Here is a 56,884-nt window from a genome sequence, read left to right as displayed (position 1 = left end):
CGAAAGGAGCCAGACGGCGATCAGAACCGCACACAGGATTTTCATCCGCTTCATCTGCCAACAGATTCAAAATCTGTCGAGGATCCGGATCACTTCACCGGCTCGCCTTCGACCGGCGCGTAGCCGCTGCGGTAGTGCGGCTTGAAGTCGTCCTTCTCCGCGGCGTCCACGTCCTTGATGAGGACATCGACGGCTTTCTGAAGCTGCGGGTCCTCACCGGCAATTAATTGCGCCGGCTCGGGCCAGACGATGTGATCCGGCACGGCGCCGTTCATTTCCATGTCCGCGCCGGTGTCGGGAGCGAACCAGCCCCGAAAGGGAATGCGCAGGGTGCCGGCATCGAGGATCTTGTCGCGCGAGGCGGAAATCACGCCACCCGCCGTGGTCACTCCGACCAGCGGGCCGCGCTTCAGGGTCTTGATGGCGTGGGCGAAGATCTCGGCGTTGGAAAAGGAGTTCTGGTTGCAGACAACCACCAGCGGCTTGTGCCAGGAGGCATAAACCTTGCGGTCCTGCGGGTAGCCCGGGCCGCCGCCGCGCGGGATGGTGACGGCGTGGCGCGGCTGGCAGAGGACTGTAAGAAGGTGGTCGGTGATGAAGCCGCCGCCGTTGTCGCGGATGTCGATGACGAGGCCTTCCTTGCCGTGGCCGGCGGCATAGATCTCGCGCTCGAATTGCTCGAACTCATCCCAATACATCCGCGCGATGTGGACGTAGCCGAGCCGTCCTTGCGAGATCTCTTCCACGCGCTTGCGGTTGTCTAACACCACCTGCGACTCCGCCAGTTCGCGGGCACGCTCGAAGCTGATTGGGTTAAGTTCGTGCGAGTGCTCCTTGCCTTCCTTGTCGCGCACGATCAGCGAGATGTCGCGGTCGAGGCGGCCGTTCATGAAGCGGTGGACGGGCATCGAGCCATCGATGGCGCGGCCATTGATCTTCACGATCGTGTCACCCGGCTGGACCGGCGGCTTGCACAGCGCGGCGGGGCTGCCGGTGATGACGGATGCGACGGTGAGGGGGTCTCCGGCACCGTGGCGCTGGAAGCGGATGCCGAGGTGGCGGGTGGCGAGAAACTCCGCGCCCTCGTTCTCCCAATGCTTTGGCCAGACGGTGGAAATGAAGGTGAGGTGGGAAGCATTCAGCTCGCCGAGCATCATGCCGACCACGCCATCGAAGGTCGGCGAGTCCGGCGCGTGGGCGGCGGCTTCCTCGTATTTGGCGAGCATCTTTTCCCAATCCCGCCCGTTCATCGAAGGGTCGTAGAAGCGGTCGCGAAGGGTGCGCCACACCGAGCGATACCAGAGCCGCTGGTGCGCCACGCGGTCGCGGACGAGGCGGGCGGCGATGGGGTAGCGTGTGAGTTTGCCCTTCTTCAGCACGGCCGGTGCGCGATCGACGATCCAGTAAAGCGTGCCGTCCTTCTCGATGCGGACCGGCAGGCCGCGGTAGTCGGCTTCTTCTAACATCGATGCCCCGTCGCGGGCCTCGATGCGGAACAGCTTGTCGGTGGTGCTGTTCTTGCTTTGGAAGAAAATCGTCTTCGAGTCGCCGGACCACATCAGGCGCTCGGGCTCGATACCGCGGGTGTTGAGCCTAACAATCCGGTCGCTCAGGCCATCGAAGTCGATGCGCATGCGTTTGCGCTTCGGCTTCTCCGGCAGTGGCGTTTCCTCGGGTATCTCGGTCTTGGGGATCGCTTCCTCCGATGGCTTTTCTTCCCGTTCGTCGGCCTCGTCGTCATTTCCTTCTTCCAGTCGATAGAGCGGGTCGTCGCGCATCGCGGACTCGGCATCGATCTCGCGGCGGTCGCGGGTCGAGCGAACAGCTTCCTCGATCTTGAGGTCGACGTAGAAGAGCCCCATCTCATTGTTCAGCCGGCGGCCGGTGAAGGCGATGCGGCGGCCATCGGGCGACCATTTTGGCGAGCCTTCGAAATCGGGATGGCGCGACAGGTTGAAGGGCTCGATCGAGCCATCCGCCGGCGTGATGTAGATGTCGCGGTTGAAGTTCTGGTCCTGGGCGGCAAACACCAGCCAGCCGGAGTCCGGCGACCAATCGAAGGTCGGAGCGTCCCAGCACTTGAAGAGCAGTTCGGGCGAGGTCCCGTCGGCACTCGCCACCCACAGGTCGCCGCCGCCGGAAATGTAGGCGAGGCGGGTGCCGTCGGGGCTGAGTTTCATGCGGCGCTTCGGCTCATTGCCCTGCGTCACTTGCTGGGTCTCGAAGCTGCCGGCGCGCCACCAGAATTCCTTCTCCAGCTTGCGGCGGATCCGCCAGACGTTGCAGTCAATGCCGTCGTCCTTGAGGAAATAGATCCACTGGCCGTCGGGTGAAAAGACGGCGTCCTGCTCGCGGCCGTCGGTATGCGTGATGCGGTTCGGCTCGCGCAGCACGGTGTCGCAGGTCCACAGCTCGCCCTCGGCGCAGAAGACGAACTCGAGGCCGCTGGCGGTGAAGTCGGCATCCACGGTGCCGGTGATTTTCCGCAGCTCCTTGGTGGTGTCCGGCAGGTCCTCGCGCTGCTGGATTTTCAGCCGCTCGGGCTTTCCGCCGGGCTTCAGGGTCCACAGGTGGAAGCCGCGGCGGAACAGAATCACCGAGCCATCCTCGGAAATGTTAGGCCGGATGATGCCGTCGTCCTTGAAGTCGGTGAGCTGCTGGTCCTTGCCGGTGGCGAAGTCGCGGCTCCAGAGGTTGAAGGTGCCGTCGCGCTCGGAGATGTAGTAGAAGCCCTTGCCATCCGGCCACCACAGCGGCGAGCGGGCCTCGTTTTCCTCCTTCACCATCGCGGTGAATGCCTTCGAGGCGATGTCGTAGCGCCAGATCGAGGAAGCGCGCGGGCCGTGGTAGCCCTTGCGATAGAGCTGCTCGCCCTCGCGACAGAAGAGGACCTGCTTGCCGTCCGGCGAATAGCGGGCGGACTGGCCCTTTTCGTTGAAGAGGTAGCTTTCCGGCGTTTCGCGGCGGAGGTCGATTTCGATCAGCCGCTCCGGCCGGAAGCCCGGCTCATCGCGCAGGCCGCGGATGAGGGCACGGGTGCCATCGGGCGTGATGTCCTCTAGGCTTGCCCCCTCGGAATGGAAGGTGTGCTGGGTCGCGGGACCGCCACCGGCGGGCATCGAGAAAAGCTGCAGGAAGCCGGCGCGGGTGGAGCAGAAGTAAATCGCCTTGCCGTCCGGCGCATAGACCGGAAAAGAATCGCGGGCGGGGTGGGCAGTCAGCCGCTCGGCCATGCCGCCGGTGACGGGTGCCGACCACAGGTCGTCGCGCCATTCGAAGGCGATCGTTTTCCCATCCGGCGAGAGCGAGGGCCAGCTCGCCATGGTGATTTCGCTTGGATCCGGCGCGGCGTGTCCCACGGCCGCTGCCAGGAGCAGGGCCAGAAGTGCGGGGGAGCGCCGGGTGATGAACATGCGTGGAGGTTACGAAAACCCCGCGGGCAGGCTTTCAGGTGCTTAAGGTAAGTTAAATACCTGCGACCCGGCGGAGGAAAGCACAACGCTTGCCAAGTGGCAAGCCGCTGGGGCGGAGCGGCTGGGAGCGCGGGCCGCTGGCCCGCCGAAGCACGGGGAAGGCTCACTTCGGCGATTCGGGCCGAACGGGCAGCGATCTCGAGGGACCATTCAGCGGGCCAGCGGCCTGCGCTCCCAGCGGGAGGACCAAAACCCGAAATACACCTCGCGTGATGTATTTCGTTTGCCGTCCACTGAATCGTGGTAAAGTTTTCTTATGGAAAAGACGCGGGTTTTCAAGAACGGGGGCAGCGTCGCGGTCCGACTTCCCAAGAAATACGCTCTGCCAGTGGGGGAGGTGATGATCGACGAGAGAGACGGCGTGCTCGTTCTCACGCCATTGGACCGCAACGGGTGGCCGAGTGACTTGGAAGCGATGTTTCCTGTGATCGGTGAACTGGAGCAACCAGCCCGGCCTGCGGATTCGAGGCCCGTGGAGATCTGAGCGATGCACTTGCTCGACACAGACACGTGCATCCGTCTGGTCCGTGGGGATGCGGAGGTTTTGGCGAAGCTCCGCGGGCATCGCCGGGACGAAGTGCAGGTTTCGATCCTGACTGTCTATGAATTGGAGGTGGGGCTGCAGAAAGCGACCCTAGAGGTGACGAAGAAGCGGAAAGCGGTGGAGAGCCTGTTGGAGCTTTGCGGGGTGGCCCCGTTTGGGAATGCTGAAGCGATCGAAGCCGCTAAGGTCCGGGCGGAGCAGGAGAAAGCGGGTACGCCGATCGGCTCCATCGACTATTTAATCGCGGGGATTGCCCGGGCAAATCGCTGGACCTTGGTGGCGGGGAACTTGGATGAGTTTCGCCGGGTTGAGGGGCTCAAGGTGGAGAAGTGGTAAGGGGGATTTTGGCGGTTCAGACCGGGACCCGGAGGCGGCGCCGAGGGACCATTCAGCGGGCCAGCGGCGGGCGTTACCAGCGATAGTTGCTCCCCAGTGGGTCACTCCTTGTCGCGGGCCTCTACTTCCAGCGGGGCGTCGAAGTAGCCGTGGGTCAGGCATTCCACCAGATATCGCTGCATGAATGGCCCGATGCCGCCCATCTGCTGGTATTGGGCGACATGCACCAGTTCGTGGCGCAGCACCCGCGAGTTTCCGTGGAGGATGTAGATCCCTTTCCCCAATGCCATGCCGGATGGCTCGAAGAGTGGCTGGCCCCAGCGCCCGGCCAGCCTCACCAGCGGCCTTGGGAAGGGTAGGGGAATCGGCTTCACCTCCAGCACCCGGACTTCCTCGGGGCGCTCGATCTTCAATTCCGCGGCAAATGCCAGTCCCTCGGCTCCCAGCGGCGCGCCTTCTTTCAAGATCCGCCGCTCCTGGCCTTGCGCCCATCGTGTGGTTGCCGGAGCGACTCCGGATGCCAGCGTGAGGGCGAGACCGAGGGGCAGGATCATCACGAACAGAACTGTTCCATCAGGACCGCCTTGGCATAGTCCCGGTTCATCAGCGCGATGTGGTCGACGCTGATTTCCTTCGGGCACGCGGCCTCGCACTCATACTGGTTGGTGCAGTTGCCGAAGCCTTCGGCATCCATCTGCCGGACCATGGCGAGCACGCGCTTCTGGCGCTCCGGTTGGCCCTGCGGGAGGTGGCCGAGGTGGGAAACCTTGGCGGACACGAAAAGCATGGCGCTGGCGTTCTTGCACGCGGCCACGCAGGCCCCGCAGCCGATGCAGGCGGCGGCGTCGAAGGCGGTGTCGGCGTCAGCCTTCGCGATGGGGATCGCATTTGCATCCACTGCCGAGCCGGTGCGGATGTCGATGTAGCCGCCGGCCGCGATGATGCGGTCCATGGCGGTGCGGTCCACGATCAGGTCGCGGATAATCGGGAAAGCCTTCGCACGGAACGGCTCGATCCAGATGGTGTCGCCGTCGCGGAATTTCCGCATGTGAACCTGGCAGGTGGTGATGCCGCCTTCCTTGCCGTGGGGCACGCCGTTGATTGTCAGCGAGCACATCCCGCAGATGCCTTCGCGGCAGTCGTGATCGAAGTGGATCGGCTCCCCGCCATCCATGACGATCTTCTCGTTCACGATGTCGAGCATCTCCAAGAACGAGGCTTCCTCGGGGATGTTGTTGGCGGGGTAGGTTTCGATGCGGCCGTTGTCGTTCGGACCGTTCTGGCGCCAGACCTTCAGCGTGAGGTTCATGATCGGGATAAAAAGCTGCTGGCCGTGCGATGCCGCCGGCCACGCCCCGGAACTTGGATTTTCCCGCTGCGGCGCGCTAGTCGAAAAAGCCGTTTTTCCGCGCAGGAACCATCAGGAATTTTCGGGCCGGGCATGAATCAGGCTTTTCGACCCGGCCCGAGCCGTGCTGGAGTATGAGGCCATGGCTTCCCTTGAAACGACCGTCGATGGACTGAAACTCGCCAATCCTTTCATCATCGGCTCCGGCCCTCCGGGAACCAACGTCAAGGTCATCAAGCGGGCTTTCAAGGAAGGCTGGGGCGCGGTCATCGCCAAGACCGTCAGCCTGGACGCCTCCAAAGTGGTCAACGTCGGCCCCCGCTACGCGAAGCTGATGGCGGGCGATGGCAAGGAGGTGATCGGGTGGGAAAACATCGAGCTGATCAGCGACCGCAAGTTCGAGATCTGGCTGGATGAGTTCAAGGAGGCCAAGGACGCGTGCCCGGATGGCGTCCTCATTGCCTCGATCATGGAGGAATACAACAAGGACGCGTGGTGCGAGATCGTCGGGCGCTGCCAGGACGCCGGCGTGGACGGCTTCGAGCTGAATTTCTCCTGCCCGCACGGCTTGCCCGAGCGGAAGATGGGAGCCGCCATGGGCCAGGATCCGGCGATTCTGGAAGAAGTCTGTGGTTGGGTGATGGGTGCCGCGAAAATTCCCGTGTGGGCGAAGATGACGCCGAATGTGACCCACATCGAGGAGCCGACGGCCGCCGCGCTTCGCGCCGGATGCCACGGGGTTTCCGCGATCAACACGATCCGCAGCGTGATGGGGGTGAATCTCGACACCCTCCGGCCGGAGCCGACCGTCGAGGGCTACACCACGCCCGGCGGCTACTCGTCGAAGGCGGTCAAGCCGATCGCCCTGCGGATGGTCATGGAGATCGCGCAGCTCATTAAGAAGGATTTCCCCGGCCGCTCCCTGTCGGGCCTCGGCGGAATCGAGACCGGGGCGGATGCCGCCCAGTTCATCCTTCTGGGCAGCGACACCGTGCAGGTTTGCACGGGTGTGATGAAATTCGGCTACGGGATGGTAACGGAGCTCTGCGAGGGCCTGCTCGCCTTCATGGAAGGGAAGGGTTTCGAGACGCTGGCCGACTTCAAGGGCCTCAGCTTGCCGTATTTCACGACCCACGCCGAACTCGTCCGGATGCAGCTCGCCCGCAAGGCCGAGGAGGCGGCAGCCAAGGAACGTGCCGGGATGGTAAAGAGCGACGCCGAGTGGGATGGGGACGACTTCGTGAAGCAATCCGACGCGCTCGCTCGGAAGGCCTCATCATAGTCCGCTGCCCGGAGAAAAGGGAAACTACGGCCCGGTAAAGCAGTTCCTGCGGATTTGGTCCGCAAGAAGCCTTGCACAATCGGGTGGGGGTTCGCATTTTGCCCCGGCATGCATCCCGATTTGGCGAAACTGCTCGAGGCCGGAAGAATCAACCAAGCCGTTGCAACCCGTCTCGACCAGCTTGCCCCCGGACGATTCTGCCTTCACAAGGCATGGGGGGCTGGAAAAGTGATCGAGTGGGACCTTCCCGGAAAGAAGGTCACGATCGACTTCGAGCAAAGCAGCGGCCAGGTCATGGACCTCCAGTTCGCCATCCAGCGGACGGAGACGCTCGATGACGGGGACTTCCGGGCAAAGAAGGTCGAGCAGCTCGAAGAGCTCCGCGCTCTCTCAAAATCCGATCCGGTCGAACTCGTTGTCCACCTGCTCGCCAGCCATGGCGGCACCATGACCGTCGACGCACTGGAGAAGGAACTCTCCGGCGCGGTCATTGCGGCCGACGATTTCCGCAAGTGGTGGGAGTCCGCGAAGCGATCCCTGCGCGAAAGCAAGCGGGTCGTCGTCCCGTCCCGCCGCACCGATCCACTTTCGCTCCGGTCCGGCGATATGAGCCCGGCGGAGGCGCTCGTGTCCGACTTCGAGCAGGCCCGCGACCTGAAGACGATGGCCAAGGCGCTCGAAGCGATCACCGGCGATCTGGCCCTTTTCAAGGCCGACACGGCCGCCCTGCAGCGCCTGCTTGCCGGGATCAACGAGACCGCCGCGAAGAACGTCCGGATCTCGCTCGGGCCCGCCTTGGAACTGCTGTCCGCCCGCGACGAGATGGTCCGCGCCTTCGATGACATGGATCTGCCGGCCGAGTCGCTCCGCCTTTCCGACCTCCTCGCCTCCGAGGAAAACCGGCTCGCCGACGCCCTCAATGGCCTTGCTTCTGCCCGGCAGCGCGCGATTTACGAGGAATTCCCGGCCGCCTTTGGCGATCGCTGGGTCGATGTGCTGACCTTCATCTTCGACAAGGTGGGCACCCGCGGCGTCGCGGAAATCGCCAAACTGCTGGAGGAGCGCGGCGAAATGAAGCGCCTCTCCACTCACTTGGTCTCGGCGCTGGCCCGCCGCTCGCTCGGCACCGATGCCCTGATCTGGGTCTGCCGCGAGCGCGACTCGACCGCCTCCGGCGTTTTCAGCGGCGAAGTCGGCGCGTGTATCCTCAACCTGCTCGAAACCGACCACCTCAGCGACGGCCCGCGCAAGACGACCCGTCTGCAATCGCTGCTCTCCGACGACAAGGAACTGCTCGGCGACATCGTCGGTTCGATGGATGTCAACGAAGCGCGCAATTTCGGCCGCCGCCTGATGGAGTGCCCCGTTTTCAACGACCTCGACCGCAAGAGCCTAATGGCGCGCGTGATCAAGGCCCGCCCGGAGACTGGCGAACTCGTTGCCGGTCGCGGTGGGAAGAAGGAAGAGGAGCTGTTGGTTTCTTGGGCCAGCCTTGAAAAGAAAAAGGCCGAGCTGGACGACATCATCAACGTCCGCATCCCGCAGAACCGGAAGGACATCACCATCGCCCGCGAATACGGCGACCTGCGCGAGAACTTCGAATACAAGTCCTCCAAGGACCAACAGAAGTACCTCAACAACCGCAAGGCCGAGCTCCAGCGCGACATCTCCCGCGCCCGTGGCACCGACTTCAAGGGGGTGGACCCCTCGATGGTCAACGTGGGCACCATCGTCAATCTCGCGACTGCAGAAGGGAAGCAGATGACTTACACCGTGCTTGGCGCGTGGGACTCGGATCCCGAAAAGGCCGAGCTTTCCTACCTCTCCGAGCTTGGCGCCGCCCTGCTCAACAAGAAAATCGGCGATACCGTGGAAGTCCGCGACGAGAACGCGCCGGTCACGCACTCCTACATCATCCAGTCGATCGTCGCGGTGAATCCGTGAAGAGGTGAGAGTGGAAAGTTGATGGTTGAGAGCAGCAGCCGACAGCCATTCGTCTCCAATCTCTCAACTCTCAACGATCGACCCTCAACTCCCTACTACCATGGAACATACCACCATCGTTGAAATCCGCGGCCGCGAGGTCATCGACTCCCGCGGCAATCCAACCGTCGAAGCCGACGTCATCCTCGAATGCGGCGTCGTCGGCCGCGCCGCCGTGCCCAGCGGTGCCTCGACCGGCGAACACGAAGCCTGCGAACTCCGCGACGGCGACAAATCCCGCTACCTCGGCAAGGGCGTGCTCAATGCCGTCGAGAACCTCAATGGCAAGCTGGCTCCCGCGCTCTGCGGCATGCTTTCCACCGACCAAGCCTCGATCGACGCCGCCATGCTCGCGATCGACGGCACCAAGAACAAGTCGTCCATTGGCGCCAATGCCATCCTCGCCGTCTCGATGGCCGTGGCCAAGGCCGCTGCCCAAGCGACCGGCCTGCCGCTCTACAAGTACCTCGGCGGCCCGAACGCGAAGGTCCTGCCCGTGCCGATGATGAACATCATCAACGGCGGCGCGCACTCCGACGCCCCGATCGACTTCCAGGAATTCATGATCATGCCGATCGGCGCGCCGACCTTCCGCGAAGGACTGCGCTACGGGGCGGAAATCTTCCACTCGCTGAAGAAGGTGCTGCACGACCGCGGCCTTTCCACCGCCGTCGGTGACGAAGGTGGCTTCGCCCCGAACCTTGCTTCGGCTGACGACGCACTCAGCGTCATCGCCCAAGCCGTGGAAAAAGCCGGCTACAAGCTCGGCGAGGACATCGCTATCGCGCTCGACGTCGCCGCTTCCGAGTTCTGGGATGCCAAGCAGAACGCCTACGTCTTCAAGAAGTCCGACAAGTCGGTGAAGAGCGCCGAGGAGATCGTCGCCTACTACGCCGGCCTGCAGGCCAAGTACCCGATCATCTCGATCGAAGACGGCTGCGCAGAGAACGACTGGGCTGGCTGGAAGATCCTCACCGACAAGCTTGGTGCGACCACTCAGCTCGTCGGCGACGACCTCTTCGTCACCAACGTCGAGTTCCTCTCGAAGGGCATCGCCACCGGTACCGCCAACTCGATCCTCGTGAAGGTGAACCAGATCGGCACGCTGACTGAGACCTTCGACGCCGTGGAAATGGCCAAGGAAAACGGCTACACCGCCGTGCTTTCGCACCGCTCGGGCGAGACCGAGGACAACACCATCGCCGACATCGCCGTCGCAACCAACTGCGGCCAGATCAAGACCGGCTCGATGAGCCGCTCCGACCGTATCGCGAAGTACAACCAGCTCCTCCGCATCGAGGAAGAGTTGGGCAATGACGCCATCTACGGCGTCGGCAAGATCAAGGTCCTGCGCTAAGGTGGTCCGCACACTCCGTGTGCGGTCGAACCTAGCTAGCATTCCTCTTCTCAAGGCGGCCCGCATTACCTGCGGGCCGCCTTTTTGTCTTCATCATCCTCGTCTTTCCGGCTGCCGCACACGGAGTGTGCGGACCACTTTGGGTTGCCGCCACGCCCCCCACTTGGCATGAAGCGTCTGTGCGCATCATCGCTGGAAAAGCAGGACGGCTCGCCATCAAGGTTCCAAAGGCCGTGGCGAGGCCGACGACCGACTTCGTGCGGCAGGCGGTCTTTTCGATCCTGGGCCCGCGGGTCGAGGATGCGGTGGTGTTGGATCTGTTTGCCGGCTCCGGCGCGATCGGCCTTGAAGCTCTCAGTCGCGGGGCGGCATCGTGCGTCTTCGTCGATGAGCATCGTCAGGCGGAAATGGTGATCCGCGAGAACCTCGCCAAAGCCAGGCTGGAGGGCGGGCGGGTGGTCCGCGCCGATGTGCATGCCTGGGTTTCGCGCGACATCGGCCGCTATGATTTGATTTTCGCCGATCCGCCCTATGCAAAGACGTCTCTTGATCGCGATCACCTGAAGGAGCTGCTGGCGAAGCCCGGGCTTTTGGAAAGGCTCGCTGAGGGCGGGTTGATGGTGGCCGAGTGCTCGACCTCGACCAAGAGTCCGGAAGGGCCGGGGTGGGTGTTGAGTGAGCGCCGAGAGTATGGGAGTAGCGCGATCCTGCTCTACGCTGCGGCGTAGGGACTGGGAGCGGGGGATTTTTCCCGCCCGAGGGACCATTCAGGCGGAAGGAATTCCGCGGTTCCAGTATCGGGATTGCCGGTTTCAGCCCTTACCCCTAGCCTCCGCGCCGATGTTGTTCCCGCTGGTTCTGGCGCTCTACCGCCTGCTGTTGCCCCTTTATCTGTTGGTGGCGCTGCCGGGGTGGTTAGTGCGGATGGGACAGCGCGGTGGCTTCGGCAGCGGCTTGCGCGAGCGCTTCTCGATTTACCGGCCGCCGTTGGAAGACGAGCCGTGCGGCCAGGTCCACCTGCACTCGGTGAGCGTGGGAGAAACGATGATCGCGGTGAAGCTGATCCGTGCGTGGCAGGCTCGGGAGCCGGGCAAGCGGTTCGTGCTCGCGGTCGGCACCGCCACCGGCCACGCGGTTGCGGTGGAAGCGGCATTGCCGGGAGTGCGAGTGACCTACGCCCCCGTCGATTTTCGCCTCTGCGTGAAGCGCTACCTCGACCGCTTCGAGCCCATCCAGATCGTGCTGGTAGAGGGGGAAATGTGGCCGCACCTGATGCTGGCGTGTCAGAAGCGCGGCATCCCGGTGCGGTTGGTGAATGCCCGCATGTCGCCCCGCTCCGAGCGCCGCTACCGCAAGCTCGCGCCGGCGGTGCGGCCGGTCTTCGGCCTGCTCGATCTCGTTGCTGCACAGGAGCCGGCTGACCGGGATCGCTGGCAGGCGCTGGGCGTAGCAGCTGATAGGGTTCACGTCACCGGAAGTTCGAAATTCGATCCCGGAGCGGCGGTGAAACCGGCACAGCGTCCTGAATTTGCTGCCATGCTCGACGCATTCGGCCGAGACCGTTCCGTCGTGCTGGCGGCCAGCACCCACGCTGGCGAGGAGGCTTGGCTCGGCAAGGTCGTCCGGGAAGCCGGCGCGCTTTTCGCCGTGGTGCCCCGCCATGCCGAACGCCGGGCCGAGGTGAGCGCGGATTTGGAGAAAGAGGGCCTTGAGGTCGTCCTGAGGTCCGCCTTCCAGTCGCCGCGGAATCCGGCCCGAGCCTGCCTGGTCATCGACAGCACCGGCGAACTCCGTGATTGGACCGCCCACGCGACGGTGGTGGTGATCGGCAAGAGCATCCTCGGGATCGGCGGCCAGAATCCCGCCGAGGCCATCCTTGCGCGGCGTCCCGTAATGTTCGGCCCACACATGGAGAACTTCGAGCCGCTGGTCTCGTCGCTCGTCGCCACCGGTGGGGCAATCCGTTTTCGCGATGCCGCCGAACTGAAATCGGCGCTCGACCGACTGCTTGACGATCCTGCGCTTCGTGCCACCACCTGTGATGCCGCGTCGGAGGTTCTCCATGGCCACGACGGGGCTACCGGACGCATCCTGGATCTTCTGCAAAGGCCGCTCTGACTTCCGGGGGACCGGAAGCCCGCTCCGGTGATTCCCTACAAATCTGGCGGGTGGCGGGACCGGCTGCGAAGTCCCGACGACCCCGAAGCGGCCGAAATCCGCATGGGGCGGCGTTTCACTGCCCTTCCTGCCATTTTCCTTTCGCCGATTTTGCCTGTTTCGTTGTCCAGACTGCCTTTCCACTCGCCGGCTTGATCGACCCGTTGACGAGAATTCATACCCATTTCTCTTTCCCGGCGGCTCACTTTCAGCGACACCGCGGTCCTGCCCATGACGAATCCGTTTCGCGAAGACCTCGTCTCCCGCTCGCGCCCCGAGCCCTGCACCGTCGTGATCTTCGGTGCCACCGGAGACCTCACCCATCGCAAGCTGGTGCCGGCGATCTACAACCTCGTGATCGACGGCGAACTGCCGCCTGGCGTGAAGATCCTCGGCTTCGCCCGTCGCGAGAAGAGCGATGAGGAATTCCGCAAGGGGCTCGAAGAGCTGAACCGCAAGGTTTCCCGCTCCGGACACGACGATGCGATCTGGGCGAAGTTTCAGGAAAGCATCCATTACCACGAGAGCGAGTTCACCGATGCCGATGGCTACAAGCGCCTCGCCGAGCGGCTCGATGCGATCGACCGCGATCGCGGCGGGAAGGGGAATCGGCTGTTCTATGTGGCCTCCGCCCCGGAATTCTTCGACGACATCCTGACCCAGCTCAAGGGTGCCGGACTCAACAAGGCAAAGGACGGCTGCTGGTCACGAGTCATCGTCGAAAAGCCCTTCGGCACCGACCTCGCGACTGCCCAGCACCTCAACCAAGTGGTGAACCGGACCTTCCACGAAAAGGACACCTACCGGATCGACCACTATCTCGGGAAGGAGACCGCGCAGAACATCATGGTGCTGCGCTTCGCCAACGCGATCTTCGAGCCCCTTTGGAACAGCCGCTATATTTCCCACGTCCAGGTCACTTGCGCCGAGAACCTCGGTATGGAAGGCGGCCGCGGCGGTTACTACGACAAGTCCGGCGCGCTGCGCGATATGGTGCAGAATCATCTGCTCCAGCTCCTGAGCCTAATCACGATGGAGCCGCCGACGGACCTCAGTGCCGATGGCGTGCGCGATGAAAAGGTGAAGGTCATCCGCTCGCTGCGACAATGGGACACTCCCGAGAAGGTCGCCCAGAACGTGGTCCGTGCCCAATATACTGCCGGCCATGTCGACGGGCAGCCCCGTCCTGGATACCGCGAGGAAGATCGTGTGGATCCGGAGAGCATGACCGAGAGCTACGTCGCCGTACGCCTGATGATCGATACCTGGCGCTGGAGCGGCGTGCCGTTCTACATTCGCATGGGCAAGCAATTGCCGAAGAAGGCGACCGAGATCTCGATCCACTTCAAGGATGCACCCTGTGTGCTCTTTAATGCGCTGCCCGGTGGCGTTCCCGGCGCGAACGTGCTCGTCCTTCGCATCCAGCCTGACGAGGGCATCTCGCTGCGCATGGTTTCCAAGATCCCTGGCACCAGCCTGCGCCTGGAGCCGGTGAAGATGGACTTCCACTACGCCACCAGCTTCGGCAAGGGCAGCCCGGAAGCCTATGAGCGCCTGCTGCTCGATGCGATGGCCGGCGATGCCACGCTCTTCGCCCGCCGCGACGAGGTGGAAGAGGCATGGCGCTTCATCGATCACATCGAGCACGCCTGGCACCAGAGCTCAACCCCGCCGCCGATGGCCGAATACGTCGCCGGAAGCTGGGGTCCGAAGGAAGCCGATGAACTGCTCCAGCAGGATGGTCACACGTGGCGGAGACTGTGAATTGGTTGAGAGTGGATGGTTGAGAGTTGAGAGTTAGAATCCGGACTCGCTGCCTTCCACTCACGCTCTCAACGCTCAACCCGAGACTCTCAACTTTCTTCATGACCACCCTTTCCATGCATCCCGAGCTCGGCCGCGAGGTTTCTGTCGGTTCCATCGACAAGGAACTGCGGAAGCTGTGGGAGGAAGACGAGGCGCGCACGAATGCCTCGCTGATGAATTTGGCAGTCTATTCCGAGGCACCCGGTGCCTTGGAGAAGAATTCCGCGGCGATCCGCGAGCTGACTGCCGAGCACTCTTGCCGCGCGATTCTTGTCGGCATCGATCGTAGCGCTCCCGAGGCATCGATCCGCGCGTGGATCACCGCCCATTGCCATCTTTCCCATGGGAGGAAGTCCATCTGCTGTGAGCAGATTGCTTTTGCCCTCACGGGAAAGGCCACTGGCCGGCTTCGCAACACGGTGTTCGCCCACCTCGCGTCCGATCTGCCGCTGATCCTGTGGTGGCAGGGCGAACTCTCGCCGCGCTTTGAAGACCGCCTCTACAGCCTGGTGGATCGCTTCGTCTTCGATAGCTCCGAGTGGGCGGATCCGAAGGAGTCCTTCGCCCGGATTGCCGATGCAATCCAGAACGCGACCCGGGAACTGGTGGTGCAGGATCTTTCGTGGACGCGCTGCTTCCAGTTCCGCGTCTCCGTGGCCGCTCTTTTCGACGACCCGCTGGTGCTCGCAGCACTGCCGGAGATCGACACCGTGGAGATCGTCTATCATCCGGACAACCGCCAGACCGCCCTGCAGATGCTCGCTTGGCTCGCCGTCCAATCCGGCTGGCGCGATGGCTTGGAACTCGACCTCGTCGTGCAGCGCCGCAATGGAAACAAGGAGGGCTTCTCTTTCGAAGGTTCGGGCGGCAAGGCGATCATCGCCACGCTCACGGCGGATGAGGCCTCAGCACCGCTTGGCTTGGTGAAGCTATCGGGCGGTGGCGTGGCTGTTTCGGTTTCACGCGGTGCCGGTGCATCCTACCTGACGCGGCGCATTGAAGCGCCGGGCCATGTCATCGAGGCCCCGGGACCCGTCGATCCGGACACGCCGGCGAGCTTGATCGGCGAGCAGCTTGCCCGCGGCGGGAAGAACACGCTGTTCCAGAAGATCATGCCGAAGTTCCGGCAGTTGTTAGAGCGGTGAGGCGATGTGGAAGCTGGCGGCCGCGAGCCGCATCGTGAGACTCTGTTCCCGGTGCCACAGTGATGCGGCTGATGCCGCCAAAGTGCGACAGTCATAGACAGCCGCTACAAGTCACTCCGCCATGTAGCTCGCCAGCTTCTCGCGAAGCGTGGTCCGCGCGCGGAAGAGCAGGCTCTTCACCGACGACACCGAGGTCTTCAGGACCTTCGCGATGTCCTCGTAGGGCATGGACTCGTAGCTGTAGAGAATCACCGCGGTGCGCTGTGCTTCTGGCAGCGTTGAGATGGCGCGGTCGATCTGCTGGTGCATTTCGAGCTTCATCGCCTCCTCGGGTGGCTCGTGGCGGGTCTCGCCGGCCATCTGGAAGCCGCTTTCCTCCTCGCGTTCGTCGGTCGAAACCTCTTTCCGGCGCGAGCGGCGGCGGGTCTCGTTGAAGACGAGATTGCGGGTGATGGTGAAGAGGTAGGTCGTGAACTTGGCGTCCGGTCGCCAGCGCTTGGCATGCTTCCACACCCGCAGGAATGCGAGCTGGGCAATATCCTCGGCCTCGGTCGGGTCATTGAGCATCCGGGCCACCGTGCCGACGACGGCATTCTGGTGGCGCTCTACCAATTGACGGAAGGCCCGCTCATCGCCTTCCGCGATGCGGTGCATCAGAGCCACGTCCACGTCATCCCCGTCCGCGCTGTCACTGGCTGGCATCGGGCGGGAAACGGGCATGTGGATCGGCGGGAAGGTCAGTGCGGCTTCCATGATCACCGGGTCAAACCGTCCGGCGAGCAGGAAGTTGCGGGTCGGTTCCGCATCCGGAGCCGTTCCGCGGCAGAACACCGCAGACCGGCGGATTTGCCGGTGGGATGACGCGAATTCCCGAAAGACTATTCAGATGAAAAGCGCGACCTGCTCGCCGGGGCCGTGAACCCCTTCAATGAGAATGCCTTCCACGTCCGCGGTCTTCGACGGGCCGGTCGCCCACAGGATGTTCCGGCTCGGGCCGAGCGCGGCCATCGCCTCGGGAATCGTGCGGTGGATCTCGCTTTCTCGCAGCACGCCGATGTGGACCCACGGCGAAAGCGCGGCGAGGCGGTCGGAGGTGTGGGCGTCGTCGAGAATGAGGCTGCCGGACTCGGCGATCGCCCCGGTCGCGCGGGTGATGCCGAACTGGTAGTCCTCGTAACGGCTGCGGTCATATTCCGTCTCCACGGTCAGCCCGGCGGCGGCGAGGGCGTTGCCGACTTCGTCCATCAGCGCGGGATCGCAGTAGCCGCGGGTGTTTCCCTGCTGCTGGAGGAAGGCGGCGAGCTCGGTCACGTCGCGCATGACCTCGCCGCCAACGGTGATGAAGTTGCGGGTGAAGGCCTCGCGTGGTGTGCCTTCGAGCCTGGGCTTCGCGTGCAGCACCGCGGGGTCGTAGTCCGGGTAGTCGGCCTTGTCCTTCACTTCACCAAGGGCGGTGCGGATCTTCGAGAAAATGGTGTCGCGGGAACTCATGACGACTTGGGCTTCGACTGGGACTTGTTAGAACGGTTGTTGAGCCACTTGCGGAAGTCGCCGCCGTGCCACTCGGGCAGGGTGCGTTGGCCGAGCCATTCCTGCAGTGGCTTCACCGGCGCGACCTGGATGGGAAGATGGTTCATCGCCTTGCTCATGGTCATCGCGGTGCGCCACAGGGCGGGGGAGGTGGCAAGCGTCGCAAACGGGCTCATCGGCGGCGCGCCGGGCGAATGGATCTTTTCGCGCTTCGCCTTGTCGCGCAGGCGCAACAGCAAATCAGGGATGGGAATGTCGACCGGGCAGACTTCATTGCAGGCACCGCAGAGCGACGAGGCCTTGGGAAGGTCGGCCAGCTCGGGGAACTCCTTGCCGGCGAGCAGCGGCGACAGCACCGCTCCAACCGGTCCACCATAGGTGGCGCGGTAGGCGTGGCCCGAGGCCTGGCGATAGACCGGGCATACGTTCTGGCACGCGGAGCAGCGGATGCAGCGCAGGATATCGCGGCAGTTGGACTCAAGCACATCGGTGCGGCCGTTGTTGAGGAAGACCACGTGCATTTCCTCCGGGCCGGATGGCTGGCTGTCATCCTTCGGCCCCGAGATGAATTCGGTGTAAACGGTGAGCTGCTGGCCCGTGGCACTGCGGCCTAACAGATTGAGAAACACCGCCAAGTCGCGGTCGGTCGGCACCAGCTTCTCGATGCCCACCAGCGCGATGTGGATCTTCGACGGTGCCATGCCGAAGCGTGAGTTGCCTTCGTTGGTCACCAGTACCAGCCGGCCGCTTTCCGCGGAGATGAAGTTGCCGCCGGTGATCACCGCTTCGGCCTGCATGTACTTCTCACGCAAGAAGACGCGGGCGCGGCGGGTGATGGTTTCGGGATCGTCGTTGTAGTCTGCTGCGATGCCTTCGCGCTGGAAGGTCCGCGCGATTTCGCGGCGGTTCTTGTGAATGATCGGGCGGACGATGTGCGACGGCACGTCATCGTCGAGCTGGATGATGAACTCACCGAGGTCGGACTCCAGGCACTCGACGCCGTGCTCGATGAGATACGGATTGAGGTGGATCTCCTCCGCCGCCATCGACTTCGACTTGGTGAGCTTCGAAATGCCGCGCTCCTTCAGGATGGAAAGGATCGTCGCCTTGGCGTCGTCGCCGGTATCGGCGAAATGAACCTGCACGCCATTGCGCTGCAGCGAGGCCTCCGCTTGCTCGAGGTAGCGGTCGAGGTGGTGAAGCGTGTGGTCCTTGATCTTGCCGGCGAGCTTCCGCAGTTCGTCAGGATTCTCGTAGTCCTTGAAGAGCACCGTGTAGCGCTTGTCGGTGCTGGCCGCGGAGCCGCTGATCACCGAGGTCTGCTTCTCCTCCGAGATCTCCCGGGCGTAGGTGTCGATGAGCTGGTGATCGATCATGGCAGGGTCTTGAGAATACGGCACGGATTGCCTGCGGCAACACTGCGGGAGGGGATAGATTTGGTGACGACGCTGCCGGCACCAATGGTGCAGCCGTCGCCGATGGTCACGCCGGGAAGGATGATCGCGCCGCCACCAATCCAGCATTGATTGCCGATGCTGACAGGTTTGCCGGTGGTCACGTATGGAGAGGCGGAACCGGGTGGACTGGCCCGCTCCTCCGGCAACAGCGGATGTCCCGCGGTGTAGATCTGCACCGCAGGGCCGATCAGAGTGTCGTCGCCGATGGTGATGAAGTTGTTGTCGGCGAAGACACAGTTGACGTTCACGAAGGTGTTCCGGCCGATGGAAATGTAGCGGCCGTATTCGCAGGCGAAGGGTGCTTCGAGCCATGCACCATCGCCGAGATGGCGGAAGAGCTTTCCTAACACCCGCGTCCGTCGGGCAAGGTCGCGCGAGTCCAGCGCGTGGAACTCCTTCAGCAACGCCCGGCTGAGGTGATACTGCTCGATGAGTTCCGGATCGCGCGACGAGTAGGGCTCGCCGGCGAGCATTTTTTGCTCCTCCGTCATCGCAAGGTGTCGCGCAGGACCTGGATCGCGTGCTTGTGTTCGATGGGCCGGCCTTGGACGCGGGCGAGGCCGGTGATGTGCATCAGGCAGGACATATCGCCGCTGACCAGCAGGTCCGGCTGCACGTCGAGGATGTGGTCGAGCTTCAGCGAGCCCATCCGCCCCGAGATGTGGGGAAAGGTCACCGAGAAGGTGCCACCGAAGCCGCAGCATTGCTCGGCTTGGCCGAAGGGGATGACCTCCGCGTTTTGGATCGAGGACAACAGCGCGGTGATCGCCTCGCCGGTATTGGTCCCCCGGCTGTGGCAGGAGCGGTGGAAGGCGAGCCGCGTTGGTTTCTCGAACGCGCCCTTCCATTCGTGGACGCCGAGCCCGTTGACGATGAAGTCGCAGACCTCCCAGGTCCGGCGGGCCAGCGAGTCGATCGACGGATCCGGGCACTCCTCGAACTGGAGCGGATTGCCGTGGAAATTCATCGCCGCACAGGAGCCGCTCGGCACGATCACCGGCAGATCGCCGGAAAAAACGCCAGCGGTGTAGCGAGCCACCTTTCGCGAGGCTGGCCAGTCGCCCGAATTGAAGGCCGGCTGGCCGCAGCAGGTCTGGTTCTCCGGGAAATGCACGGTCACGCCCAGATGCTCCAGCACCTCCACGGTGGCGCGGGCGACGTCGTCGTAAAACGCGTCGCACAGGCAGGTGCCCATGAGCAGGACATTCTTGCCCGCGGGGCGGGCTTGGGTTGCGGCAGCCATCGCCGTCAGAAATAAGACGCCCTGCCCGCAGGTCGAGCGTGGATGTCACGGCGGACATGCTTGGGGTTGGTTTTGTGCCAAAGCGCAATGGGATTCCCCCGGCGAAGCGGAGGAGGCCTACGGAGCATCCGGACCTGACTCCAAACGGGGGGAGCGGAGGCAGATCAGGCCGACAAAGTTCAGGGCCATCGCCGCTAGGAGAAGGGCCGATGCAGGACCACCCGGAAAGTCCATCACGATCAGGCTGCCCAAGCCTAGCAAAGCGGCTCCTGACGCCACGATCGCCAGCCAACGGCAGGGCTTGGAGGTCCGCAGAGGGAGCGTCACGAACGGCGATGCCGTCACCAGGATCGCAATCGCGAGGAAGGCTGAGATGGCGATCAGGTTTTGCCATCCGGGCCGGTAACCCCTTGTCGTGATTTCCCAGATCCGCTTCCACAGTTCCCAGCCTCGCATGTAGTCATCGATCGGAAGCAGATGAAATCCGATCCAGCAGACCAGTGCGGCGATCAAGAGGGCGACTCCCAAACGGTTTGACGAGTGCGCGGTTGAGGTCCGGGCCGACATGTTTCAACGGCTAGGGGTTTCCCATGCCTTCTTCCACAATCCTTCGCTCCGGGCACTGCGCATTACCCTGCCGGTGCAAACACCATCGCCGTGCGCGCCGGGGAGTAGATCGTCAGCTTGCCCTCCGCCGAGACCGGATACTCGATGCTCGCGTCGACCCGGCCTTGGCCGCCGAAGACGGAGGCGTCGGTGTCAAGGACGAGGCGGTAGGCACCTGTGCCAGGCACGGGGACTTCAAAGTCCGGCCGCGATTGGTCCACGGAGAGATTGAAGACGAACACCAGGTCGCCGCGACGGGCGGCCATGATTTTCGCCTCGTAGTCCATCCATATGTTCTGCGCCCGCTCGGCACCCGGCAGGCCGTGCTGCTTGCCGGTTTCCAACATCGCCCGGTCGAAGGCGCCCATCCACACGTATTTCAGCGCGGGATTTTCGGCCAGCGACCATTGGCGGCGGCAGTAGTGGTAGGACCAGCCATTGCCTTCGCGCGGGAAATCCAGCCACTCGGGGTGGCCGAACTCGTTGCCCATGAAATTCAGCCAGCCCTCGCCGCCGAGTGCGAAGGTGAGCAGGCGGATGATCTTGTGCAGGGCGATGCCGCGCTCGACCACGGGGTCGGGATCGTCCTTGCCCATGTTCCAATACATCTTCTCGTCCATCAGCCAGAAGGCGAGGGTCTTGTCGCCCACCAGCGCCTGGTCGTGGCTTTCGGCGTAGGCGATATTGGCCTCGCCGTGGCGGCGGTTGACCAGCGTGCCCCAGATCTCGTCGAGGTTCCAATCCTCGTCGCGGGTGTGCTTGAGCAGCTTGATCCAGAAGTCGGGGATGCCCATCGCCAGACGGTGGGTGAAGCCGACGCCGCCTTCCTTCACCGGCCGGCAGAGGCCGGGCATGCCGGACATGTCTTCCGCGATGACGATCGCGCCGGGCCGCAGCTCCTGCGCCAGGGTGGTGGCGAGCTGGAGGTAGAGGATGGCGTCATTGTCCACGCCATGGGTGAAGTACTTGTCGTAGTTGTCGAAGGCCTCCGTGCCGCGGTGCCAGTAGAGCATCGAGGTGATGCCATCGAAGCGGAAACCATCGAAGTGGAACTCATCGAGCCAGTGGCGGACATTGGAGAGGAGGAACTGGCGGACTTCCGGGCGGCCGTAGTCGAAGACCTTGGAATCCCACTGCGGGTGATCGCCGCGGTCATCGCCGTGGAAGTAGAGATTGCCGGAGCCGTCGAGGTCGTTGAGCCCCTCGGCGATGTTCTTCACGGCATGCGAGTGCACGATGTCTAACAAGACCGCGATCCCCAGGCCGTGGGCGGTATCGACGAGATACTTCAGGTCCTCCGGCGTGCCGAAGCGCGACGACGGTGCGAAGAACGAGGAGACGTGATAGCCGAAGGAGCCATAGTAGGGGTGCTCCTGCACCGCCATGAGCTGGACCACATTGTAGCCGCCGGCAGCGATGCGGGGCAGGGTGGCATTGGCGAACTCGCGGTAGGAGTGCACGCGGCCTTCTTCCCCCGACATGCCGACATGGGCTTCGTAGATCAGCGGCACCTTCACCGATGAGGGGTCGAAGTCGTTTCTCCAGACATACTGCTCCTCCGGTTCCCAGATCTGGCCGGAGAAGTCGTGGGTCTCCGGATCCTGCACGGCACGCAGGATGCACGCCGGGATGCGGTCGCGGTGCGAACCATCGGCTCCGGTGATGTGCAGCTTGACCTTCTGGCCATGGCCGAGCGTTCCGGCGGGCAAGTGGAGCTGCCACACGCCGCCGCGCGCCGGAGCGAGCGGGTGGCTGTCGCGGTTCCAGCCGTTGAAATCGCCGACGAGCGAGACGGCTTTCGCCTTGGGCAGCCACTCGCGGATCATCCAGCCGCCGTCGGGCTGGCGATGGATTCCGGTGAGCTGGTGGCCGGCGGCGTGGGCAGCGAGGCTGCCGCTGCGGGCTTCGATGTCGGAAAGGGTGGCCCGGAAGCGGTCGATGCGTTGCTGGATCGACCCGGCATGGGATTCAAGCCACGGATCGTCGCGGACCAATTGGGGAATGTCGCTCACTTCCCCAGCATGAGCGCGGGCCGTGCCAGAGGGAAGAATGGATTGAGTCGTTCGTTCCCGGCTACTTTTTCTCCGGAAGCGGGACCTCGCGGGTGATCAGATCCTTCATGTAGCCAGCATCAAGGAGTTCCGGGGTAATCACCGGGTCCTTTTCGGGGACGTAGAGCACGTTCACGGGGATCGCTGAGCGACCGAGTTCCTCCAGCTTGGCATCGATGGCCGGGTCGGGATTGGTCTTGTCGGCGCGCATCAGGACCATGCCGCGCTCCTTCATCAGGGCCACGACTTCCTTTGGATAGGCCCGCTTTTTGTTGAGCTGGCAAGTGGCGCACCATTTGGCGGTAAAGTCCACATAGACGGGCGTGCCTTCATCGAGCAATTCGTCGACTCGGGCTTGGCTCCATGGTTCCCACGTGATCTCCGACTTTGCCGGCGGAGCGGCAAGTTTCACGCCGCCGGCGGCAAAGAGCACGGTGAGGACGAGCGCCACTGTCTTCACCCGGCGGCTGCGGAAAGGGGAATGCCAGCGTCCGAAGATCCACGCGGCAATCGCCACCGCGGTCAGGCCGAAGATGACGTTGAGCATGTTGTCCAGGTCGATCTGCCCAACGTAGACCCACAGCAGGTAGCCGGCCGTGGCGAAGAGGAGGAAAGCCATCGCCTGCTTGAAACTTTCCATCCACGCACCCGGGCGGGGAAGCAGGTCGACCAGCTTCGGGAAAATCGAAAGGATCAGGTAGGGCAGTGAAAGCCCAAGCGCCATCGCGGTGAAGGCCGTGAAGAATTGAAACGGTGGCAGCGCGATGGCGGCACCGATGGCGGCCCCGAGGAAAGGAGCGGAACAAGGAGTAGCGACCACGGTGGCGAGGATGCCGGAGAAAAAGGAGCCGCTGACGCCTTGCTTGGTCTGGAGCTTGCCCCCGACCGACGTGACCGAGGTCCCGATCTCGAAGATGCCATACATGCTCAGGCCCATCACGAACATGAGCAGCATCAGGACGAGCACGGTCCAAGGATTCTGAAGCTGGTAACCCCAGCCGATCTCTTGTCCTGGACCGGCGGCGGAGCGGAGAGCAAAGAGAACGCCACTCAATGCCCAGAAGGAGATCAGGACGCCAGCGGTGAAGGCGAGGCCATGGAGAACGATCTTCTTCCGGTCCTGGCCCGACTGTTGGACGAAGCCCATGATCTTGAGCCCGATGACGGGAAAGACACAGGGCATGAGGTTCAGGATGAGGCCTCCTAACAGCATGCCGCCGAGCACCGGCAGGAAGGCTGCGAGGGAAAGGGGCGCGGCGGGTGCCTTGCCAATCTTAGTCGGCGGCACTTGGACGACCTTGCTCTCGCCGGTGATGGCGGACTTGCCGACGAGCACCCCAGCGATCTCCTTGCCCTGCGGCACAGGTTGGTCGAGCACCGGATCCTTGGTGACGCGCTTGAGGGTAAGCAACCAGTCGTCGCCGTCGCGGGTCAGGCCCGCTCCATCCAGCGCCAGTGCGATGAACGGATAGTCAGGGATGAAGGTGAGGGAAGCTTGGGAGAGATCAGCGGTAACGCCTTTCAAGCGAAGCCGCAGTTCTGTTCCGCTGGTCTCTGCAGTGACGGACCAATCTTTCGCGGGTTGCGGAATCTCGGCGCGGGCTGCGGCGAAGAGGGGCACCTGCGTGGGATCCGGTTCCGAACTGGCGTTGACAGGAAGGGCGATTTCGAACTTTGCCGGGCCGTCCTTGGGTTCGTCGCGGCATTGTCCTTCACGGCAGATCTGCCAAACGGCGGAGGCTTTCAGGGTGATCGTGGAGCCAGCCGGAAGATTCGCCGGGGGAGTGATCTCGGTGAGGAAAACCGGAGTTCCCGAATAGGAGAAGCTCTTGCCGAAGAGGCCATCGGTCACCTCGGGCGTCGGCCATTGGAGTTCCGATGCGGTGAAACCTTCCGGCAAGGTCCATTTGATCTCCGGCGATTTCTCAATGCCCCCGGAGTTCAGGTAGTAACTATGCCATCCGGCTGGATGCTGAAGTTTCAGCGCCACGGAGAACGGCTTCCCTGGAGCAACGGACTTCACCTCCGGCACCAGAGTCGCCACGGTGTCCGAGGTGGCTTCATCACCCAGTTTCGGCATCAGGCTGTCCAACAGGTCCTCTTGGGCTTGGGCCGGCGGATTTGAGGAGATGAAGCCGGCTAACAGCGTGGTGATGAGGAGGCGTTGAAATCGCATGACGGAGACTTGATTGCTGAATAGAGGAGCAGGAGCCCGGATTTATCCCATAAAAATGCCGGGCGAGGCCGTGAGGCCTGCCCGGCGTCAAAAATCAACTCGGCTTGGGTCAGTAGCCTCCGTTGTAGCGACGACGATTTTCGGTGTCCTGGGCGTTGCCGATTGCTGCGCCGCCTGCGGCACCGGCGGCCCCCCCGATCAGGGCTCCCTCGCCGGCACGGCCGGATTGATTTCCGATCACCGCGCCGGCGGCGGCACCACCAAGGGCACCGATCACGGCACCGCGCTGCGTATTCGGGCCAGTGGGGCCGGAACAACTGGTGGCAAGACCGGCGGCGATGGCGAGGAGAGCAAGGGATTTCTTCATGGTTCGATTGGTTCTGATTCTAGAGACTGCTTCCGCCAGAATGCTTGTTGTGCAAGGCGGAATGCGGCGACAAATGAGACGTTCCGCGTGAAAAATTTATTCACAAGTCCAAAGTATCGAGCGCCCGGGCGCATTCATGGACCAGCCGCGGGCCTTGGTAAATGAAGGCCGAGTAGATTTGGACCAAGCTGGCTCCGGCGTGGATTTTCTCGACCGCATCCGCCGCGCAGGAAATCCCGCCGACCCCGATGATGGGGACTTTTCCGCCGAACTCCGACGAAAAGGCGCGGATGATTTCGGTGCTGCGCTGGGTGAGCGGACGGCCGGAAAGCCCGCCGGCCTCGTTTGCCCGCGGGTGGCCGGCCACCGGTTCGCGGGCTAGTGTGGTGTTGGTCGCGATCAGCCCGTCGAGCCCGCCATCGAGGAAGACCTTGGCCAGGGCTGTGACGTGGGGCGGATCGATGTCAGGCGCCACCTTGAAGAGCAGCGGCACGCGCTTGCCATGCTCCTTTTCAAGCGCCGCCTGCTCCTTCTTCAGCCGCTCTAACAAACGCGCCGAAGCCTCTTCGCCCTGCAAGTCGCGCAAGCCGGGTGTGTTCGGTGAGGAAAGGTTCACTGCGATGTAATCCGCCACCGGGTAGGCGGCCTTGAGGCAAGCGAGGTAGTCGTCCGCAGCGTTCTCGTTCGGCGTGTCCTTGTTCTTGCCGATGTTGAAACCGATCACGCCTTCGAAGTGCTTCGAGCCACGCACGTTTTCCACGCCGGCGGTGATGCCCGGATTGTTGAAGCCCATGCGATTGATGATTGCCTCATGCTCGATCAGGCGGAACAAGCGCGGCTTGGGATTTCCTGCCTGAGGTCGGGGCGTGATGGTGCCAATCTCGACGAAGCCGAAGCCGAGCCGGCCGAGCGCGTCGATGGTGTTGCCTTCCTTGTCGAGACCCGCCGCGAGGCCGACGCGATTCGGGAAGCGCAGGCCCATCACTTCGACCGGCGAGACAAACTCATCCGCGGGGAAGAGCAGGGGCAGCACGCCGGATTTCTCCGCCATCCGCAGGCCGCGCAAGCTCAGGTGGTGGGCGGACTCGGCATCGAGGCAAAAGAGCAGCGAGCGGGCGAGGTCGTAGGCGTCGGGCACGGGCGGAGCGTGAACATCTGGCCTGGGTTCGCCAAGGCTTCGATGGGCAATTACTGGGGCTTGAAGGTGATGGAAGGATGATCGTTTCTGTCGATGATGATCGGGTGTCTTTCGATTCATGGAATGAACAGGTCGACTGTTAGCCTCCGCACCGATGAACCGCTTTTGTGCCTCCCTACTCGTCACCGTTTTCCTCAACGGCGCCTGTCACTACGACACGCCCACGAGCTATTCCCAGCCCGTGACACCCGGATCGTCGGGCGCGATCGAGGAGTCCTCGCATGCGCGCCCGACGGTCCACTTTCCGGCCCGCGTCGCGGTGGTCCGGATCGAGGGCTCCCATGGCGGTTTCCGGATGATCCCGGAGACCGATGTGGAGCAGACGGAGCACGCGGCTGCGGCCTCGTCGCTGCCGGGTGTGGCGGGGCTGGTCAGCCTCAATCGCGTGGCCCTGATCAGCGAAGTGAAGTCATATCGTGAGCTGGATGCCGAGGCCCGCAAGGTGGGCGCGGATCTGGTGGCGATCTATCGCTTCGAGGCCAGCGACCGGTCGAGCGATGCCTTCCTGCCATTGAGCGTGGCGACGCTGGGGCTCGCTCCCACGAATGCTTATACGGTGACCGCGACTGCTACCTTGATGGTGCGCGACGCTCGCACGGGCTATCTTTACGGAGTGCTGGAGGAGGCAGCTACCAACAAGGGCCTGACCGCGGGGATGGATCTTCACAACGCGCAGGAACGCTCGAAGCGGAACGCGAAGAAGAAGGCGCTCGATCAGATAACCGCGAAGCTGCCGGGGTTTTGGAGCGGCGTGCTGGCGAAGGGACGGTGAAAATCGGGGGCAGCAGTCCGGGTCTCCGACTGCTGGGGCGGACTTATCAGAAGAGAGCGACTCTTACTCCCCGGCATCTGGATACGACCCTAGCAGCTTCACCATCGAGCAGTGCTTCTCCAGTTCCTCGATGCCGCCCTTGACCACCGGATCCTCGCAGTGGCCGGAAAGATCGACGTAGAAGATGTATTCCCAGTCCTTCCGCTTGGAGGGGCGGGACTCGATCTTCGACATGTTGATGTGGAATTGGTCGAAGGCCTGCAAGGCGCGGACCAGGGAGCCGGGGCGGTCGTGGATGGCGAAGAGCAGCGAGGTGCGGTCCTTGCCGGTCGGCGGGCAGGTCTTTTCGCCGATCACGAGAAAGCGCGTGGTGTTCGTCGCACGGTCCTGGATGGACTCTTCCAGCACGGTCAGCCCGTACATCTCCGCGGCGGCCGGGCTGCCGATCGCGGCGGCTCCGTCGGCGACATTTTCCTTCGCAAGCTGGGCGGCACGGGTCGTGGAGGAAACTTCCACCAGGTCGGCTTTGGGGAAGTGCTTCAGGATCCATCCGCGGCACTGGGCGAGTGCCTGCGGATGCGAGTAGAGGGACTTGATCTGCTCCCGCGGTACGTCCGCCATCAGGCAGTTCTCAATTCGCAGCAGGATCTGCGCGCAGATCTGCAGCGGTGAATCCACGAACAGATCCAGCGTGTGGTTCACCGCGCCTTCGGTGGAGTTCTCGATCGGCACCACGCCGTAATCGGCGCGACGGCGGGCCACCTGGTCGAAGACTTCGGAGAAATTCGGCAGGGGCGTGTAGTCCACGGAGTGGCCGAATTTCTTGATCGCCGCCTGATGGGTCCACGAGCCTTCCGGGCCGAGGTAGGCGATCTTTAGGTCGTCCTCCAAGGCGAGCGCGGCGGACATGATCTCGCGATAAATCGCGCGGATCGACTTCTCCGGCAGGCGGCCCTTGTTGCGCTCGATCAGCCGGCGCAGCAGCGCTTCCTCGCGCTCCGGGGCGTAGATCTGGAGGCCGTCGCGCTTTTTCACCTCGCCCACCTGATGGACCAGGTCGGCTCGGGAGGAGAGGAGATCGAGGAGCTGGCCGTCGATATCGTCGATGTGCTTGCGGATGTCGTCGAGGTTCACGCGTTTTCTTCTTCTTCGGCAGGGGCGGCAGCAGGGGAAGCGCCAGCGGCGCTGAGGGCAAGCTGTTCTTCAGGGGCGACGACGCCTTCGAGGGGCGCTTCCGGCAATTTCACGCGGCGCAGCTCCTGGGCATTCGGCAGGTCATCGATGCTGCGGATGCCGAAGTGCTCGTAGAACATCTCGGTGGTCTCGTAGAGCAGCGGGCGGCCGGGAAGCTCGGCGCGGCCGCCGATGCGGACCAGCTCGCGGTCGAGTAGCTTTTGGAGCATGCCATCGCAGGCGACGCCGCGGACCGCCTCGATGGCCGACTTCGTAATTGGCTGGCGGTAAGCGATGATGGCCAGCGTTTCCATCGCGGGACCGCTGAGCCGCTCCGGCTTGCGGCCGGGGAAAAGCTGGCGGACGAATTCGCCGTAGGCCGGGCGGGTGAAGATTTTCCAGCCCTTGGCGCGCTCCAGTAGCAGGAAGGCGCGGCCGCTGGCCTCGTAGATGTGATTGAGTGCCGCGATTGCCGCGATGACCTGGTCCGACGAGACCGCGGCCAGGCTGGTCAGCCAGTCCGGCAGCTCTTCCGGCGTCTCGCCATCCTCGATCTTGCGGGCGCGGGCGTCCTCGGCCTCCGCGACGCGGGCGCGGATCAGCCGGGCGATTTCCTCCGCCGGCATCGGCTCATCCGAGGCGGTCACGAGGGCTTCGACAATCGAGGAAAGTTCCATGGCGGGAGGCGGAGCTTAGGAAAGCGTCCAGCCATTTCAAGCGTGTCGGCAGGCCATGTCACCGGGAGCGGTTTTTCCGGCGGGGCTTTCCGCTTGCGGGGCGGGGGGGCGGCTGGTTCGCTTGCCCCGCCCCATGGCTGCCCCGCAGAACACCATCGCGCTGGTTTTCGACTACGACCAGACGCTCAGTCCCCGCTACATGCAGGATGATGTGCTGTTCCCGGAATTCGGCATCGACCCGGTGCAGTTCTGGAAAAAATGCAACACTTTGGTTGCGGAACAGCAGTGGGACGGCGAAATGGCCTACCTGAAGTGCATCCTGGACTACCTCCAGATGGATCAGGTGACCAATGCCCGGCTCATGGAACTCGGCGCGGGCCTGACCTTTTTCCCCGGTGTGCCAGAGATGTTCGACACGCTGCCAGCGGCCTGCCTCGGCCACAATCACGAGGTCGCCGGGGTGAAAATCGAGTTTTACATCATTTCCTCCGGCCTCAAGGCGCTGCTCGACGGCAGCCGCCTGAAATCCAAGGTGAAGGCGATTTTTGGCTGCGAATTCGGCGAGGATTCGCACGGCCACATCAGTTTCCCGAAGCGGGCGATCTCGCACACGACCAAGACCCAGTTCCTGTTCCGCATCAACAAGGGGATGCTCGAGTATTCGCAGGATGTGAATGACCACATGCCCTCCGACCATCGGCCGATCCCGTTTGAGAACATGATCTACGTGGGCGACGGGCCGACCGATGTGCCGTGCTTCACGGTCATGAGCAAGAGCGGCGGGCAGGCGATCGCCGTCTACAATCCGGAAGACCCGACCAGCCGCAGCTTCAGGAAGTGCTTCCAGCTTTCCGCCCACGCCGGCCGCGTGAAACACATCGCCCCGGCCGATTACCGGCAGGGCAGCCACCTGTGGCTCTTGCTCACCGAGATGGTGCGCGAAACCGCCGACCGCATCCTCCGCCGCCGCGCCGAGGAGCGGGAGAATGCCACCGTTGCCGCGCCCACGTTCTAGGAAAATGGAACCGCCAAGACGCCAAGTTCGCCAAGTAGGGAGATTGCTCCACGCGAACGGCCGGGCGGGTTTCAAATCCGTTAGAGACTTGGCGCACTCGGCGTCTTGGCGGTGAAAAATTTCCCAACTCTCATTCATGTCTGAAAAGAAACATTTCCATTTCACCGGCGTCTGCGGGACCGCCATGGGCGCCGTGGCCGTTGCGATGAAGCGCAAGGGATTCACCGTCACCGGTTCCGATACCAACGTCTATCCGCCGATGTCGGACTTCCTCCGCGGCGAGGGGATCGAGATCACGGAGGGCTATCGCGCGGAGAACCTGCCTGCGGGTGCCGATGTGATTGTCATCGGCAATGCCATCAGCCGTGGCAACGAGGAGGCCGAGGCCGCGCTGTCCCGCAAGCTGCTCTACCAATCCCTGCCGGAGGTGATGAAGGAGCACTTCCTGCGCGGAAAGCGGAACTACGTCGTCAGCGGCACCCACGGCAAGACCACTACCAGCTCGATGCTCGCGTGGGTGTTCATTTCCGCCAACCGCGACCCGGGCTGGATGATTGGCGGACTGCCGAAGAACCTCGGCCGCGGGGCAAACTTCACCGAGTCCGATTTCAACGTCCTCGAAGGCGACGAATACGACACGGCATTCTTCGACAAGCGCTCGAAGTTCCTGCACTACCTCCCCGAGGTCGCGGTGGTGAACAACATCGAGTTCGACCACGCTGACATCTACTCGTGCCTCGACGAGATCAAGCTGACCTTCCGCCGCTTGCTCAATGTGGTGCCGCGCACCGGCTGCGCCATCATCAATGGCGACGACCCGAACTGCCGCGAGGTGGCGGAAAAGGCCCCGTGCCCGGTGAAGACGGTGGGTCTCAATGAGGGCAACGACCTCCGCATCACCGAAGTCACCTACGAGAGTGATCGTAGTTCCTTCACGCTTGGCGGGGAGCGCTACTCGCTGCGCATGACCGGCGAGTTCAACATCCGCAATGCGGCGATGGCCACTGCCGCGGCGCTGTTTGCGGGGCTGTCACCGGAAGAGGTCCGCACCGGACTCGAGAGCTTCGATGGCGTTGCCCGCCGCCAAGAACTCCGCGGTGAGGCCGGTGGCGTGAAGGTGATCGATGACTTCGCGCATCACCCGACGGCGATCAAGTATGCCGTGGGCAGCCTGCGCCAGCGCTACGATGGCAGCAAGCTGTGGATCCTCTTCGAACCACGCTCTAACACCACGCGCCGTGCCGTTTTCCAGAACGAACTCGCGGAGGCCTTGGCACTGGCGGATGAAGCGGTGATCTCGGAGATTCCCGATCTCCACAAGTTCCCCGAGAACGACCGGCTGAATCCCGACCAACTGGTGATCGACATCATCGCCCATGGCGGGAACGGCCGCTACATCCACACCGTGGATGAGATCGTCGACACCGTCGTAAACGAGGCCCAGCCCGGTGACGTGGTGGCGGTGCTAAGCAACGGGGGCTTCGGCGGCATCCACAAGAAGCTGTTGGAGAGGCTTGGGTAACAGTCCTAGCGGCCCGCCGCGAGCCAATCCCTGGAAGTTTGGTTGCAACTGCTCTCCTTGATGGTCCTATGAAACTCAGGAACTCGCATTGGCTTGCCGTGGGGCTGCTCTTGCTGGCGGTTCTGTATTTCGCGTTCCGTCCAAACCGGAGTGAATCAGGGATGGGTTCTCAAGACGGGGAGAGTTCAGGGAGCAATGTGAGAGCGAATCAATCTGGCGGGCCTCCCTCACCGGGGGCAGAGGTGACAAAGCGAAATCGCGACCCGATAAATCGTCACGAAAAGTCCAACAACGACCTACGGGCAAAACCCAACGATCAGCCATTGGTGGAATTGATCAATGAAGACGGGGAATTGAACGAGGCAGGCTTGGAATCACATGGATTGAGCAAGGCGCAAATTGATGAGGCAAGAGAAGTATTCTATGAAATTTCGAAAGATATATCGGATCATTTCATAAAAAACTGCAAGCAGGAGGTGATTGGTGATGGATCCTTTATCTATGTCTTAAAGGGTGACGCTGGTCTAGCATTGGCCTTAAAGGATAAAATGCGCACCCGTCTGGGTGATGTGATCGGATTGGATTCATCGGGCACCCGTTTGGCAGATCAAATAACAGAGGGGGTGAAAGGTCGGGCGCTTCTGGATTTCGGTGCTGATGATATGATCGGGGCAGAGTTTCGAGATATTCCAAAGCCGGGGGCGGGGTGGGAAGATGGAATGAGGATCAACGGGAAGATGCCCGGAATGATTGATTACTATCGGGAAAACGGCTGGCCTGATGGAGCTCACATCCATGAAAGTGGTGGCAAAGCCATCTTTCACCCCATCAAGAAGAAACCTTGAGAATGCCAGTGTAATGGAATGCAGGAACCGGATCCTGGTGGATCCACCTCCGGTGGTGGGGCTGCCGATTTCCCACGGGAGGCGGGGGTGGCAAACAACGGAATTTCCGCTTCTGATTCCCCTGAGGAGCGAGAGGAAGTAAAGAGACTCCTAGGCGCGCTGTAAGTCCGGCAAGGTCGGCGGCCCGCCGTCGCGCTCCATCTGCGGCACTCTGCCGCAGGCAGTCGCTCTCACATCCCCGCCAAGCGGTGGTTCATTGCCACCGATTTCCGCAGCGCGCGCATCACGTCGATCATCGGGATGTGGCCCTTGGCGGCGTTCCGGCACTGATCGTTGAGGAAGGCGTTGCGGCTGACGTGACGGCCGATTTCGCTGTAAAGCTGCCGCATCTGGGTGTCGATCAAGCCCTGCTGGGCCTTGAGCGCTGAGATGTCACGGTTGGCTTGGCCGATCTGCTGGAAGGCGACCGAGGCTTCGGCGCGGTGTTTCTGCCGCTCTTCGGAAAGCTGATTGTCGATGATGTCCACCAGCGCATCGCCCTCGCCGATGCTGGCGGCGATCCGGTCGCGGTCCGTTTTCAAGTCCGTGAAACGCGTCTTGAGTTCCAGCATGCGGGCCCGCGTTTTGTCGATGGAGTCGCTGGTGCCCTCACGTTGGAGGACTTCCAGCTTCATCTTGAGGCCATCGTAAACGCGGCGGATTTCGCGCGCCTGCTGGATCACCGAGTCACGGTCCTTGGCGAGCTTCTCCAAGTCCGCCAATAGGCCACCGCGCTTTTCCTCCAGCTCGATTTGGGAGTCGGACTTGGCGTTGAGCAGGCTCGACCGCTGCTCATGGGCATCGGCGAGCACTGCCTCGCACTCGGCGAGCTTGCCGCGGATTTCCTCGCGCTCCTTGATCAGCTTGCGGAGATTCCAGTACTCGACGCCGAGTTCCTCGACGTCCTCGACCCGCTCCCACACGGATTGCCCGAGCACTTGCTCCGCCTCGCGAAGCAAGTGCATTTCCGAAGCCGCCTCCGACATGCGGCGCTGGCGGCGATTCACGCCGAAGGCTTGGGCAACTCGGGCAATAATGTAGCGGGTGGTCGTCATCCGTTATTTGGCACCAGCGATCTTTTCCTGAAGATTGGCGATGACCGAGAAATCTTCAAGCGTCGTGGTGTTGCCGCTGACCGTTCCTGTCGTCACCAGCTCCTTCAGCAGGCGACGCATGATCTTGCCGGAGCGGGTCTTGGGCAGGGCGGGAGCGAAATGCAAGTCATCGGGCTTGGCGATCGCGCCAATCACTTTTCCGACGTGCTCGCGGAGTTCTTTTTGCAACGCGGGTGACTCGGGGATCCCGGCTTTTAATGTCACGAAAGCGACAACTGCCTGACCTTTGAGGTCGTCCGGGCGACCGACCACGGCCGCCTCGGCCACGGCGGGGTGACCGACCAGCGCGCTCTCGACCTCGGCGGTGCCGAGGCGGTGGCCGGAGACGTTGAGGACGTCATCCAGGCGACCGACGATCCAGAAATTGCCCTGCTTGTCGCGGCGGGCACCGTCACCGGCGGTGTACATGCCCTTGTAGTCGGACCAGTAGGTCTTCTTGTAGCGGGCCTTGTCGCCGTAGATCGCGCGGGTCATGGACGGCCATGGCTTTCGGATCACCAGGCGACCGCCTTCGTTCGCCTTACACTCCTGGCCGGTCTCGTCGAGGATGGCAGCGTCCACACCGAAGAACGGCAAGGTAGCGGTGCCAGGTTTAGTCGGCGTGCAGCCGGGCAGGGGAGTGATCATGATGGCACCTGTCTCGGTCTGCCACCAGGTGTCGACGATGGGGCATCGGCCGCCGCCGATCTTCTCGTGATACCACATCCAGGCTTCCGGATTGATCGGCTCGCCGACGGAGCCGAGCAGGCGCAGCGAGGACAGGTCATGCTTCGCCGGGAAATGATCGCCAGCCTTGATGAAGGCGCGGATGGCGGTGGGCGCGGTGTAGAAAATCGAGACGCCGTATTCCTCAATCATCTGCCAGAAGCGGCCGAAGTCGGGCTGATTCGGCGCGCCTTCATACATGACCTGGGTCACGCCCATTGCGAGCGGGCCGTAGACGATGTAGCTGTGGCCGGTGATCCAGCCGACGTCGGCGGTGCACCAGTAGACATCGTCATCCTGCATGTCGAAGACGTACTTGCAGGTCACGTAGGTGCCGGTCAGGTAGCCTCCGCTGGTGTGGAGGATACCCTTCGGCTTCCCGGTCGAGCCCGAGGTGTAGAGGATAAAAAGCGGGTGCTCCGAATCGAAGGCCTTGGCCTCGTGCTTGGCGCTGACCTGTTCGATTTCGTCGTGCCACCAGGTGTCGCGGCCTTTGGCCATCGAGATCTCCTGGCCGGTGCGCTTGAAGACGACCACCGACTTGATGCCCTTGTACTTCTTGAGCGCCTCATCGACATTGTCCTTGAGCGGCACGATCTTGCCGCGCCGCCAGCCGCCGTCGGCGGTGACCACGTGGGTCGCGCCGGAGTCTTCCAAACGGTCGACGATCGACTCGGAGGAAAAGCCGCCGAAGACCACCGAGTGCACGGCGCCGATGCGGGCGCAGGCGAGCATCGCGATGGCTGCCTCCGGGATCATCGGCATGTACACCAGCACGCGGTCTTTGGACTTCACGCCCTTCGCCAGCAGCACGTTCGCGAAGCGGCAGACCGCGCGGTGAAGCTGGGCGTAGGTGATCACCTGGCGGTCACCCGGCTCGCCTTCGAAAATGATGGCCGCCTTGTTGCGGCGGGAGCCCTTGGCGTGGCGGTCCACGCAGTTCTCACAGACGTTGAGCTTGCCACCGACGAACCACTTCGCATCCGGTGCCTTCCAGTCGAGTACCTTGGTCCATTTCGCGCGCCACTCGAGTTCCTTGGCTTCGCGGGCCCAGAATGTCTCCGGCTTATCCACCGACTCCTGCCACAGCTTTTTGTACTGGGCCATGCTGGAGATGCGGGCTTTTGACGAGAACTCCTTGGTAGGTTTGAAGACGCGGTCTTCGACGAGGTGGCTTTCGATCTTGTTGCTCATGGTGCCTTGGGTCGCCGGCGCGAGTCGGGTTGCCGGACTGCGGGAAGCTACAAGGCCGATTTCGCAGGGGGCGACTCAAAACTTGCGCTTCGGTGCCCGCTTTGCCGACTTTTTCGCGGTAGGGAGGGAGGTCGGTCCGGCTTTCGTGTGGGCGCGCTGGTAACAGCGCGGAGTGGTCACTGACCGCGGGCAGTTCCCGTGCTTCCGCATTGTCACCAATGCGCCTACCAGGAATCGAGATTCCCACGCATCACCTGCGCTTCGGCGTCCGCTTTGCCGACTTTTTCGCGGTGCGGCGTGCCGACGGCGGCAGGGCATCGGTTAGGCTGCGGCGGGCCGGCTTTGCGGGAGCCTTCGGGAGGGGCGGTGCGATCTTTCCCGGGGCCTTCCTCGCGGTTTTCTTGGCCGCCTTCTTGGCTGGCTTTACCGATGACCGGCGCTCGATGCGCGGCTTCGGATTCTTCTGCAGAAGCGCGATCGTCTTCTCGTCGATCGGCTCCCATGCGCCTTCCGGCAGGTCGCCGAGTTCCACCATTCCAATCCGGACGCGCAACAGCTTTTGCACCTGGTAGCCGAGCGTCTGGAACATCATGCGGATCTGCCGCTTGAGGCCGGTCTCCAGCACGATCCGGTAGCGCCGCGAGGAAATACGGGTGACTTCCTTCGCCCGCATCCGAACCTTTTCCACGAAGACGCCGCTCTTGAAGAGATCGAGGTGCTCATTGAGCACGGGCTGGTTCGAGGTGACGAGATACTCCTTCTCCACCAGCTTCGACGGGTGCATCAGGGCCTGCGAAAGGTCGCCGTCGTTGGTCAGGATCAGCAGGCCTTCCGAGTCGCGGTCGAGGCGGCCGACGTGGTGGAGGTGCTTCAGGATGGTCGGCAGGATCGTGTAGATCGTGTCCCGGCCGAGTTCGTCCTCCCGCGAGCAGACGTAGCCGCGCGGCTTGTAGAACATCACCGTGTTCGTCTCCTTGGCCTGCACGCGCTTGCCATCGACCCGCACGAAGTCGCTGGGCTCCACCCGCTGGGCGGGCTTGAGACAGGGCTTGCCATTGATCTCGACGCGGCCGTCCAGGACCATGGCGTCGCAGGCGCGGCGCGAGCCGACCCCGCAGGACGCGAGGAATTTGTTCAGTCGGGTGCCTTCAGACATGGCTGGAATGGAAAATTTTTAACCACAGATGGACACGGATGAACACAGAGGAACGGCTGAAGAGCCGTAGTCGCGATGCTCTCAAGATCTGTGTCTCTCTGTGTTTATCCGTGGTTGGAATTCTAGTTCTAGAAACGCGAAAAGCGCAGCGCCTTGCGGGCACTGCGCGTCTGCGGAAAGCCGGAGAAGGCCGCGCTTCAGGCTTCGCCCTTGGTCTTGGGCAAGCCGATCGGGCTGCGGCCATCTTTCCAGACACCGCGCTCCTTCATCAGTTTGACGCGTTCAAAACGCTTCATCACGGAACGCTTGCCTTCGGCGCCGCCCTTGGCCTTGAGACTGTTGTGCTTCGACATGGGAAAATTCGCGGGTTGCTTGGTCGCGGGGCGCGGAAACTAGGAACCTCCTGCACGGATGGCAATGGGAAAATCCGACGTTTTGGAGGAATTATTACGCAGTTCCAAACAATCGGTCGCCCGCATCGCCCAAGCCGGGCAAAATGTAGCCGCGATCATTGAGCCCGCGGTCGATCGCTGCGGTGAAAATTGGCACCTCCGGCCATGCATCCTCAAAGGTGGCGATGCCCTCCGGGGAGGCCACGAGGCAGGCGTAGCGGAGGCGCGTGGCTCCCAGCTCGACCAGCCGTTTCACGGCTTCCACAGCGGAACCACCGGTGGCGAGCATCGGGTCGATCACGATTACCTCGCTGTCCGCCAAGGTCGGCGGGGTTTTCAAATAGTAGGGCTCTGGCTGTAGCGTCTCCTCGTTTCGCGCCAGGCCGATGTGGGCGATGGCCGCGTCCGGGAGCAGGTCGAAGAACCCATCGAGAAATCCTAGGCCGGCGCGCAAGATCGGCGTCAAGATCACCCGCCGCGTCATCTCCACGCCGCTGGTTACTTCGAGCGGCGTCTCGCAAGAAATCACCTTCGTTTCGAAATCCGCCGTCACCGCAGGCACCATCAACGCCGCAATCCGCCGCAGCCGCTGGCGGAACTCGGGACCCGGACAACTCCGGCAGCGCAGGCCGGTCAATTCCGCTTGGACGAGGGGGTGCTGGACGACGTGAACCACGCCTACCACCCAAGCGCGAAGCGTGCCGTGAGGCAAGGGCAGAGGGTGTGGGACAAATGTGGCTGAGGGAGGATCAGAAAAAATAATCCGTAAATTCGTCGTTGCGAATGTAGTGAATCTTCTCTGGTTCCTCGGGTCTCAGATAGAACGTCTCTTGCCGGCCTTCGAACTCGATCGTGATCCGGTGGGTAGGTTTCCACCAAGCGGGCCGCGGACCATCGTCTGCGAGGAAAGAGCAGGTGACCAACCGGGTCGGATCTTCTTTCACCGCTGTGATCTGATCCGATACTTCAGGGGCCCGCATCTGAATGTAGACCCTCACCCGACGTTTGGATGTGACGAAGTTTGGTACGAAGCGCTTCTTTAGTGACGCGTCCGCCCGCGCCAGGGCCGTGAGCGTCTTTCCCGGTGCAGGTGACCATCTCCAATGGTCGCTTCCTTCAGGGTGCGCGAGGTAGGAGGCGGGTGCTTCTTTCAAGCTCCATTCCGCTTTCTCGGGAAGGAGGCCATGCCTCCGCACTCAGAGGCTTCCTCTTTGCTCAGCAGCCGCCATCGTCCGGGGGCGAGGTCGGCTGGTAAGGCCAAGGTTCCGATTTGCTCGCGGTGCAGTCCCGTCACCCGGTTGCCAATCCGGTGGAACATCCGCTTGATCTGGTGATAGCGGCCCTCGTGCAGGGTCAGCCGTGCCTCGCATTCGCTGAGGATCTCCAGTTCAGCCGGCTTAGTGACCAAGTCCTCCGTGTGAAAATAAAAGCCCGCCGCAAACGCCGCCACCGCCTCCGCCGGGATCGGGTCACGCGTCTGGACCCGATAAACCTTCGGCACCTTCCGCGCGGGATCCATCAGCACCTTCGACCAGCGGCCGTCGTTCGTTAGTAGCACCAGTCCGGAGGTATTTCGGTCCAACCGGCCGACCAAGTGCAGGGTGTTGCGGTCGGGATCATCGATTAGGTCGATCACTGTGGGATGTTCCTCGTCGGTGGTCGCGCTTACCACGCCGATGGGCTTGTGAAGCATCACGTGTAGCAACCGCTGCGGTGTTTGGACGACGGCGTCCTCCAGTTCCACCTTCATAAAACGATCCACCTCATGATCGAAACTTCGCGTCTCCACGCCATCCACCCGCACCTGTCCTTCGAGGATCCGGGCACGGGCGCGGTTCCGTCCCATCGACTCGTGCTTCGCGAGCAAGCGGTCCAGTTTCACGCGGGGAATTCGAGTCTGAACGCTCCGGTTCAGCAAGCCGGACGTGTCTGATTCGGTCTTGAAGAGAGAGCAGGCTAACTGCACGTTGGCTGGAGCAATGATCCGGATTCTCACCCTCGTTTTCGTAGCGCTACTCGCTGCGTGTTCCGATCGCGAAGCCCCTCAAAATGCCAAGAGTGATGGCGAGAAGACGGTGTCGACCGGGCCTGCGGTGGTGGTGCTCGGAGGGGACACGAGCGGTCCATTTGTGGACGGACTGCGGTCGGCCGGTGTCGCCAACGCTCAGGCATCTTCTAGCGAGAATGTCGCTGAAAGGGCGAAGCTGGTGAGTTCCGCCGATGTCGCGTTAGTCCTGGTCGACGCAACGCAAGGCCCGTTGCCCGTGAATCGCGAGGATGTACTGCTTGCCCGGCAGTTTTGCCGGGGTCCGGTGATCATAGGGTTTGCTCGTTCAGCATCCATCGAGGATCCGGAATTGCTCGAGCTTGAAGAACTCGAGATGCGGGAACTGCTGAACACTTATGAACTTCCAGGAGAGACCTCCACGGTGTGCTTTGATTCCGAGCAAGCGCGGACAAAACACCCCAAGGGTTTCCCTGCGATCGCCGGGCTTCTCTCCAAGTTGGATGCCGTCGGCCAAGCACCTTCGTCGGAATCCGTGCAGGTGGCCGAGGCTTCAATTTATGCACTCGCCGATTTGGAGTCCTTCAAGCAGGGACTGGTGAGGCCGATTGATAACGGAACCTTCCGCGTGGTCTTCGGACACCAGGAAGTCGATGTGGAGATCCAGACAGGGAAAGCAATTCAGCCCGCATCATCGGGGACTGCGTCGATTCGCTTGTCGGAGCCTTTGAATCTTCCCCCCGGCGCCAGATTCGTCATAGCGAATCAGAATCACGTGATCGCGGCTGGCTCGGTCACACAAATCAAGCGGTAGGGTATTCCAGGTGCCCTGGCATCACTTTCCAAACTCGTCTCGGCATCGGGCTTTGCCCGGACGTCTTTCCTTGCCAAGGGAAGGCGAACTGGCCAAGGGCTTGCTGCGATGTCCAAAGCATTCCACGGATTCGATCTGTCATCCTTTTGGCGGAATTCGCAGTATGCGGCTGAGAATTACGTCGATCGCTCACCGACACCAGAAATGGTCAAAGCGGTCGAACGTCAGCTCGGTTTCAAGTTGCCCGCTGCGTATGTCGAATTGGCGAAGATCCAGAATGGCGGGGTTCCGCGGAACACGAGTTACCGTACCGACCAGCCAACATCATGGTCGGAGGATCATGTAGCCATTACCGGCATTTATTCGATCGGAGGGAACAAGCTCTATTCCTTGTGCGGAGAGACTTTCAATTCGCGCTTTTGGGAGCAAGAATGGGGCTATCCCGCCATTGGAGTTTATTTCGCCGGCTGTCCGTCCGCAGGGCATGACATGGTCGCTCTCGACTATCGGCAGTGTGGCCCTGATGGGGAGCCCCAGGTGATTCATGTTGATCAAGAGGATGACTACCGGATCACAAGACTCGCTGGGAGCTTCGAGGAGTTCATTCGCGGGCTCGAGCCGGACGAGGCATTTGGCTCACAGACCCTGTCCGGGGTGGAGCGAGCGATCCGCGAGAATGATCTGGATTACCTCCGGCAGAGGATCGCAGCGGGTTGCAACCTCGAAGAGACAGACGAGTATGACCGGACCATGATCGAGAATGCCGCGATTCAGAATCAACCGGAAGTGATAGAACTCCTGGCTTCGGCAGGTGCATCCCTTCGCAATGCACTCAGCATCGCTGAAAGGAATCTCAAATATTTCCCTGAGCATGAAGCTTCGGTCTCACTTCTGAGGAAGCTCGCTGAAAACAGGAATAGCTAACAGAATTCCCTAGAGCCACCATGGCCAACACCCTCACCATACGCAGTCCCAACTACTACAAGCCCTTCGACAATTCGGACAATCCGTGTTGCTGGCAGGTTGATCTAGTATGCAGGGATGTCGAAGCGGTGCTGGATGGTGCCGGATTCGACTACGAATCAATGATCGAGGATTGGGGCGCGGCCTACTCCTGGACGAATTCGGATGGTGTGGAGCACTCGCTCATGATCTCCTGCGTGGATGTCGAGAATGCCGAGTATGAAATTCAGTGTTCGGCCATAAGAAAGCGGTTGCTGGGACTGCGGCGGGAAGACGTCACGGAGGCGTCCGACTTTGTTCAGATTCGCCCGTTTTTACTCAAGCTTGATAAAGCCTACCCGGAGGCCCCGCCGCCAGACGTCAGACTGTAGCCGATATCATTTCCGTTTCGGATTCCACTGCGAACACGCTCTAACGTTTTGAATCCATGAAGCCGCGGGGAAAAGCAAAGTTCCCGAGCGAATCCATTTTTGTGCGACCTTCGGCGAGATCTTGCATTCAGGCTCAGGCCAGCCTCACCAGCAAATCATCGCTGTCCACCTGCTCGCCCTTCTGGACGAGGACGTCCTTGATGACGCCGTCCTGCGAGGCGCTGACGGTGGTGAGCATTTTCATGGCTTCGAGCATGACGAGCTTGTCGCCTTCCTTGACCTCCTGGCCGGGGGAGACAGCGATCTCGGTGACCATGCCGGGCATGGGGGCGCAGGCTTGGGTGGTGTCGGACGGGTCACCCTTGAGGCGGGCAGCCTTGGAGCCGCTGCTGACGCGGGACTTGTCCACGATCACGCTTTCGCGCGGCATGCCGTTGAGCTCGTAGAAGAGCGTGCGCTTGCCGTCGGCGTCGGCATCACCGATCGAGACGAGTTTGACGAAGAGGGTTTTGCCGGGGTCGATCTCGACCTCGACTTCCTCGCCGGCGTGGAGGCCGTAGAAGAAGGCAGGCGTGGCCAATCCACTAAGGTCATCGTACTTGCGGCGGAACTCGACGAAGTCGGCGAAGACCCCTGGATACATCAGGTGCGAGTAGAGGTCATCATCATCGACCTGGCGGCCGATCTTCTTCGCGACCTGGGCGCGAGTGGCTTCGAGATCGACGGGTTCGGCGAGTTCGCCGGGGCGCTTGGTGGTCGCGGGCTTGTTGCCGAGCACGACCTTCTGCACGTCGGCAGGCCAGCCGCCGTCGGGTTGACCGAGGCCACCGGCGAGCATGTCGATCACGCTCTCCGGCCAGTCGATCGAGCCGGGCTTGAGCTTCGGCACGTCGGCCGCCTTGATGCCGCGGGTGATGAGAAACATCGCCATGTCGCCGACGACCTTCGAGGACGGCGTGACCTTCACGATGTCGCCGAAGAGCTGGTTCACGTCGGCGTAGGTGCGGGCGATTTCGCGCCAGCGGTGGCCGAGTCCCATGGCATTCGCCTGCTCGCGGAGGTTGGTATACTGGCCGCCGGGCATCTCGTGCTCATACACCTCGGCGGTGCCGGCGCGGGGCGCGGAGTCGAAGGGCTTGTACTGGGCGAGCACCTCTTCCCAATAGTCGGAGAGCTCATTGAGCGTATCCTGATCGAGGCCGGGGTCGCGGTCGGAATTGGCGAGCGCGGCGCAGACCGAGTTGAGGTTCGGCTGCGAGGTCGAGCCGGACATCGAAGCGATGGCGAGGTCGACAATGTCCACACCCGCGCGTGCGGCGGCGATCACCGAGGCGGCATTGAGGCCGGAGGTATCGTGCGTGTGGAAGTGAATGGGGATGGAAATCTCCTGCTTCAGCGCGGTGACCAGATCGTAGGCGGCCTGCGGCTTGCAGAGGCCGGCCATGTCCTTGATGGCCAGGATATGCGCGCCCATCTTTTCGACCTCCTTGGCCTTGGCGATGTAGTACTTCAGCGAGAACTTGTCGCGCTTCGAGTCAAGGATGTCGCCGGTGTAGCAGATCGCAGCCTCGCACAGTGACTTGCCGTGATCGCGCACCGCCTCCATCGCGACCTGCATGTTAGGCAGGTAATTGAGCGAGTCGAAGATGCGGAAGATGTCCATGCCCGCATCGGCCGAATGCTTCACGAAGCCAGCGACGACATTGTCGGGATAGTTCGAATAGCCGACGGCATTGGAACCGCGGAAGAGCATCTGGAACAGGACGCCGGGGACCTTTTCACGCAGGCGGCGGAGGCGTTCCCACGGGCACTCCTTGAGGAAGCGCATCGCGGTGTCGAAGGTGGCACCGCCCCACATTTCGAGCGAGAAGAGATCGGGCGCACCGGCTGCGTAGGCATCGGCGATGCGCAGCATGTCGTGCGTGCGCATGCGGGTGGCGATGAGCGACTGGTGCGCATCGCGCATCGAGGTGTCGGTGATCAGGAGCTGCTTCTGCTCGAGGATCCACTTCGAGAAGGCGTCCGGTCCTTTCTCTAACAGAATGTCCCGGCTTCCGGTGAAGGGCTTGGTTGCGGGGTGGGGGACACGTGGGGAAAGGATCGGCTTTTCCGGCTTCCAACCCTTGGCGGTGGTGTTGCCATTGACGGTGATGTCGGAGAGATACGACAGCAGCTTGGTGGCACGGTCACGCTTGGCCTTGAACTTGAGCAGCTCGGGCTTTGTATCGATGAGCTTGGTGTGGGCCTGGCCGCTGCGGAAGGTGTCATCCCGGATGACGTTTTCGAGGAACGGGATGTTCGTCTTCACGCCGCGGATGCGGAACTCGCGCAGCGCGCGATCCATGCGGACGCAGGCGGTCTCGAAGTCGCGGCCCATGGCGGTGAGCTTCACCAGCATGGAGTCGTAAAAGGGCGTGATCACCGAGCCGGCGTCGCCGGAGCCAGCATCGAGGCGGATTCCGAAGCCGGCAGCGGAGCGGTAGTTGAGAATGCGGCCGTAATCTGGCGCAAAGCCGCGCTCGGGATCCTCCGTGGTGATGCGGCACTGGATCGCGTAGCCATTGCACGGGATCTCATCCTGCGGCGGGATGGCGATCTCGTCGGAGAACAGCGAGTAGCCCTTCGCGACGAGGATCTGCGAGCGCACGAGGTCGATGCCGGTGACGCACTCGGTGACCGTGTGCTCCACCTGGATGCGCGGGTTCATCTCGATGAAGAACCAATCGCCGCGGACCATGTCGTAGAGGAACTCGACGGTGCCGGCGTTGTTGTAGCCGATGCCCTTGGCGAGCTTCACGGCAGCATCGCAGAGTTCCTTGCGGACGACCGGGTCGAGTTCCACCGATGGCGCGATCTCGATGACCTTCTGATAGCGGCGCTGCACCGAGCAATCGCGCTCGTGGAGGTGGACGACATTACCGTGCTGATCGCCGAGGATTTGCACCTCGATGTGCTTGGCGCGGGAAATGTAGCGCTCCAGGAAGACCGCGGGGTTGCCGAAGGCCTTCTCGGCTTCGCTCTGGGCTTCGGCCAACAGGCCGGCGAGCTGCTCTGGCTTCTCGACGACGCGCATGCCGCGCCCGCCGCCGCCGAAGGCTGCCTTGATGATGAGCGGGAAGCCGATTTCCTTCGCCACCTTCAGGGCTTCCTCGGAATCCGTGATCGGCTCCTCGGTGCCGGGCAGGGTGGGGACGTTGAACTTCTCCGCAAGCTGCCGCGCCGCCGTCTTGTCACCCATGCTTTCCAGAAGCTCCGGCGAAGGGCCGACGAAGGTCATGCCTTCACGAGCACAGGCGCGGGCGAACGCGGCGTTTTCAGAAAGGAAGCCGTAGCCGGGGTGGATGAGCGTCACGCCCTTCGACTTGGCCATTGCGACGATGCCCTCCACGTCAAGATAGGCGCCAACGGGGCCCTTGTCCTTGTTGAGCTGGTAGGCCTCGTCGGCTTTGAAGCGGTGCCGGGAGAAGCGGTCTTCCTCGGCGAACATCGACACGGTCTTGAGTCCGAGTTCGTTCGCGGCGCGGAAAATGCGGATGGCGATCTCACCGCGGTTGGCGGCGAGCAGCTTGTCGGTCTTGGGTTGCGGCATGCGGGTGAGTTCCTAAGCGTTCACCGGGGAATCGGCCAAGGGGAAAGCTTGCCGCACGGATGCCCTGTTTGGGTGTTTCGGAATTGTTAGAGAAATAATTCACGAAAGGGATTGACGGGCGCGTTCTGGCGGCTAATCTCGCGGTGTCGCGACAATAGCAGGCGGCCCGATTGAAGAGTCTTCCGGTTTTTGGGTTTTTCCGGTGTCTTATCGATCGGGCCGCTTCATTGTTGCGGGGAAGGGCTTCTGGCCTGCCCTGCATGAGCTGAGAGCCTCGATTCCATTTTGCGGGCTCGGCTTGGTTGCCCGGAATGGTCCTCCGATGCTGATTTCATTTCAGGACCAGCGCTCTTGGCTAAGTCACTAGCCCTCTAGGCGGGATGAATCCGGCGCTCCCAGTGTGCCGTGGAGCTTCTCTCGGCGCTTCAAATTTGGCCTGTTTCGCTCATTTCGTTGTTCTCCGCGTCTTCCCCGCAGCAGCGCTGCGGGCAGTCCGGTCGGCTGCGCTGCGATTAACGAAGCCTCATTCCACCTTGGCGATGCGGGCGCGATCCAGATCGAAGGGGCTGATCTCCAGGAGCACGGTGGCACCGTCCGGGATTTCCGGCGGATGGGCGGCGAGTTCCTTGGAAAGATGGGCGACCACGGCCTTGCCGTTGGGGAGGGCGGCCTCGTAGAGCCCCGGGGAAAACGACTTGAGGATGGTGCCGCGGGTGCGCAGGCAATCGTCGAATGCGGATGACATCGTGCGCGAGGCATCCACGGGATTTGAGCGATTTGCAAGCTCCCGCAAGGCCCCGGCTTGACGGGTGGGAGGTGGCGAAGCAATCTTGCGGCCTTCCCGGTGGTCGCCGACCGAGCCCCGCGAAGCTTTTCCTCTCACCATGAATCTCCGACTGATTCTTCCGGCCACTGCCGCAATTCTTCTGGCGGCATCCTGCACGCCTTATACTGAGCCCCCGCCGGAGGAGCCGACGGATCCAGCCCAGCGCAAGCCCACGCCCGAGGAGCAAGAAAAAATCCGCCAACAGCGCGAAGAGCAAAAGAAGAAGGACGCGGAGAACCAGAGTCCCGACAAGGAGAAGAAGCCGGAGGGTGAGACCACCGGTGGAACTCCCGGCGAGCTGCCGAAGAACGACGGCGGCGCTGGCGATGGCGGCGGTGCTGAAAAGCCGGCGGCTCCCCAGAAGGAGATCCCCGTGGCGCGTCCGGTTCCCGGCAAGCCCGGCATGGTCTTCAGCCCCTTTAACAACAAGGTCATCGACGTGAAGGGCATCCCGAGCGGCCGCCTCGTCGCCGATCCGACCTATCCGGCCTCCGAGAAGAAGCACTTCCGCGTGCCCTGAATCCCGGCCGACTTCCCAACCCATGATTTCGAGGAGCCGGTCCCGTTCGGGCCCGGCTCCTTCATTCCCACCGATCCCCGATGGAGTTTGAAAAGGTCGCCATTCTCGGCGGCGGGCTGCTAGGCGGCTCGCTCGCGCTGGCGTTGGCCCGCCAGTTTCCTGCGACCCCGGTAGGACTGTGGGCCCGGCGGGCGGAGACGGTCGCAACTGCCCGGGAACGGGGCATTCTGGGAGCTACCGGCGAGATGGCGGAGGCGGTTAAAGGTGCGGATTTGGTGGTGCTTTCCACTCCTGTGGGTGCCATGGCCACCGTGCTGCTCTCGGCGCAGACGGCCGGGCTTTCGCGCGATGCCTTGGTCTCCGACGTCGGCAGCGTGAAAGCCGCGCCACACCGGGTATTGCAGCCGCTGCTCACCCGGACCGGCGGGAAATTCATTGGCAGCCACCCGATGGCCGGCTCCGAGCAAACCGGCATGGGCGCGGCCGATGCGGCGCTGTTCGACGGTGCCGCCTGTCTTCTGACCGACGATGACCGGGTAGGGGAGCCGTGGGCGGGCAAGCTCCAGTGCTTTTGGGAAAGCCTCGGCTGCCGGGTTTCGTGGCTCGATGCCGCCGGTCATGACGCGCTGGTCGCCCGGATCAGCCATTTTCCGCACTTGATCGCCGCGGCCGCTGCCAAGGTCGCCCTTGAAAATCCCGCCGATGGGAATTTCGGCGGCGGTGGCCTGCGCGACACCACCCGCGTGGCGGGGGGGGACCCCGCGATGTGGACTGAGATCGTGATGGAGAACCGCGATGCGCTGCGCGGAGTCCTGAGTCATGGCATCCGCGAGATGAGTGAAATGCTTGCCATGCTGGAGGCAGACGACCATGAAGCGCTGCGCCACTGGCTGGAGGACGCAAAGCGAGCCCGGGACGCATCCCTCCGCCGCGACTGAAACCACTTTCCATGAGCGAGTTCCGAGTCCGATCGATCCGCACGCTGGACGCCGCCTTTCCGGTGCCCGGCGACAAGAGCATGTCCCATCGTGCGGCGATGATTGCCGGCCTCGCGGACGGCGTTTCCACGGTCCGCAACTTCCTGCCGAGCGAGGATTGCCTGAACACGCTGGGGGCCATGAAGGCCTGCGGCGTGAAGGTCGACGTGCTAGAGGAAATGCCCGGCTTCGGCCCGACCTCGATGCGCATCCATGGCCGCAGCATGAAGCTGGAAGCCCCGGCGAAACCCATCGATTGCGGGAATTCGGGCACTGGCATGCGCCTACTGGCCGGCCTATTCGCCGGCCAATCGTTCGAGACGGAGCTTTTCGGCGACGAGTCCCTTTCCGGCCGCCCGATGGGCCGCATCACGGTCCCGCTCGGCGAAATGGGCGCGAAGATCGATTGCCTCGGCGAGAAGCCCGGCTGCGCGCCGCTCAAGATCCACGGCAGCCAGCTCCACCCGATCCGCTATGAACTGCCGGTCGCCAGCGCCCAGGTGAAGAGCGCCGTGTTGCTCGCCGGCATGTTTTGCGAAGGAGTCACCACCGCCGTCCAACCGGCCGACACCCGCGACCACACCGAGCGGATGCTCGAGTCCTTCGGGGTCAAAATCGTCACCGAGGGCAATGCCATCTCGATCGAAGGCGGCCAGGTTCCGCAGGCCCGCGACTTCCGCGTCCCCGGCGACATTTCGAGCGCTGCCTTCTGGGTGGTTGCCGCGGCTGCCTTGCCCGGTGCGCGGCTCGTCATTAAGAACGTCGGCCTCAATCCTACCCGCACCGCCGTGCTCGATGTGATCGAGCGCATGGGTGCGCAGATCACTCGCACGGTGCTGTCCACCGACGATGGCGAGCCGATCGGCGACGTCGAGATTCGCGGCGCGAAGCTCACCGGCACCGAACTGCTCCGCGCTGAGATCCCGAACCTCATCGATGAGATCCCGGTCATCGCCGTGGCCGCCGCCATGGCCGAGGGCAAGACCGTCATCCGGAATGCCAAGGAACTGCGCGTGAAGGAAACCGACCGCATTTCCACCGTGGTCGAAGGCCTGCGTGCAATGGGTGGCCAGATCGAGGAATTCGAAGATGGCATGGAGATCACTGGCGGCGCACCTCTGCATGCGGCGACCATCGAAAGCCACGGCGACCACCGCATTGCCATGGCCTTCGCCATCGCCGGCCTCTTCGCCAGCGGTGAAACGGTGATCCGCAACACCGACTGCGTGAACACCTCCTATCCGGGCTTTTCCAAGCAACTCGCCGCCGTCCTCGCCGAGAGCAAGGACCTGGCCGACTACGACCTGCCGACCGTCCCCGCATGATCCTTCACCGCGCCATCGCCATCGACGGGCCAGCCGCCTCCGGCAAGAGCACGCTCGCCCGTATCTTGTCGCAAAAGCTCGGGCTGATCATGGTCAACTCCGGTTCCATGTATCGCGCCGTGACGTGGAAGGTTCTCCAGCGCGGCATCGATCCTAACAACCGCGAGGCGGTGGTCCAGGCGCTGCGCGACATGGAACTCGAGTGCGGTGTCGATGGCATGGTCTCCACCGTGAAGGTCGATGGAGTCGATCCCGGCGACGAGCTCCGCAGCGAGGAAGTCAACGCCCACGTCTCGGCCGTTTCCGCAGTCCCGGAAGTCCGCGAGTGCCTCGTGTCCCTCCAGCGCGACTTCCTCAAGTTGGGCGACGTGGTGATGGAAGGCCGCGACATCGGCAGCGTCGTCTTTCCGGAAACGCCCTATAAGATTTACATGGACGCCGATCCGAACGTGCGCGAAGCCCGTCGCGAAGAGGTCGGTGAAGTGGACAGTGTGGCTGCTCGCGATCATGCCGACAGCCGCCGCGAGACGGCTCCGCTCAAGATCGCCGACGGTGCCGCGATTCTCGACACTTCCGGCCACACCATCGAATCCGGCGTGGCGGCTGCTTTGGAAATCCTGCGCGGCCAAGGCTTCGCAATGCCTGCCTGACACCCTTCACAACCTCCTCATGCGTTGGATTTACTGGCTCGGTTGGTCCCTCTTCGGTAGTGCCTATCGCTCGCTCTTCGGCCTGAAGGTCGTCGGTCGCGAGCACCTCGTCACCGAGGGTGCGGTGCTCATCGCTGCGAATCACGAGAGCTTCCTCGACCCGCCGCTGATCGGCACGCTTTACCACGACGAGATGTTCTATCTCGCCCGCAAGTCGCTGATGACCGGCCCGCTGCTCAAGTGGATCTACCTCGCGTGGAATTCCATCCCGGTCGATCAAGACCGGCCGGACATGACGAGTCTCAAGACGATCATCAAGCTGCTCTCCAACGACAAGCGGGTGCTCATCTTTCCCGAAGGTGAGCGCAGCCTCGATGGCAAGTTCGGCCCCGCCCAGCCCGGCGTGGGCCTGATCGCAGTGAAGTCCAATGCGGTGATCCAGCCGATCCGCATCCGCGGCGCGCGTGAGGCCCTGCCACGCGGCTCCGGCCGCGTCCGCTTCACGCAGATTTCCCTCCACATCGGACCGCCGATCCGGCTGACCGAGGCGGAACTCGCGACCGCGAAGGGCAAGCACGGCTATGCGCATATTGCGGACCGGATCTGGGATGCGGTGAAGGCACTGTGAGTGGTGGTGCCGCCGAGGCACGTCTGGATTCGATCCGACGGGATCGGATTCAGGGTTCGTAACCGATCTCCTCGCGGAGAAACGGGATCGCGTTGTCTTCGGTCATCTCCAGATAGGCTCTGGCGAGAAGCCGGTTGCCCTTCGAGGCGGCCAAGGCCGAACAGGTTGATCCGATCATTGACTGGTCCCACTTGGGAGGTGACGCCTTTGCAATCAGGTCCGGGATCAAGGACAACGCATGTAGATAGTCATCAACGAACTCGCGCGACATCTTTGGATTACCGTTCTCATGTCGCTCGATCTCGATGACCGCGATCAGCGCGAAGAAGTCGGGAGTCATTGGGGCCCTCACATGGCCGATCCGCACAATCTGAGGGACACAGGCATAGGAGCCGATCCCGAGGTCTCCTTGATGATGGAGGTTGTCCCACAGCTCGACGAATGCCTGGCTCTCCTCCTTGGCAGTCTGTGCTGCTTCGAGGCGCCGCAGAGCCGGCACGGGATTGTAGAGAACCCCGTATCCGCATTTCACCTGCTCCCAGAATGGATCATCAAGACCGATCATAAGAGGTCTCCGGTCAACTTGGGTCTCTATTGATTAGCCCCACCGCCACGCCTCGGTCGCCCACCGATAGCCGCTGCCCTCGGTGACGATGTGTCCGAGTCCCGGCCATGGCAGGTGGAAACCCAGGCAGCGCGTGTGCTTCTCGACAGCTTCGGTCCAATACTTCTTCCGCGTTTCGACCGCGACGACAGGGTCGTGGTCGAAGGCAATCGTCCAATTCGCATCGGCGAACATCAGCAGGTGATGGTGGGCGAGGTCCATCAGATGTAGCAGTTCATCGTTGCCGGAGCGAATCCGGAAACAGGCGTGTCCGTCGGTGTGTCCCGGTGCGGCCTCGATGCGGACGATGCCGCCGAGCACCTCGGTGCCTCCCTTCACGGGGCGCAGCTTTTCCTGCAGCGTATCGAAGTGCCCGCGCACCTCCTTGATCATCCCGGGGATCTGGTTCTTGTTGCGCTTGCTCTTGGAAAAGTCCGGCTCGGGCGAGCGCCAGAAGGCCAGTTCTTCTTCCAGCAGATAGACCACCGCGTTCGGGAATGCCGGCTTACCTTGACTCACGAAGCCATTGAGGTGATCAGCGTGCGCATGGCTGAGAAAGCCCGCCGTCACTTGGTCCGGCGAGATGCCGACCGCTGCGAGACCTTCCTGTAGCCAGCCCATCTTCGGATTGCCGCCCTTGCCGAAGCCCGCGTCGAAAAGCAGCACGTCGCTGCCCGAGCGCACGACGAGAATGTTCACGTAGAGTGGCAGCGGCCCCATGCGTTCGCCGTGGCGCACCATTTCCTCCTTCATCTTTGGCCGGTCCTCCTGCGGCCACATCAGGTCGAGGCCTTCGCCGAGGCCGAGATTGCAGTCGCTGATGGAAAAGGCCTCCAGATCGCCGATCTTGAAGCGATAGACGAAGGGATCGCGGAAAGGCTTCGGCTCCGCCGCTGGTTGCTGGGCAGCCGCCTTCGCCGTGAGCGCTGCCATGCCGGCCAGCGCCGTGCCTACGAATCCGCGTCGTGAAACTTCGTCCATGGCGCGACTCTACGCCCGTCTGAACCGGATTTCATCAGTGAAACGCCGCCCGTCGTGTCAGCCAGTCAGCGGCCTACCAGTCGCTCGCTGGTCGCCTGGTCCACTTCCTTACAGGAACGGTAGCCGTCGCCGTGCTCGGGGACGGACTCGAGGAACTCGCGGCGCTTCGCTTCATCCGCGAAATCGAGGCCGATCAGCGCTCGGCCGATCCGTTCGCCGGATTGGCGGTAGTTGAAATAGCACAGGTTCGCCCGGCCGCGGACGAGCTTGTCGAGGAAGTCATGGAGCGCGCCGGGGCGCTCATAGAAATCGAGGCGCAGGAATGCCGCGCACTCTAACAAATCGCCGCGCAATGGGATCGCGCGGAAGGCGATGTCGATGGCTCCGGTGAGGTCTTCCCACTCGAAGCCGCGTGATTGCAGCTTTTCCGGCAGGGCATCGAGCACCGCGGGGTCCTCGGCGGTGATAGTGAAGGCCGGCCACGCCTCGCTTTCATGGAGCTTACCGTATTGGAAGTCGGCGATATTCACGCCCTCGAAGCAGGTGTCGAGCAGCTCCAACATGGTGCCGGGGCGCTCGGGGATGCGGACCCGCAGCGTGCGCGACGCGCTTTGCGACGAGCCTTCCGATTGAGCGATCAGGCCGATCTGTAGGAAATCGATGTTCGCGCCCGAGACCACCACCAGCACGCGCTTTCCGGCGAGTTGCTCGCGGTTCTTCATCACGGCGGCGAGGCCGAGCGCGCCGGATGGCTCCGAGACGCAGCGCAGGCCTTCCCACAGGGTGCGGATGGCGCGGCTGACCTCGGCATTGGTGACCGTTTCGATGCGGCTGAGCGTGGTGCGCAGGATTTCGAAGGGATGGGAGCCGGCCTTCCGCACCGCGGTGCCGTCACAGAAAATGTCCACCTGGTCGAGGGCCACCGGAGTGCCCGCTTCAAGCGCGGCCTTCATCGAGGCCTGGCCGACGCCTTCGACACCGACGATCTCGATGTCGGGCCAGTAGGTCTTCAGCCACTCCGAAACCCCGGCCGCCATGCCGCCGCCGCCGATTTGAAGGTAGGCGACATCGAAAGGACCGTGGCCGGAAAGGACCACCTCGTCGGCGAGCGTGCCTTGGCCCGCCATGACCAGCACGTCGTCGTAGGCGTGGATGTACGTCGCGCCGCTGGCGGCTGCGTCGTCGAGCGCGGCGGCGACCGCTTCGTCGTAGCTATCACCGGTCAGGATGATCTCCACGCGGTCCGCGCCGTGGTGGCGGACGGCGCTCTGTTTCACGCGCGGCGTCGAGCGCGGCATGTAGATGCGGGTCTCGATCCCCAGCGCACGCGCGGCGAGGGCGACGCCTTGGGCATGGTTGCCGGCCGAGGCGGTGACCACGCCGACGGCTTTTTCTTCCGTGGTGAGGACCGCCATGCGATTGCAGGCACCGCGCCACTTGTAGGCCTTGATCGGGGAGAGGTCCTCGCGCTTCACCCAGACCTCGACGCCCGGGAGTGACAAGTGCTCCAACGGCGTCGGCTCGCCGAAGCGATAGACCCGCTCGCGAGCGAACAAGATTTCCTGGCGCAAGCGGCGGTCGGGCGGCAGTCCTTCGCGTTCCACGCCCGCGGTGTCGCGCATCAGGGCGGTGCGGGCAAGGCGAGAGTGGTCCGCACTCTCCGAGTGCGGTTGGCCGGAGGCACCTAAGATCTCCGACAACCACCATAGCGGCTTCCGACCGCACTCGGAGAGTGCGGACCACTTTGACTACGCTTGACGCCCGCGCCCGCCGCGGCGATGGCTCGCGGGCCATGACGAAGACTAAGTTCCGCCCGTGCATCGACCTCCACCAGGGAAAGGTGAAGCAGATCGTCGGCGGCACGTTGCGCGACGATGGGCCGGGACCGCAGGAGAATTTCGTCGCCAGCGCCGGGGCGGGGGAGTTCTCCGGAATGTTCCGCCGCGACGGGTTGACCGGCGGCCACGTCATCAAGCTCGGCCCCGGCAACGACGACGCGGCCAAAGAAGCGCTCGCCGCTTGGCCCGGCGGGCTGCAAATCGGCGGCGCCATCCACGCCGGCAATGCCCCCGAGTGGCTCGCCGCCGGAGCCTCGCACGTCATCGTCACCTCATGGCTTTTCGAAGGCGCGGCCTTCTCGGAGAACCGCGTGTTAGAACTCGTCGAGACCATCGGCCCGGACCGTCTCGTCATCGATCTTTCCTGCCGCCGCACCGCCACCGGCTGGACCGTGGCGATGGACCGCTGGCAAACCCACACCGACCTCGACGTCACCCCGGCCACGCTCGATCGCCTCGCCCCGTGGTGCGACGAATTCCTGATCCACGCCGCCGACGTCGAAGGCCTCTGCGGTGGCATCGATGGCGACCTCGTCGCCATGCTCGGAGCCTGGGCCGGCCGCCCCATCACCTACGCCGGCGGCGCCGCTTCCATGGCCGATGTCGAGGAGGTCCAGCAGCTCTCCGGCGGCAAGGTGGACGTAACCGTCGGCTCTGCCCTCGACATCTTCGGCGGCAAGGGCGTGCGCTACGATGAGCTTGTGGTGTGGAATCAGAGGTAGCTCCCGTTCCCGGTTCAATGCCCCGGGAAACGCGGTCCCAAATGATCTTTGTCTCCCGCCAGACATCTCCTTTTCTCCACCGCGTTGCGGATGGACTCTTCCACTTGCATCCACCCGATTTGGTTGGGCTCGAAGTCGTAGATCTTTTTCTTGTCCACCGTCCCGCAAGTGATGGCGCTTAGCCGCTTCTCGAGAGGATGCGTCTTATCCAAGTCGTTCCTCTCCAGGGGCACCCAAATCAAGACGCATTCATTCTTGTCCGATCGGTCCAGTGAAATTCTCAGCTCCGTCTTCTGGATGAAGGAAGAGATCCGGGCGCCCGTGGTGTAGAACAGCAATACGATTTCGGCCCGGCCCAATTCATCCAGGACGCCCGTTTCCCACTTCTCACCCGCCACCAGATTCCGGTCGTGCCAGATCTGGATGTAGCCCTGCTGGCTCAGGAGCGCCAGATTCTGGCGGAAAGGAATGAGCTCCTTCTCGTTCACATGGGCATAGCTGATAAAGAGATGGATTCTCCGTTTCGGGTCCGGCCCGCTGGCTTCAGTGGCGGCATCGCTCTCCACTTGGTCCAGTTCCTTAGAGACCTCGACCGCAGCCTCCTCGACATCGGATATCAATTCGTCGAATTGTTTGGTGCCCTTGCGTTCCTCCAACCGGAGTTTCGCCACTTTCACCCAGACACCCGGATGGCCGTCGATCTCGGTTTCTTCAACCGCGCGCACGTTTCCGTGGAGCACGATCAAGTGGGAACGGATGATATCGAACAGGGCCTGTCGCTCTTCCAGGGTGCCACCGCATATGGCGACATCCGTCCTACGTTCCAACCGATCCAGCCGGACCAATGCCTGGCAGCCGCACCACTCCAGCACCACCCCGCTGCGCCAGCGCCAACCAGGGTGGGAGTCGCTCATCTCCCGGGTCCTGACGATCAGTCGCGGTAGCAGGCCCGGCGGCAGGGCCTCCGGGTAGGAGAAGCGCAGGCGGCGTACTCCCTCACTCCGGAATTGGAGGAAAGCGTCCGGCTGTTCTTCCCCAAGCAACTCCGGGATCAGCCAGCTCTTTCCGGAGGCATGCGTCTCCCCGAGCGTGAAGGCCACCTCGAATTTTTCCATCAGGCCCAACACGAAGCCATGCAACTCCGGCGGATACTCTTCCGCTGGCTTGAGAGCCTCCCCGAGGTCCTCTTCCCTCAGCACGCCGTGGCAATCTTGCTGCTGGGTGTGGCGAATCAGCCCGTAGATCGCCTCCGTCACCCATTGCGGCTTGAGCACGCTGGTATTTCGCAGCCGGTGGTGGTCGCGGAAGTTCAGCGCGACCCCCAGCCGGTGCAGCGTCTGCGCCAGGCTGTCCTGCTCGCCCTCCGCCGTCACATCAAGCCTGCGGCAGAGCGCCTGATACTCCCGATAGGCCAAGTGGCTGCTCGCCATTGACTCCAGTTCCTGCTTGATGCGGTGCCACTTCTTGGGCACGCCGTGCCACACCTCTGGCATCCCGCTCACTGTCTCCTCCAGCAGGGTGCGCAACTCCGCGATGCCTCGGCCCGTGACGGCATCCACCTGCACGAATCCTGCGATATGCGGGCACCGCTCCTTCAGTCGGTGCCGGTCCACTGAAAAGGGGTGCAGGTCGTATTTCCCCAGTGCCACGATCACCGGACTGTCTCCGCCGAAGCTCTGGATGAAGCGCAGCCAGTAGTCCGTTTCCTGCTCCCAACTACCCTCCCGGCCCTCCATGACCAACACGTAGACACAGCGCTCGCTTAGAAAGATCTGGTGGGTGCCATGGAGGAATTCCTGGCCGCCGAAGTCCCAGATACGGGCCGTGGCATCAGCCTGCGCGCAGTGCAGCGGCAACTCCTCCACGGAGATCCCCGGCGTTTCCTTCTCCTGGAGATCCACCGGCCTGTTTTGTAGCGCCTTGATCAAGGACGTCTTGCCCACCCGTCCGCGCCCCACCAGCAGCGTCCTGACTTCCCGCATCGGTGCTTCGCCCTGCTGCTGGAGAGCAAAATAGAAATCGAAGATCGCCCGGGGGCTCGTGGGCGGAGCCGGATTCAAGGGATGGTGCACCTCGCGAAGCGTGGGACCAAGGACGGACTCGGGGATGCCCAATCCCGGATTCTCATGAAGGAAGATCTCCATCAGTGCGGGGAGCCTGCCGATGTTCGGTGGCAGGGCGGCGAGTTGGTTGCTGTTGAGGGAAAGCGTCGTCAATGTCGTGAGCTTGCCAATCTCGGGTGGCAGGCTGATCAATTGGTTGCGATGGAGGGAAAGCTTCGTCAATGCGGTGAGCTTGCCGATCTCGGGCGGCAAGGTGGCCAGTTGATTGTGGTCGAGATAAAGCGTCCTCAGTGCCGTGAGCCTGCTGATGTCGGGTGGCAGGGTGGCGAGTTGGTTGCTGTGGAGGGAAAGCGTCGTCAGCGCGGTGAGCCTGCCGATCTCGGTTGGCAGGGTGGTCAATTGGTTGCTGTCGAGATTGAGCGCCGTCAGTGCGGTGAGCTTGCCGATGTCGGGGGGCAAGGTGGCCAGTTGGTTGCTGTTGAGCGAAAGCGTCCTCAGTGCGGAGAGCTTGCCGATGTCGGGTGGCAAGGTCGCCAGTTGGTTGCCGTGGAGGTAAAGCGTCGTCAGCGCGGCGAGCTTGCCGATGTCGGATGGCAGGGCGCCCAATTGGTTGCGATTGAGATTAAGTGTCGTCAGTGGGGCGAGCTTTCCTATCTCAGATGGCAGGGTGGCCAACTGGTTGCGATCGAGGTAAAGCTCCGTTAGCGCGGTGAGCTTGCCGATGTCGGATGGCAGGGTGGCCAATTGGTTGCGATCGAGGTAAAGCTCCCTCAGCGCGGTGAGCTTGCCGATGTCGGACGGCAGGGCGGTCAGTTGATTGCTGTGAAGGTAAAGCTCTCTCAGCGCGGCGAGCTTGCCGATTTCGGGTGGCAAGGTGGCGAGTTGATTGCGGTTGAGGGAAAGCGTGGTCAGTGCGGTGAGCTTGCCGATTTCGGGCGGCAGGGTGGCAAGTTGATTGCGGTTGAGGGAAAGCGTGGTCAGCGCGGTGAGCTTGCCGATTTCGCGCGGCAGGGAGGTCAACTGGTTGCTGTGGAGGGAAAGTTCTGTCAGCGCGGTGAGCCCGCCGATTTCGGGCGGCAGGGAGGTCAACTGGTTGCTGTGAAGGTAAAGCTCCGTCAGTGCGGTGAGCCTGCCAACCTCCGGGGGCAGACAGGTGAGGCCAATGCCGCAAAGATTGAGCACGGCTCCGCCACTGCGGCGGCACTCTTCGATTCGCTGCAGAGCCTCGTTGTAAATGGCCTGCTCATTGGCGGTCATGGCGAGATTCGGTGTGGGGGTGGGAAGGGGAAAGGCGGAAACCCAGGAAATGAATGCCAGCAGACTACAGGACTGGTGGGGTTGGGC

General features: G+C 62.8%; 51 protein-coding genes (2 of these 51 only partly in view). 22 read left to right on the top strand and 29 right to left on the bottom strand.

What is annotated here, in order from left to right; translation table 11 throughout:
* Together OKA05_RS03560 and OKA05_RS03555 are read right to left on the bottom strand one after the other, a co-directional pair.
* Nucleotides 1–45, bottom strand: partial view of a hypothetical protein gene (locus tag OKA05_RS03560; protein WP_264485723.1) — the 5' portion only. The gene continues 534 nt to the left of window position 1, outside the view; the window shows 45 of its 579 coding nt (coding positions 1–45); its start codon is at nt 43–45; its stop codon lies beyond the left edge, outside the window.
* Nucleotides 46–89: 44 nt separating this feature from the next.
* Nucleotides 90–3,413, bottom strand: coding sequence for a S41 family peptidase (locus OKA05_RS03555; protein WP_264485722.1), 3,324 nt, complete (start codon nt 3,411–3,413; stop codon nt 90–92).
* Between the two features lie 316 nt (nt 3,414–3,729).
* Between OKA05_RS03555 and OKA05_RS03550 the strand changes: the two genes are divergently transcribed.
* Both OKA05_RS03550 and OKA05_RS03545 read left to right on the top strand, forming a co-directional pair.
* Complete coding sequence (locus tag OKA05_RS03550) at nt 3,730–3,957, top strand: antitoxin (protein ID WP_264485721.1); 228 nt, start codon at nt 3,730–3,732, stop codon at nt 3,955–3,957.
* A 3-nt stretch (nt 3,958–3,960) separates the two neighbouring features.
* Nucleotides 3,961–4,353: a PIN domain-containing protein gene (locus tag OKA05_RS03545; protein ID WP_264485720.1), complete on the top strand. Its 393-nt coding sequence runs from the start codon at nt 3,961–3,963 to the stop codon at nt 4,351–4,353.
* Nucleotides 4,354–4,454: 101 nt separating this feature from the next.
* Here OKA05_RS03545 and OKA05_RS03540 read toward each other — a convergent pair whose 3' ends face one another.
* Nucleotides 4,455–4,907, bottom strand: a complete 453-nt coding sequence (locus OKA05_RS03540) for a hypothetical protein (protein WP_264485719.1) — start codon at nt 4,905–4,907, stop codon at nt 4,455–4,457.
* Entirely contained in the window at nt 4,907–5,671 is a 765-nt protein-coding gene (locus OKA05_RS03535) for a succinate dehydrogenase/fumarate reductase iron-sulfur subunit (RefSeq protein ID WP_343226945.1), read from the bottom strand. Before OKA05_RS03535 ends, OKA05_RS03540 begins: the two co-directional genes overlap by 1 nt.
* 172 nt (nt 5,672–5,843) lie before the next feature.
* Between OKA05_RS03535 and preA the strand changes: the two genes are divergently transcribed.
* The 7 genes from preA (at nt 5,844) to OKA05_RS03500 (ending at nt 15,431) form a co-directional block, all read left to right on the top strand.
* Nucleotides 5,844–6,983 (top strand): NAD-dependent dihydropyrimidine dehydrogenase subunit PreA, encoded by a 1,140-nt coding sequence (preA, locus tag OKA05_RS03530; RefSeq protein ID WP_264485717.1) that lies wholly within the window; start codon nt 5,844–5,846, stop codon nt 6,981–6,983.
* Between the two features lie 108 nt (nt 6,984–7,091).
* The gene (locus tag OKA05_RS03525) at nt 7,092–8,927 is read left to right on the top strand and encodes a GreA/GreB family elongation factor (protein ID WP_264485716.1); all 1,836 of its coding nucleotides are present in this window, start codon (nt 7,092–7,094) and stop codon (nt 8,925–8,927) included.
* Nucleotides 8,928–9,027: 100 nt separating this feature from the next.
* Entirely contained in the window at nt 9,028–10,323 is a 1,296-nt protein-coding gene (eno, locus tag OKA05_RS03520) for a phosphopyruvate hydratase (protein WP_264485715.1), read from the top strand.
* Between the two features lie 179 nt (nt 10,324–10,502).
* Nucleotides 10,503–11,051 carry a 16S rRNA (guanine(966)-N(2))-methyltransferase RsmD gene (gene rsmD, locus OKA05_RS03515; RefSeq protein ID WP_264485714.1) on the top strand — a complete coding sequence of 183 codons (549 nt, stop codon included), beginning with the start codon at nt 10,503–10,505 and terminating at the stop codon, nt 11,049–11,051.
* A 112-nt stretch (nt 11,052–11,163) separates the two neighbouring features.
* The gene (locus tag OKA05_RS03510; RefSeq protein ID WP_264485713.1) at nt 11,164–12,441 is read left to right on the top strand and encodes a 3-deoxy-D-manno-octulosonic acid transferase; all 1,278 of its coding nucleotides are present in this window, start codon (nt 11,164–11,166) and stop codon (nt 12,439–12,441) included.
* A gap of 270 nt (nt 12,442–12,711) precedes the next feature.
* A complete protein-coding gene (zwf, locus tag OKA05_RS03505; protein ID WP_264485712.1) occupies nt 12,712–14,244 on the top strand; it encodes a glucose-6-phosphate dehydrogenase in 1,533 nt (510 codons plus the stop codon).
* Nucleotides 14,245–14,345: 101 nt separating this feature from the next.
* On the top strand, nt 14,346–15,431 hold the full coding sequence (locus OKA05_RS03500) for a glucose-6-phosphate dehydrogenase assembly protein OpcA (protein WP_264485711.1): 1,086 nt from the start codon (nt 14,346–14,348) through the stop codon (nt 15,429–15,431).
* 111 nt (nt 15,432–15,542) lie between these two features.
* Here OKA05_RS03500 and OKA05_RS03495 read toward each other — a convergent pair whose 3' ends face one another.
* From OKA05_RS03495 to OKA05_RS03445, 10 genes are all read right to left on the bottom strand, one after another.
* Nucleotides 15,543–16,262 (bottom strand): RNA polymerase sigma factor, encoded by a 720-nt coding sequence (locus tag OKA05_RS03495; protein ID WP_264485710.1) that lies wholly within the window; start codon nt 16,260–16,262, stop codon nt 15,543–15,545.
* Between the two features lie 51 nt (nt 16,263–16,313).
* A complete protein-coding gene (locus OKA05_RS03490; RefSeq protein ID WP_264485709.1) occupies nt 16,314–16,922 on the bottom strand; it encodes a LutC/YkgG family protein in 609 nt (202 codons plus the stop codon).
* A complete protein-coding gene (locus OKA05_RS03485) occupies nt 16,919–18,337 on the bottom strand; it encodes a lactate utilization protein B (RefSeq protein WP_264485708.1) in 1,419 nt (472 codons plus the stop codon). The genes OKA05_RS03490 and OKA05_RS03485 overlap by 4 nt, the downstream gene beginning before the upstream one ends.
* Complete coding sequence (locus OKA05_RS29270) at nt 18,334–18,909, bottom strand: sugar O-acetyltransferase (protein WP_319800635.1); 576 nt, start codon at nt 18,907–18,909, stop codon at nt 18,334–18,336. The genes OKA05_RS03485 and OKA05_RS29270 overlap by 4 nt, the downstream gene beginning before the upstream one ends.
* On the bottom strand, nt 18,906–19,661 hold the full coding sequence (locus OKA05_RS03470) for a (Fe-S)-binding protein (RefSeq protein ID WP_264485707.1): 756 nt from the start codon (nt 19,659–19,661) through the stop codon (nt 18,906–18,908). The genes OKA05_RS29270 and OKA05_RS03470 overlap by 4 nt, the downstream gene beginning before the upstream one ends.
* A 117-nt stretch (nt 19,662–19,778) precedes the next feature.
* Complete coding sequence (locus tag OKA05_RS03465) at nt 19,779–20,228, bottom strand: hypothetical protein (RefSeq protein ID WP_264485706.1); 450 nt, start codon at nt 20,226–20,228, stop codon at nt 19,779–19,781.
* 62 nt (nt 20,229–20,290) lie between these two features.
* Nucleotides 20,291–22,279, bottom strand: a complete 1,989-nt coding sequence (locus tag OKA05_RS03460) for an alpha amylase C-terminal domain-containing protein (protein WP_264485705.1) — start codon at nt 22,277–22,279, stop codon at nt 20,291–20,293.
* A gap of 61 nt (nt 22,280–22,340) precedes the next feature.
* Nucleotides 22,341–24,494 carry a protein-disulfide reductase DsbD family protein gene (locus OKA05_RS03455; protein ID WP_264485704.1) on the bottom strand — a complete coding sequence of 718 codons (2,154 nt, stop codon included), beginning with the start codon at nt 24,492–24,494 and terminating at the stop codon, nt 22,341–22,343.
* Nucleotides 24,495–24,603: 109 nt separating this feature from the next.
* The gene (locus tag OKA05_RS03450) at nt 24,604–24,861 is read right to left on the bottom strand and encodes a YMGG-like glycine zipper-containing protein (RefSeq protein ID WP_264485703.1); all 258 of its coding nucleotides are present in this window, start codon (nt 24,859–24,861) and stop codon (nt 24,604–24,606) included.
* 100 nt (nt 24,862–24,961) lie between these two features.
* Complete coding sequence (locus OKA05_RS03445; protein ID WP_264485702.1) at nt 24,962–25,999, bottom strand: quinone-dependent dihydroorotate dehydrogenase; 1,038 nt, start codon at nt 25,997–25,999, stop codon at nt 24,962–24,964.
* Between the two features lie 154 nt (nt 26,000–26,153).
* Between OKA05_RS03445 and OKA05_RS03440 the strand changes: the two genes are divergently transcribed.
* The gene (locus tag OKA05_RS03440) at nt 26,154–26,831 is read left to right on the top strand and encodes a hypothetical protein (protein ID WP_264485701.1); all 678 of its coding nucleotides are present in this window, start codon (nt 26,154–26,156) and stop codon (nt 26,829–26,831) included.
* Nucleotides 26,832–26,894: 63 nt separating this feature from the next.
* Here OKA05_RS03440 and pheA read toward each other — a convergent pair whose 3' ends face one another.
* On the bottom strand, nt 26,895–27,965 hold the full coding sequence (pheA, locus tag OKA05_RS03435) for a prephenate dehydratase (RefSeq protein WP_264485700.1): 1,071 nt from the start codon (nt 27,963–27,965) through the stop codon (nt 26,895–26,897).
* Nucleotides 27,962–28,681 carry an SMC-Scp complex subunit ScpB gene (gene scpB, locus OKA05_RS03430; protein WP_264485699.1) on the bottom strand — a complete coding sequence of 240 codons (720 nt, stop codon included), beginning with the start codon at nt 28,679–28,681 and terminating at the stop codon, nt 27,962–27,964. Before scpB ends, pheA begins: the two co-directional genes overlap by 4 nt.
* A gap of 133 nt (nt 28,682–28,814) precedes the next feature.
* Between scpB and OKA05_RS03425 the strand changes: the two genes are divergently transcribed.
* From OKA05_RS03425 to OKA05_RS03415, 3 genes are all read left to right on the top strand, one after another.
* Nucleotides 28,815–29,696 carry a haloacid dehalogenase-like hydrolase gene (locus OKA05_RS03425; RefSeq protein ID WP_264485698.1) on the top strand — a complete coding sequence of 294 codons (882 nt, stop codon included), beginning with the start codon at nt 28,815–28,817 and terminating at the stop codon, nt 29,694–29,696.
* A gap of 136 nt (nt 29,697–29,832) precedes the next feature.
* Nucleotides 29,833–31,218 (top strand): UDP-N-acetylmuramate:L-alanyl-gamma-D-glutamyl-meso-diaminopimelate ligase, encoded by a 1,386-nt coding sequence (gene mpl, locus OKA05_RS03420; protein WP_264485697.1) that lies wholly within the window; start codon nt 29,833–29,835, stop codon nt 31,216–31,218.
* 68 nt (nt 31,219–31,286) lie between these two features.
* Nucleotides 31,287–32,063 carry a hypothetical protein gene (locus OKA05_RS03415; RefSeq protein ID WP_264485696.1) on the top strand — a complete coding sequence of 259 codons (777 nt, stop codon included), beginning with the start codon at nt 31,287–31,289 and terminating at the stop codon, nt 32,061–32,063.
* A gap of 230 nt (nt 32,064–32,293) precedes the next feature.
* Here OKA05_RS03415 and OKA05_RS03410 read toward each other — a convergent pair whose 3' ends face one another.
* From OKA05_RS03410 to OKA05_RS03380, 7 genes are all read right to left on the bottom strand, one after another.
* Entirely contained in the window at nt 32,294–33,157 is an 864-nt protein-coding gene (locus tag OKA05_RS03410) for a hypothetical protein (RefSeq protein ID WP_264485695.1), read from the bottom strand.
* A gap of 3 nt (nt 33,158–33,160) precedes the next feature.
* Entirely contained in the window at nt 33,161–35,116 is a 1,956-nt protein-coding gene (acs, locus tag OKA05_RS03405) for an acetate--CoA ligase (RefSeq protein WP_264485694.1), read from the bottom strand.
* A 250-nt stretch (nt 35,117–35,366) separates the two neighbouring features.
* A complete protein-coding gene (locus OKA05_RS03400) occupies nt 35,367–36,272 on the bottom strand; it encodes a pseudouridine synthase (RefSeq protein WP_264485693.1) in 906 nt (301 codons plus the stop codon).
* Nucleotides 36,273–36,469: 197 nt separating this feature from the next.
* Nucleotides 36,470–36,625 (bottom strand): small basic protein, encoded by a 156-nt coding sequence (locus OKA05_RS03395; protein WP_264485692.1) that lies wholly within the window; start codon nt 36,623–36,625, stop codon nt 36,470–36,472.
* Between the two features lie 94 nt (nt 36,626–36,719).
* Nucleotides 36,720–37,376 (bottom strand): uracil phosphoribosyltransferase, encoded by a 657-nt coding sequence (gene upp, locus OKA05_RS03390; RefSeq protein WP_264485691.1) that lies wholly within the window; start codon nt 37,374–37,376, stop codon nt 36,720–36,722.
* Between the two features lie 37 nt (nt 37,377–37,413).
* Entirely contained in the window at nt 37,414–37,818 is a 405-nt protein-coding gene (locus tag OKA05_RS03385) for a hypothetical protein (protein WP_264485690.1), read from the bottom strand.
* Complete coding sequence (locus OKA05_RS03380; RefSeq protein WP_264485689.1) at nt 37,815–38,546, bottom strand: pseudouridine synthase; 732 nt, start codon at nt 38,544–38,546, stop codon at nt 37,815–37,817. Before OKA05_RS03380 ends, OKA05_RS03385 begins: the two co-directional genes overlap by 4 nt.
* Before the next feature lie 97 nt (nt 38,547–38,643).
* Here OKA05_RS03380 and OKA05_RS03375 point away from each other — a divergent pair, with 97 nt between their 5' ends.
* From OKA05_RS03375 to OKA05_RS03365, 3 genes are all read left to right on the top strand, one after another.
* Nucleotides 38,644–39,483 (top strand): hypothetical protein, encoded by an 840-nt coding sequence (locus OKA05_RS03375; protein ID WP_264485688.1) that lies wholly within the window; start codon nt 38,644–38,646, stop codon nt 39,481–39,483.
* Nucleotides 39,484–39,591: 108 nt separating this feature from the next.
* Nucleotides 39,592–40,407, top strand: coding sequence for an SMI1/KNR4 family protein (locus OKA05_RS03370; RefSeq protein WP_264485687.1), 816 nt, complete (start codon nt 39,592–39,594; stop codon nt 40,405–40,407).
* Nucleotides 40,408–40,427: 20 nt separating this feature from the next.
* A complete protein-coding gene (locus OKA05_RS03365; RefSeq protein ID WP_264485686.1) occupies nt 40,428–40,817 on the top strand; it encodes a hypothetical protein in 390 nt (129 codons plus the stop codon).
* Nucleotides 40,818–40,950: 133 nt separating this feature from the next.
* On the opposite strand, the gene OKA05_RS03360 is transcribed toward OKA05_RS03365, so the two are convergent.
* Both OKA05_RS03360 and OKA05_RS03355 read right to left on the bottom strand, forming a co-directional pair.
* Nucleotides 40,951–44,406, bottom strand: coding sequence for a pyruvate carboxylase (locus OKA05_RS03360; protein ID WP_264485685.1), 3,456 nt, complete (start codon nt 44,404–44,406; stop codon nt 40,951–40,953).
* A 523-nt stretch (nt 44,407–44,929) separates the two neighbouring features.
* The gene (locus OKA05_RS03355; RefSeq protein WP_264485684.1) at nt 44,930–45,151 is read right to left on the bottom strand and encodes a S1 domain-containing protein; all 222 of its coding nucleotides are present in this window, start codon (nt 45,149–45,151) and stop codon (nt 44,930–44,932) included.
* 139 nt (nt 45,152–45,290) lie between these two features.
* Between OKA05_RS03355 and OKA05_RS03350 the strand changes: the two genes are divergently transcribed.
* From OKA05_RS03350 to OKA05_RS03330, 5 genes are all read left to right on the top strand, one after another.
* Nucleotides 45,291–45,752, top strand: coding sequence for a hypothetical protein (locus tag OKA05_RS03350; RefSeq protein WP_264485683.1), 462 nt, complete (start codon nt 45,291–45,293; stop codon nt 45,750–45,752).
* 80 nt (nt 45,753–45,832) lie between these two features.
* Nucleotides 45,833–46,690 carry a prephenate dehydrogenase gene (locus OKA05_RS03345; protein ID WP_264485682.1) on the top strand — a complete coding sequence of 286 codons (858 nt, stop codon included), beginning with the start codon at nt 45,833–45,835 and terminating at the stop codon, nt 46,688–46,690.
* An 11-nt stretch (nt 46,691–46,701) separates the two neighbouring features.
* Nucleotides 46,702–48,054, top strand: a complete 1,353-nt coding sequence (gene aroA / locus OKA05_RS03340) for a 3-phosphoshikimate 1-carboxyvinyltransferase (protein WP_264485681.1) — start codon at nt 46,702–46,704, stop codon at nt 48,052–48,054.
* Nucleotides 48,051–48,704, top strand: coding sequence for a (d)CMP kinase (gene cmk / locus OKA05_RS03335; protein WP_264485680.1), 654 nt, complete (start codon nt 48,051–48,053; stop codon nt 48,702–48,704). The genes aroA and cmk overlap by 4 nt, the downstream gene beginning before the upstream one ends.
* 19 nt (nt 48,705–48,723) lie before the next feature.
* Complete coding sequence (locus OKA05_RS03330) at nt 48,724–49,332, top strand: lysophospholipid acyltransferase family protein (RefSeq protein WP_264485679.1); 609 nt, start codon at nt 48,724–48,726, stop codon at nt 49,330–49,332.
* A gap of 49 nt (nt 49,333–49,381) precedes the next feature.
* Here the strand turns inward: OKA05_RS03330 and OKA05_RS03325 are convergent, their stop codons facing one another.
* The 3 genes from OKA05_RS03325 to OKA05_RS03315 form a co-directional block, all read right to left on the bottom strand.
* Nucleotides 49,382–49,897: a hypothetical protein gene (locus OKA05_RS03325; protein WP_264485678.1), complete on the bottom strand. Its 516-nt coding sequence runs from the start codon at nt 49,895–49,897 to the stop codon at nt 49,382–49,384.
* 33 nt (nt 49,898–49,930) lie between these two features.
* Nucleotides 49,931–50,917: an MBL fold metallo-hydrolase gene (locus tag OKA05_RS03320; protein ID WP_264485677.1), complete on the bottom strand. Its 987-nt coding sequence runs from the start codon at nt 50,915–50,917 to the stop codon at nt 49,931–49,933.
* A gap of 65 nt (nt 50,918–50,982) precedes the next feature.
* On the bottom strand, nt 50,983–52,539 hold the full coding sequence (locus tag OKA05_RS03315; RefSeq protein ID WP_264485676.1) for a pyridoxal-phosphate dependent enzyme: 1,557 nt from the start codon (nt 52,537–52,539) through the stop codon (nt 50,983–50,985).
* A gap of 170 nt (nt 52,540–52,709) precedes the next feature.
* Here OKA05_RS03315 and hisA point away from each other — a divergent pair, with 170 nt between their 5' ends.
* On the top strand, nt 52,710–53,477 hold the full coding sequence (hisA, locus tag OKA05_RS03310) for a phosphoribosylformimino-5-aminoimidazole carboxamide ribotide isomerase (protein ID WP_264485675.1): 768 nt from the start codon (nt 52,710–52,712) through the stop codon (nt 53,475–53,477).
* A gap of 14 nt (nt 53,478–53,491) precedes the next feature.
* Here the strand turns inward: hisA and OKA05_RS03305 are convergent, their stop codons facing one another.
* Nucleotides 53,492–56,884 carry the 3' portion of a leucine-rich repeat domain-containing protein gene (locus tag OKA05_RS03305; RefSeq protein ID WP_264485674.1) on the bottom strand. The gene runs 21 nt beyond the window's last position, so only the last 3,393 of its 3,414 coding nucleotides appear in the window; its start codon lies off the right edge, out of view; the stop codon is at nt 53,492–53,494.

It is taken from the genome of Luteolibacter arcticus (assembly GCF_025950235.1).
Classification (GTDB): domain Bacteria; phylum Verrucomicrobiota; class Verrucomicrobiia; order Verrucomicrobiales; family Akkermansiaceae; genus Haloferula; species Haloferula arctica.
This window is presented reverse-complemented; position numbering and strand designations above follow the sequence as displayed.

What these genes read in the sequence shown, in the direction of transcription:
- OKA05_RS03555 (WP_264485722.1), bottom strand. Translation starts at nt 3,413, where the DNA reads ATGTTCATCACCCGGCGCTCCCCCGCACTTCTGGCCCTGCTCCTGGCA.
- OKA05_RS03550 (WP_264485721.1), top strand. Translation starts at nt 3,730, where the DNA reads ATGGAAAAGACGCGGGTTTTCAAGAACGGGGGCAGCGTCGCGGTCCGA.
- OKA05_RS03545 (WP_264485720.1), top strand. Translation starts at nt 3,961, where the DNA reads ATGCACTTGCTCGACACAGACACGTGCATCCGTCTGGTCCGTGGGGAT.
- OKA05_RS03540 (WP_264485719.1), bottom strand. Translation starts at nt 4,907, where the DNA reads ATGATCCTGCCCCTCGGTCTCGCCCTCACGCTGGCATCCGGAGTCGCT.
- preA (WP_264485717.1), top strand. Translation starts at nt 5,844, where the DNA reads ATGGCTTCCCTTGAAACGACCGTCGATGGACTGAAACTCGCCAATCCT.
- OKA05_RS03525 (WP_264485716.1), top strand. Translation starts at nt 7,092, where the DNA reads ATGCATCCCGATTTGGCGAAACTGCTCGAGGCCGGAAGAATCAACCAA.
- eno (WP_264485715.1), top strand. Translation starts at nt 9,028, where the DNA reads ATGGAACATACCACCATCGTTGAAATCCGCGGCCGCGAGGTCATCGAC.
- OKA05_RS03510 (WP_264485713.1), top strand. Translation starts at nt 11,164, where the DNA reads ATGTTGTTCCCGCTGGTTCTGGCGCTCTACCGCCTGCTGTTGCCCCTT.
- zwf (WP_264485712.1), top strand. Translation starts at nt 12,712, where the DNA reads ATGACGAATCCGTTTCGCGAAGACCTCGTCTCCCGCTCGCGCCCCGAG.
- OKA05_RS03500 (WP_264485711.1), top strand. Translation starts at nt 14,346, where the DNA reads ATGACCACCCTTTCCATGCATCCCGAGCTCGGCCGCGAGGTTTCTGTC.
- OKA05_RS03490 (WP_264485709.1), bottom strand. Translation starts at nt 16,922, where the DNA reads ATGAGTTCCCGCGACACCATTTTCTCGAAGATCCGCACCGCCCTTGGT.
- OKA05_RS03485 (WP_264485708.1), bottom strand. Translation starts at nt 18,337, where the DNA reads ATGATCGATCACCAGCTCATCGACACCTACGCCCGGGAGATCTCGGAG.
- OKA05_RS29270 (WP_319800635.1), bottom strand. Translation starts at nt 18,909, where the DNA reads ATGACGGAGGAGCAAAAAATGCTCGCCGGCGAGCCCTACTCGTCGCGC.
- OKA05_RS03470 (WP_264485707.1), bottom strand. Translation starts at nt 19,661, where the DNA reads ATGGCTGCCGCAACCCAAGCCCGCCCCGCGGGCAAGAATGTCCTGCTC.
- OKA05_RS03465 (WP_264485706.1), bottom strand. Translation starts at nt 20,228, where the DNA reads ATGTCGGCCCGGACCTCAACCGCGCACTCGTCAAACCGTTTGGGAGTC.
- OKA05_RS03455 (WP_264485704.1), bottom strand. Translation starts at nt 24,494, where the DNA reads ATGCGATTTCAACGCCTCCTCATCACCACGCTGTTAGCCGGCTTCATC.
- OKA05_RS03450 (WP_264485703.1), bottom strand. Translation starts at nt 24,861, where the DNA reads ATGAAGAAATCCCTTGCTCTCCTCGCCATCGCCGCCGGTCTTGCCACC.
- OKA05_RS03440 (WP_264485701.1), top strand. Translation starts at nt 26,154, where the DNA reads ATGAACCGCTTTTGTGCCTCCCTACTCGTCACCGTTTTCCTCAACGGC.
- scpB (WP_264485699.1), bottom strand. Translation starts at nt 28,681, where the DNA reads ATGGAACTTTCCTCGATTGTCGAAGCCCTCGTGACCGCCTCGGATGAG.
- OKA05_RS03425 (WP_264485698.1), top strand. Translation starts at nt 28,815, where the DNA reads ATGGCTGCCCCGCAGAACACCATCGCGCTGGTTTTCGACTACGACCAG.
- mpl (WP_264485697.1), top strand. Translation starts at nt 29,833, where the DNA reads ATGTCTGAAAAGAAACATTTCCATTTCACCGGCGTCTGCGGGACCGCC.
- OKA05_RS03415 (WP_264485696.1), top strand. Translation starts at nt 31,287, where the DNA reads ATGAAACTCAGGAACTCGCATTGGCTTGCCGTGGGGCTGCTCTTGCTG.
- OKA05_RS03410 (WP_264485695.1), bottom strand. Translation starts at nt 33,157, where the DNA reads ATGACGACCACCCGCTACATTATTGCCCGAGTTGCCCAAGCCTTCGGC.
- acs (WP_264485694.1), bottom strand. Translation starts at nt 35,116, where the DNA reads ATGAGCAACAAGATCGAAAGCCACCTCGTCGAAGACCGCGTCTTCAAA.
- OKA05_RS03400 (WP_264485693.1), bottom strand. Translation starts at nt 36,272, where the DNA reads ATGTCTGAAGGCACCCGACTGAACAAATTCCTCGCGTCCTGCGGGGTC.
- OKA05_RS03395 (WP_264485692.1), bottom strand. Translation starts at nt 36,625, where the DNA reads ATGTCGAAGCACAACAGTCTCAAGGCCAAGGGCGGCGCCGAAGGCAAG.
- OKA05_RS03375 (WP_264485688.1), top strand. Translation starts at nt 38,644, where the DNA reads ATGATCCGGATTCTCACCCTCGTTTTCGTAGCGCTACTCGCTGCGTGT.
- OKA05_RS03370 (WP_264485687.1), top strand. Translation starts at nt 39,592, where the DNA reads ATGTCCAAAGCATTCCACGGATTCGATCTGTCATCCTTTTGGCGGAAT.
- OKA05_RS03365 (WP_264485686.1), top strand. Translation starts at nt 40,428, where the DNA reads ATGGCCAACACCCTCACCATACGCAGTCCCAACTACTACAAGCCCTTC.
- OKA05_RS03360 (WP_264485685.1), bottom strand. Translation starts at nt 44,406, where the DNA reads ATGCCGCAACCCAAGACCGACAAGCTGCTCGCCGCCAACCGCGGTGAG.
- OKA05_RS03355 (WP_264485684.1), bottom strand. Translation starts at nt 45,151, where the DNA reads ATGTCATCCGCATTCGACGATTGCCTGCGCACCCGCGGCACCATCCTC.
- OKA05_RS03350 (WP_264485683.1), top strand. Translation starts at nt 45,291, where the DNA reads ATGAATCTCCGACTGATTCTTCCGGCCACTGCCGCAATTCTTCTGGCG.
- OKA05_RS03345 (WP_264485682.1), top strand. Translation starts at nt 45,833, where the DNA reads ATGGAGTTTGAAAAGGTCGCCATTCTCGGCGGCGGGCTGCTAGGCGGC.
- aroA (WP_264485681.1), top strand. Translation starts at nt 46,702, where the DNA reads ATGAGCGAGTTCCGAGTCCGATCGATCCGCACGCTGGACGCCGCCTTT.
- cmk (WP_264485680.1), top strand. Translation starts at nt 48,051, where the DNA reads ATGATCCTTCACCGCGCCATCGCCATCGACGGGCCAGCCGCCTCCGGC.
- OKA05_RS03330 (WP_264485679.1), top strand. Translation starts at nt 48,724, where the DNA reads ATGCGTTGGATTTACTGGCTCGGTTGGTCCCTCTTCGGTAGTGCCTAT.
- OKA05_RS03325 (WP_264485678.1), bottom strand. Translation starts at nt 49,897, where the DNA reads ATGATCGGTCTTGATGATCCATTCTGGGAGCAGGTGAAATGCGGATAC.
- OKA05_RS03320 (WP_264485677.1), bottom strand. Translation starts at nt 50,917, where the DNA reads ATGGACGAAGTTTCACGACGCGGATTCGTAGGCACGGCGCTGGCCGGC.
- OKA05_RS03315 (WP_264485676.1), bottom strand. Translation starts at nt 52,539, where the DNA reads ATGCGCGACACCGCGGGCGTGGAACGCGAAGGACTGCCGCCCGACCGC.
- hisA (WP_264485675.1), top strand. Translation starts at nt 52,710, where the DNA reads ATGACGAAGACTAAGTTCCGCCCGTGCATCGACCTCCACCAGGGAAAG.